Annotated in this window: 61 protein-coding genes (1 of these 61 running past the window's edge); 36 read left to right on the plus strand and 25 right to left on the minus strand. The window is 42.4% G+C overall.

The annotated features are described in order from the left end of the window. Positions 1-353 precede the first annotated feature (353 nt). From ACSSVW_RS12945 to ACSSVW_RS12965, 5 genes are all read right to left on the minus strand, one after another. Positions 354-1,244 carry a HEAT repeat domain-containing protein gene (locus tag ACSSVW_RS12945; protein WP_065979440.1) on the minus strand — a complete coding sequence of 297 codons (891 nt, stop codon included), beginning with the start codon at positions 1,242-1,244 and terminating at the stop codon, positions 354-356. 131 nt (positions 1,245-1,375) lie between these two features. Next, positions 1,376-2,569 carry a dipeptidase gene (locus ACSSVW_RS12950; protein WP_454179458.1) on the minus strand — a complete coding sequence of 398 codons (1,194 nt, stop codon included), beginning with the start codon at positions 2,567-2,569 and terminating at the stop codon, positions 1,376-1,378. A 60-nt stretch (positions 2,570-2,629) separates the two neighbouring features. Continuing rightward, complete coding sequence (locus tag ACSSVW_RS12955; RefSeq protein ID WP_036973480.1) at positions 2,630-2,887, minus strand: YheU family protein; 258 nt, start codon at positions 2,885-2,887, stop codon at positions 2,630-2,632. Further along, on the minus strand, positions 2,862-3,863 hold the full coding sequence (locus tag ACSSVW_RS12960; protein ID WP_036973479.1) for a hydrolase: 1,002 nt from the start codon (positions 3,861-3,863) through the stop codon (positions 2,862-2,864). Before ACSSVW_RS12960 ends, ACSSVW_RS12955 begins: the two co-directional genes overlap by 26 nt. Before the next feature lie 142 nt (positions 3,864-4,005). Further along, entirely contained in the window at positions 4,006-4,146 is a 141-nt protein-coding gene (locus ACSSVW_RS12965) for a DUF3149 domain-containing protein (RefSeq protein WP_074989877.1), read from the minus strand. Positions 4,147-4,427: 281 nt separating this feature from the next. Here ACSSVW_RS12965 and ACSSVW_RS12970 point away from each other — a divergent pair, with 281 nt between their 5' ends. Continuing rightward, positions 4,428-5,072, plus strand: coding sequence for an outer membrane beta-barrel protein (locus ACSSVW_RS12970; RefSeq protein WP_051501944.1), 645 nt, complete (start codon positions 4,428-4,430; stop codon positions 5,070-5,072). 370 nt (positions 5,073-5,442) lie between these two features. On the opposite strand, the gene ACSSVW_RS12975 is transcribed toward ACSSVW_RS12970, so the two are convergent. Beyond that, positions 5,443-5,865 (minus strand): TIGR02444 family protein, encoded by a 423-nt coding sequence (locus ACSSVW_RS12975; RefSeq protein ID WP_454179459.1) that lies wholly within the window; start codon positions 5,863-5,865, stop codon positions 5,443-5,445. Then, positions 5,852-7,771, minus strand: a complete 1,920-nt coding sequence (locus ACSSVW_RS12980) for an ATP-binding cassette domain-containing protein (protein WP_454179460.1) — start codon at positions 7,769-7,771, stop codon at positions 5,852-5,854. Before ACSSVW_RS12980 ends, ACSSVW_RS12975 begins: the two co-directional genes overlap by 14 nt. A 129-nt stretch (positions 7,772-7,900) precedes the next feature. Here ACSSVW_RS12980 and ACSSVW_RS12985 point away from each other — a divergent pair, with 129 nt between their 5' ends. Continuing rightward, a complete protein-coding gene (locus ACSSVW_RS12985; RefSeq protein WP_036973475.1) occupies positions 7,901-8,104 on the plus strand; it encodes a YheV family putative zinc ribbon protein in 204 nt (67 codons plus the stop codon). Positions 8,105-8,124: 20 nt separating this feature from the next. Here the strand turns inward: ACSSVW_RS12985 and ACSSVW_RS12990 are convergent, their stop codons facing one another. Beyond that, on the minus strand, positions 8,125-8,337 hold the full coding sequence (locus ACSSVW_RS12990; RefSeq protein ID WP_036973473.1) for a SlyX family protein: 213 nt from the start codon (positions 8,335-8,337) through the stop codon (positions 8,125-8,127). Further along, complete coding sequence (locus tag ACSSVW_RS12995; protein ID WP_036973471.1) at positions 8,324-9,322, minus strand: WD40 repeat domain-containing protein; 999 nt, start codon at positions 9,320-9,322, stop codon at positions 8,324-8,326. The genes ACSSVW_RS12990 and ACSSVW_RS12995 overlap by 14 nt, the downstream gene beginning before the upstream one ends. A 201-nt stretch (positions 9,323-9,523) precedes the next feature. Here ACSSVW_RS12995 and fkpA point away from each other — a divergent pair, with 201 nt between their 5' ends. Further along, positions 9,524-10,279, plus strand: a complete 756-nt coding sequence (gene fkpA, locus ACSSVW_RS13000) for an FKBP-type peptidyl-prolyl cis-trans isomerase (RefSeq protein WP_065979435.1) — start codon at positions 9,524-9,526, stop codon at positions 10,277-10,279. A gap of 42 nt (positions 10,280-10,321) precedes the next feature. On the opposite strand, the gene ACSSVW_RS13005 is transcribed toward fkpA, so the two are convergent. Further along, positions 10,322-11,374: a S66 peptidase family protein gene (locus ACSSVW_RS13005; protein WP_454179461.1), complete on the minus strand. Its 1,053-nt coding sequence runs from the start codon at positions 11,372-11,374 to the stop codon at positions 10,322-10,324. Between the two features lie 147 nt (positions 11,375-11,521). Next, positions 11,522-11,992 (minus strand): sigma D regulator, encoded by a 471-nt coding sequence (gene rsd / locus ACSSVW_RS13010; protein ID WP_454179462.1) that lies wholly within the window; start codon positions 11,990-11,992, stop codon positions 11,522-11,524. 613 nt (positions 11,993-12,605) lie between these two features. Between rsd and hemE the strand changes: the two genes are divergently transcribed. Further along, positions 12,606-13,670 carry a uroporphyrinogen decarboxylase gene (hemE, locus tag ACSSVW_RS13015; protein ID WP_036973467.1) on the plus strand — a complete coding sequence of 355 codons (1,065 nt, stop codon included), beginning with the start codon at positions 12,606-12,608 and terminating at the stop codon, positions 13,668-13,670. Positions 13,671-13,729: 59 nt separating this feature from the next. Here hemE and sthA read toward each other — a convergent pair whose 3' ends face one another. Beyond that, entirely contained in the window at positions 13,730-15,160 is a 1,431-nt protein-coding gene (gene sthA, locus ACSSVW_RS13020) for a Si-specific NAD(P)(+) transhydrogenase (protein ID WP_036973466.1), read from the minus strand. A gap of 13 nt (positions 15,161-15,173) precedes the next feature. Beyond that, positions 15,174-16,307 carry a fatty acid desaturase gene (locus tag ACSSVW_RS13025; RefSeq protein ID WP_065979432.1) on the minus strand — a complete coding sequence of 378 codons (1,134 nt, stop codon included), beginning with the start codon at positions 16,305-16,307 and terminating at the stop codon, positions 15,174-15,176. A gap of 116 nt (positions 16,308-16,423) precedes the next feature. Between ACSSVW_RS13025 and fabR the strand changes: the two genes are divergently transcribed. The 6 genes from fabR to ACSSVW_RS13055 all read left to right on the plus strand — a co-directional run bounded on the left by fabR (position 16,424) and on the right by ACSSVW_RS13055 (position 22,812). Beyond that, on the plus strand, positions 16,424-17,041 hold the full coding sequence (fabR, locus tag ACSSVW_RS13030) for an HTH-type transcriptional repressor FabR (RefSeq protein WP_036973464.1): 618 nt from the start codon (positions 16,424-16,426) through the stop codon (positions 17,039-17,041). A 370-nt stretch (positions 17,042-17,411) separates the two neighbouring features. After that, a complete protein-coding gene (gene leuA / locus ACSSVW_RS13035; protein WP_036973462.1) occupies positions 17,412-18,959 on the plus strand; it encodes a 2-isopropylmalate synthase in 1,548 nt (515 codons plus the stop codon). Continuing rightward, positions 18,956-20,032: a 3-isopropylmalate dehydrogenase gene (gene leuB, locus ACSSVW_RS13040; protein ID WP_036973461.1), complete on the plus strand. Its 1,077-nt coding sequence runs from the start codon at positions 18,956-18,958 to the stop codon at positions 20,030-20,032. The genes leuA and leuB overlap by 4 nt, the downstream gene beginning before the upstream one ends. Positions 20,033-20,089: 57 nt before the next feature. Continuing rightward, a complete protein-coding gene (leuC, locus tag ACSSVW_RS13045) occupies positions 20,090-21,490 on the plus strand; it encodes a 3-isopropylmalate dehydratase large subunit (protein ID WP_036973457.1) in 1,401 nt (466 codons plus the stop codon). Beyond that, positions 21,490-22,089, plus strand: a complete 600-nt coding sequence (leuD, locus tag ACSSVW_RS13050) for a 3-isopropylmalate dehydratase small subunit (protein ID WP_065979429.1) — start codon at positions 21,490-21,492, stop codon at positions 22,087-22,089. The genes leuC and leuD overlap by 1 nt, the downstream gene beginning before the upstream one ends. A gap of 129 nt (positions 22,090-22,218) precedes the next feature. Beyond that, positions 22,219-22,812, plus strand: a complete 594-nt coding sequence (locus tag ACSSVW_RS13055) for a hypothetical protein (RefSeq protein ID WP_036973454.1) — start codon at positions 22,219-22,221, stop codon at positions 22,810-22,812. A gap of 74 nt (positions 22,813-22,886) precedes the next feature. Here ACSSVW_RS13055 and ACSSVW_RS13060 read toward each other — a convergent pair whose 3' ends face one another. After that, positions 22,887-23,210: a hypothetical protein gene (locus ACSSVW_RS13060; protein ID WP_371915646.1), complete on the minus strand. Its 324-nt coding sequence runs from the start codon at positions 23,208-23,210 to the stop codon at positions 22,887-22,889. A 168-nt stretch (positions 23,211-23,378) separates the two neighbouring features. Here ACSSVW_RS13060 and ACSSVW_RS13065 point away from each other — a divergent pair, with 168 nt between their 5' ends. Then, positions 23,379-23,825, plus strand: a complete 447-nt coding sequence (locus tag ACSSVW_RS13065; RefSeq protein ID WP_454179463.1) for a tellurite resistance TerB family protein — start codon at positions 23,379-23,381, stop codon at positions 23,823-23,825. A gap of 4 nt (positions 23,826-23,829) precedes the next feature. On the opposite strand, the gene ACSSVW_RS13070 is transcribed toward ACSSVW_RS13065, so the two are convergent. Then, positions 23,830-24,399 carry an NADPH-dependent FMN reductase gene (locus ACSSVW_RS13070; protein ID WP_036973450.1) on the minus strand — a complete coding sequence of 190 codons (570 nt, stop codon included), beginning with the start codon at positions 24,397-24,399 and terminating at the stop codon, positions 23,830-23,832. A 113-nt stretch (positions 24,400-24,512) separates the two neighbouring features. Here ACSSVW_RS13070 and ACSSVW_RS13075 point away from each other — a divergent pair, with 113 nt between their 5' ends. Further along, complete coding sequence (locus ACSSVW_RS13075; RefSeq protein WP_036973449.1) at positions 24,513-25,406, plus strand: LysR family transcriptional regulator; 894 nt, start codon at positions 24,513-24,515, stop codon at positions 25,404-25,406. Here the strand turns inward: ACSSVW_RS13075 and norR are convergent. Then, positions 25,403-26,965 carry a nitric oxide reductase transcriptional regulator NorR gene (gene norR, locus ACSSVW_RS13080; RefSeq protein WP_036973447.1) on the minus strand — a complete coding sequence of 521 codons (1,563 nt, stop codon included), beginning with the start codon at positions 26,963-26,965 and terminating at the stop codon, positions 25,403-25,405. The two genes, ACSSVW_RS13075 and norR, sit on opposite strands and share 4 nt — an antisense overlap. A gap of 158 nt (positions 26,966-27,123) precedes the next feature. On the opposite strand from norR, the gene ACSSVW_RS13085 reads away from it, so the two are divergent. Together ACSSVW_RS13085 and hmpA are read left to right on the plus strand one after the other, a co-directional pair. After that, complete coding sequence (locus tag ACSSVW_RS13085) at positions 27,124-28,356, plus strand: NnrS family protein (protein ID WP_454179464.1); 1,233 nt, start codon at positions 27,124-27,126, stop codon at positions 28,354-28,356. Between the two features lie 22 nt (positions 28,357-28,378). Next, complete coding sequence (gene hmpA, locus ACSSVW_RS13090; protein ID WP_454179465.1) at positions 28,379-29,542, plus strand: NO-inducible flavohemoprotein; 1,164 nt, start codon at positions 28,379-28,381, stop codon at positions 29,540-29,542. Between the two features lie 107 nt (positions 29,543-29,649). Here hmpA and ACSSVW_RS13095 read toward each other — a convergent pair whose 3' ends face one another. The 3 genes from ACSSVW_RS13095 to ACSSVW_RS13105 form a co-directional block, all read right to left on the minus strand. Then, entirely contained in the window at positions 29,650-30,024 is a 375-nt protein-coding gene (locus tag ACSSVW_RS13095) for a hypothetical protein (protein ID WP_036973440.1), read from the minus strand. Next, the gene (locus ACSSVW_RS13100; RefSeq protein ID WP_454179466.1) at positions 30,017-31,651 is read right to left on the minus strand and encodes a S41 family peptidase; all 1,635 of its coding nucleotides are present in this window, start codon (positions 31,649-31,651) and stop codon (positions 30,017-30,019) included. Before ACSSVW_RS13100 ends, ACSSVW_RS13095 begins: the two co-directional genes overlap by 8 nt. A 98-nt stretch (positions 31,652-31,749) precedes the next feature. Continuing rightward, on the minus strand, positions 31,750-32,409 hold the full coding sequence (locus ACSSVW_RS13105) for an endonuclease (RefSeq protein ID WP_065979422.1): 660 nt from the start codon (positions 32,407-32,409) through the stop codon (positions 31,750-31,752). Positions 32,410-32,523: 114 nt separating this feature from the next. Between ACSSVW_RS13105 and ACSSVW_RS13110 the strand changes: the two genes are divergently transcribed. Beyond that, entirely contained in the window at positions 32,524-32,877 is a 354-nt protein-coding gene (locus tag ACSSVW_RS13110) for a VOC family protein (protein ID WP_036973434.1), read from the plus strand. On the opposite strand, the gene ACSSVW_RS13115 is transcribed toward ACSSVW_RS13110, so the two are convergent. Further along, positions 32,852-33,577, minus strand: a complete 726-nt coding sequence (locus tag ACSSVW_RS13115) for a hypothetical protein (RefSeq protein WP_065979421.1) — start codon at positions 33,575-33,577, stop codon at positions 32,852-32,854. The two genes, ACSSVW_RS13110 and ACSSVW_RS13115, sit on opposite strands and share 26 nt — an antisense overlap. Positions 33,578-33,724: 147 nt before the next feature. Between ACSSVW_RS13115 and ACSSVW_RS13120 the strand changes: the two genes are divergently transcribed. Beyond that, the gene (locus ACSSVW_RS13120; protein WP_036973432.1) at positions 33,725-34,105 is read left to right on the plus strand and encodes a hypothetical protein; all 381 of its coding nucleotides are present in this window, start codon (positions 33,725-33,727) and stop codon (positions 34,103-34,105) included. A 3-nt stretch (positions 34,106-34,108) separates the two neighbouring features. Here ACSSVW_RS13120 and ACSSVW_RS13125 read toward each other — a convergent pair whose 3' ends face one another. After that, entirely contained in the window at positions 34,109-34,546 is a 438-nt protein-coding gene (locus tag ACSSVW_RS13125; protein WP_036973431.1) for a PaaI family thioesterase, read from the minus strand. Between the two features lie 173 nt (positions 34,547-34,719). Between ACSSVW_RS13125 and lexA the strand changes: the two genes are divergently transcribed. The 5 genes from lexA to ACSSVW_RS13150 all read left to right on the plus strand — a co-directional run bounded on the left by lexA (position 34,720) and on the right by ACSSVW_RS13150 (position 40,059). After that, positions 34,720-35,337 carry a transcriptional repressor LexA gene (gene lexA, locus ACSSVW_RS13130; protein WP_036973430.1) on the plus strand — a complete coding sequence of 206 codons (618 nt, stop codon included), beginning with the start codon at positions 34,720-34,722 and terminating at the stop codon, positions 35,335-35,337. A gap of 543 nt (positions 35,338-35,880) precedes the next feature. After that, positions 35,881-37,023 carry a cytochrome c oxidase subunit II gene (gene coxB, locus ACSSVW_RS13135; protein ID WP_036973429.1) on the plus strand — a complete coding sequence of 381 codons (1,143 nt, stop codon included), beginning with the start codon at positions 35,881-35,883 and terminating at the stop codon, positions 37,021-37,023. Beyond that, the gene (gene ctaD / locus ACSSVW_RS13140; protein ID WP_036973428.1) at positions 37,023-38,618 is read left to right on the plus strand and encodes a cytochrome c oxidase subunit I; all 1,596 of its coding nucleotides are present in this window, start codon (positions 37,023-37,025) and stop codon (positions 38,616-38,618) included. Before coxB ends, ctaD begins: the two co-directional genes overlap by 1 nt. Further along, positions 38,618-39,148 carry a cytochrome c oxidase assembly protein gene (locus ACSSVW_RS13145; protein ID WP_036973427.1) on the plus strand — a complete coding sequence of 177 codons (531 nt, stop codon included), beginning with the start codon at positions 38,618-38,620 and terminating at the stop codon, positions 39,146-39,148. Before ctaD ends, ACSSVW_RS13145 begins: the two co-directional genes overlap by 1 nt. 35 nt (positions 39,149-39,183) lie before the next feature. Further along, positions 39,184-40,059, plus strand: coding sequence for a cytochrome c oxidase subunit 3 (locus ACSSVW_RS13150; protein WP_199525104.1), 876 nt, complete (start codon positions 39,184-39,186; stop codon positions 40,057-40,059). Here ACSSVW_RS13150 and ACSSVW_RS13155 read toward each other — a convergent pair. Continuing rightward, positions 39,959-40,270, minus strand: a complete 312-nt coding sequence (locus ACSSVW_RS13155; protein WP_075594307.1) for a DUF2909 domain-containing protein — start codon at positions 40,268-40,270, stop codon at positions 39,959-39,961. The genes ACSSVW_RS13150 and ACSSVW_RS13155 overlap by 101 nt on opposite strands. A gap of 14 nt (positions 40,271-40,284) precedes the next feature. Here ACSSVW_RS13155 and ACSSVW_RS13160 point away from each other — a divergent pair, with 14 nt between their 5' ends. The 13 genes from ACSSVW_RS13160 (at position 40,285) to ACSSVW_RS13220 (ending at position 52,529) form a co-directional block, all read left to right on the plus strand. Further along, entirely contained in the window at positions 40,285-41,025 is a 741-nt protein-coding gene (locus tag ACSSVW_RS13160) for an SURF1 family protein (RefSeq protein ID WP_454179467.1), read from the plus strand. Continuing rightward, a complete protein-coding gene (locus ACSSVW_RS13165; RefSeq protein ID WP_036973422.1) occupies positions 41,015-41,509 on the plus strand; it encodes a hypothetical protein in 495 nt (164 codons plus the stop codon). The genes ACSSVW_RS13160 and ACSSVW_RS13165 overlap by 11 nt, the downstream gene beginning before the upstream one ends. A gap of 21 nt (positions 41,510-41,530) precedes the next feature. After that, positions 41,531-42,520 (plus strand): COX15/CtaA family protein, encoded by a 990-nt coding sequence (locus ACSSVW_RS13170; protein WP_036973421.1) that lies wholly within the window; start codon positions 41,531-41,533, stop codon positions 42,518-42,520. Positions 42,521-42,529: 9 nt separating this feature from the next. Continuing rightward, a complete protein-coding gene (cyoE, locus tag ACSSVW_RS13175; RefSeq protein WP_036973419.1) occupies positions 42,530-43,438 on the plus strand; it encodes a heme o synthase in 909 nt (302 codons plus the stop codon). Continuing rightward, the gene (locus ACSSVW_RS13180; RefSeq protein ID WP_454179468.1) at positions 43,435-44,049 is read left to right on the plus strand and encodes an SCO family protein; all 615 of its coding nucleotides are present in this window, start codon (positions 43,435-43,437) and stop codon (positions 44,047-44,049) included. Before cyoE ends, ACSSVW_RS13180 begins: the two co-directional genes overlap by 4 nt. A gap of 172 nt (positions 44,050-44,221) precedes the next feature. Beyond that, entirely contained in the window at positions 44,222-44,494 is a 273-nt protein-coding gene (locus ACSSVW_RS13185) for an STAS domain-containing protein (protein ID WP_036973417.1), read from the plus strand. A gap of 9 nt (positions 44,495-44,503) precedes the next feature. Then, the gene (locus tag ACSSVW_RS13190) at positions 44,504-44,866 is read left to right on the plus strand and encodes a response regulator (RefSeq protein ID WP_036973415.1); all 363 of its coding nucleotides are present in this window, start codon (positions 44,504-44,506) and stop codon (positions 44,864-44,866) included. A gap of 15 nt (positions 44,867-44,881) precedes the next feature. Continuing rightward, positions 44,882-46,960, plus strand: a complete 2,079-nt coding sequence (locus ACSSVW_RS13195) for a chemotaxis protein CheA (RefSeq protein WP_065979416.1) — start codon at positions 44,882-44,884, stop codon at positions 46,958-46,960. Beyond that, complete coding sequence (locus ACSSVW_RS13200; protein WP_065979415.1) at positions 46,957-47,442, plus strand: chemotaxis protein CheW; 486 nt, start codon at positions 46,957-46,959, stop codon at positions 47,440-47,442. The genes ACSSVW_RS13195 and ACSSVW_RS13200 overlap by 4 nt, the downstream gene beginning before the upstream one ends. A gap of 29 nt (positions 47,443-47,471) precedes the next feature. Further along, positions 47,472-49,799, plus strand: a complete 2,328-nt coding sequence (locus ACSSVW_RS13205; protein WP_065979414.1) for a methyl-accepting chemotaxis protein — start codon at positions 47,472-47,474, stop codon at positions 49,797-49,799. 258 nt (positions 49,800-50,057) lie between these two features. Next, positions 50,058-50,888: a CheR family methyltransferase gene (locus ACSSVW_RS13210; RefSeq protein WP_454179470.1), complete on the plus strand. Its 831-nt coding sequence runs from the start codon at positions 50,058-50,060 to the stop codon at positions 50,886-50,888. After that, positions 50,872-51,489 carry a chemoreceptor glutamine deamidase CheD gene (gene cheD / locus ACSSVW_RS13215; RefSeq protein ID WP_036973407.1) on the plus strand — a complete coding sequence of 206 codons (618 nt, stop codon included), beginning with the start codon at positions 50,872-50,874 and terminating at the stop codon, positions 51,487-51,489. Before ACSSVW_RS13210 ends, cheD begins: the two co-directional genes overlap by 17 nt. A gap of 8 nt (positions 51,490-51,497) precedes the next feature. After that, on the plus strand, positions 51,498-52,529 hold the full coding sequence (locus tag ACSSVW_RS13220) for a protein-glutamate methylesterase/protein-glutamine glutaminase (protein WP_454179471.1): 1,032 nt from the start codon (positions 51,498-51,500) through the stop codon (positions 52,527-52,529). Here ACSSVW_RS13220 and ACSSVW_RS13225 read toward each other — a convergent pair. Next, positions 52,519-53,550: a polysaccharide deacetylase family protein gene (locus ACSSVW_RS13225; RefSeq protein ID WP_454179472.1), complete on the minus strand. Its 1,032-nt coding sequence runs from the start codon at positions 53,548-53,550 to the stop codon at positions 52,519-52,521. The genes ACSSVW_RS13220 and ACSSVW_RS13225 overlap by 11 nt on opposite strands. Between ACSSVW_RS13225 and dinF the strand changes: the two genes are divergently transcribed. Further along, complete coding sequence (gene dinF, locus ACSSVW_RS13230; protein WP_118844724.1) at positions 53,527-54,861, plus strand: MATE family efflux transporter DinF; 1,335 nt, start codon at positions 53,527-53,529, stop codon at positions 54,859-54,861. The genes ACSSVW_RS13225 and dinF overlap by 24 nt on opposite strands. Positions 54,862-54,865: 4 nt before the next feature. On the opposite strand, the gene ACSSVW_RS13235 is transcribed toward dinF, so the two are convergent. Both ACSSVW_RS13235 and nfuA read right to left on the minus strand, forming a co-directional pair. Further along, positions 54,866-55,135 (minus strand): hypothetical protein, encoded by a 270-nt coding sequence (locus tag ACSSVW_RS13235; protein ID WP_074989199.1) that lies wholly within the window; start codon positions 55,133-55,135, stop codon positions 54,866-54,868. Positions 55,136-55,147: 12 nt separating this feature from the next. Beyond that, positions 55,148-55,723 carry a Fe-S biogenesis protein NfuA gene (nfuA, locus tag ACSSVW_RS13240; protein WP_036973401.1) on the minus strand — a complete coding sequence of 192 codons (576 nt, stop codon included), beginning with the start codon at positions 55,721-55,723 and terminating at the stop codon, positions 55,148-55,150. Positions 55,724-55,867: 144 nt separating this feature from the next. On the opposite strand from nfuA, the gene ACSSVW_RS13245 reads away from it, so the two are divergent. Continuing rightward, on the plus strand, positions 55,868-56,342 hold the 5' end (the start) of the coding sequence (locus ACSSVW_RS13245; protein ID WP_036973400.1) for a M14 metallopeptidase family protein. It continues 2,075 nt past the right edge of the window; 475 of the gene's 2,550 nt are visible here — the first part of the coding sequence; its start codon is at positions 55,868-55,870; the stop codon falls past the right edge of the window.

The raw sequence follows: 56,342 nt of genomic DNA on the forward strand, positions 1-56,342 counted from the left end.
GCAACTATCGTTGAGTAATCAACTATAGTGATGCATTAAGCATTCAAGAAAAACCCGAGCTTAGTCTCGGGTTTTTTTATGGATGAGAAAATAGATATTAGAAGGTAGATATTAGAAGGTAGATATTAGAAGGTAGATATTAGAAGGTAGATATTAGAAGTCAGTTACCGAGCGGGGGTTACTTACTGGTGTGATTAAACATCAAAAAGTTTGCTTGAGGCTAACGTGGCTTTATTTTGTTCTCGCTTTTCGCTTTTCGCTTTTCGCTTTTCGCTTTTCGCTTTTCGCTTTTCGCTTTTCGCTTTTCGCTTTTCGCTTTTCGCTTTTCGCTACTCGCTACTCGCTACTAACCACTAACCACTATTTCCAAGCACTTTGTTTAATTCTTCTCTTAGCCGTGGGTGTTTTAGGCTGTCGGTCATAATGTCAGCTACTTTACTATCGCCACTTGATTCTAAGCTTTGAATACGCTGTGCAAGCTCAAGAGCAAACTCTTTTTTATCGAGTTGATTAGCGCGATAAAATTGGCTCACAAGGGCACTGGCTGACACGCTACGAACATAGTCGTTATCGTCGCTTTGCAAGAGCTTTTGAAAGTAGTCGGCTAGTTTTGGTGAAACAGAATCGAGTCGCGATAGATTCTCTATGGCATGAATTCGTGTGGTTGGTTCACTTGTATACTCACTGATATTGAGCATCGCGTCGACAACGGCTGTGTGTTGATTTTCATCTAGATCACGTCTGAGCATGCCTAACGTCATTTTAAGTTGCCCATAGGCTGCCAAACGGTCGTCATCGCTATTATTGATATTTAGTAGTGCAGAAAATGCGTCGTTAATTGATTTGCTTGCATAGTGTTGATCGGCCTTAATGCGCTGACGATAATCATCAGGCAAGTTTCTAAACCAATTAACCGATGGATTTCTTTTGGTAGCTTCTGCAATACGTTCTTTTTCGCGTTGTTCGATGACTTTATCGATTTGTTCTGCAATTAAAGTTGGCTCAATTTTAGGGCTACTCTGTTCTAGTGCGTTAATTCGAGTTTCAAGGTCTAGAATATAGCCATGCAATGCGACGAGGTTTTCCCTGTCTTCAAGGGGAACGCTACCACTTACAGATGAAAAATCGTACTTTGCGGGTTGCGGTTTGTTGAGTGGCTTAGATGCCCCAAACTGGTTGTATAACGTTATGCCTAATGCAGCGGTTGCAAATACAAGCGCAACATTTCCTTGCCATGAAGCCATGTCACATCATCCTAATTACTTCTGTGTAATCATCAGATTAAATCATGCTATTTTTTTAATCAATAAACGATGTTGCAATCAATAAAAAAGCGCATTAGCTGCGCTTTTAAGATGGTGATAATGAGGTTAGTTTAATGCGCTTTCGCGTACTCTTCAGCTTGTTGCCAAACTCGAAGCATGTTGCCACTTAAGATCTTTTTAATATCTTTATCGCTATAGCCTCGATCTATGAGGCCTTGTACAAGGTTAGGGTAGCTAGACACGTCCTTTAAGCCTACAGGCAGTGAGTCACCAACACCATCGTAGTCAGAGCCAATACCGACGTAATCAATGCCTATTAGCGCGACTACGTGGTCGATATGGTCAAGTACTTGCTCAAGGCTTGCAAACGGGAATGGGTTCTTAGCACGATAAGCTGCGTCAAAATCTTTGCTGAGCTTCGTGCCTTCCTTCTTCTTGTCTGCTTTTGCTGTTTTTAGCTGATCATACCAAGAACCAGCTTGAGCGGTTACGAAGCTTGAACCAAAGTTGATTTGAATAACACCGCCATTCTTTTTGAGTGCTAATAACATATCGTCATTCATATTACGCTCAAAGCCTGGCGTATATTTACGCAGCGATGAGTGAGAGGCAATCACTGGTACTTTCGAAATTTCCATGACTTGGTAAAACGCATCATCTGAAATATGCGATACGTCTACAAGCATACCGATGTTGTTCATCTCTTTGACCAGCTCTTTACCAAATGGGCTTAAGCCTTTCCATTTACGGCGAATATCGTAAGAAGAGTCTGAAATGTGATTGCTTTGCGAGTGAGCAAGGGTGATGTAGCGCACACCACGGTCATAAAAATGCTTCAGGTTTTTCATGTCACCTTCAATCGGTGAACCATTTTCCATCCCCATTGCCAACGACATTTTACCTTGTTTAAAGTGTGCTTTGATATCTGCTGTTGAATCAGCCATTGCAAATTTATCTGGGGCACGCTGTACAATGGCTTCCATGCTATCGATTAACTGATTAGCAAGTTGGTAGCTTTTACCTTTGCCTTCAAACTCGAGGTTAGCTGGAATGTAAATTGACATAAAAGGGGCGTTTAGGCCGCCTTGCACTGCACGCGGATAGTCAAAATCGCCGTCATCAGTCGCTTTAGTTACATCGGCCCATTTATCGTGAATACGGTAAGGCACATCAATGTGTGTATCAATTAAAATCGTGTCTTTTGTTAGTTTGATGGCTTTATCTGATGCCGTCGTCTCACTTGCATGAGCTTGGCTGATTAAGGCCAACGAAACAGCGGCAACCAATGAGCTTAGTTTTTTCATTCTTAATGGCTCTTTAAAGTTAAAAAGCCATTGTGAAGGGTTGTAGAAAAAGTTACAAGTTTAGTCGTTAAACGACGCTTGATACTCTGGGTCGGCTTGTAATGCGATAAACTCGGCTTTTGAAATAATGGTGACAGATTCATGTAGTTCAGAAAAGAACACCATTGCGTCACCTTTTTTTAGTTGCTGAGTAACCTGCGCCACCTTACTTTCAATACTTACCTCTTGCTCGCCATAGTCAGTGCCTTCACGTAATACATAGCTTTCAATTAAATTGTAAAGTGTCTCTTTATCAAGTTTTTCGTGTGGAATGATCATCACTGCTCTTTTTAACTAACTGTTGAAAATACTCAGGCACTATACGCTCAAGCCAGTACTCGGGTTTAAACGGATTATTACCGCTAATAAAACCAACATGGCCGCCTTTTTCGGAGATACGCAGAGTAACATGTTCACTGACATCTGTGCTATCGGGCACGGCTTTAATTGATAGCATCGGGTCATCTTTTGCGTGCACAATAAGTGTCGGTGTTGCGATCGTTTTTAAAAACGGTTTGGCGCTTGCTTGTTGATAGTAATCTTCAGCGCCAGCAAAACCATGCAAGGGAGCCGTTAGTAAGTTATCGAACTGCCATAAGTCATCAATAGCCATTAACTTTTCTGGGGTAAGACTAATTTGCTGTTCTATTTGTGGCAGCTTTCTTTGCATTGATTTTTTCATGCGATCAAGCAAATACTTTTGATAAATTTTACCTAAACTTTTACGTATTACTTCGCATGATGCCGATAAATCAAAAGGAGCCGATACCACGGCTGCACCATGTAAGTTCGATTGGCTACCTTGCTCACCTAAATATTTAGCAAGCACATTACCGCCTAGCGAAAAGCCAACAGCGAAAAGAGGACGTGAGGGAAATGTGTTTTTTAGGTGGTTGATAAAAAAGCGTAAATCTTCGGTCTCGCCACTATGATAAGCACGCGCAAGGCGATTAACTTCGCGTGAGCAATTACGAAAGTGCATGAGCACTACCGCAAAGCCTTGCTGCTTGAGCTTTTTCATCATGCCTTTGGCATAAAAGCTATTAATGTTGCCCTCTAGGCCGTGTAACACAATGGCTAATGGAGCATGTTCATTGTGTGGCTGTGCCCAAGCAAGTTCTAAAAAGTCACCATCTGGGGTGTCGATTGTTGATAAGTCGTAGCGTGTATTATGAAAAGGACGAAAGAAGCGCGGCATTATGGTTTGCAAATGGCGATTGCGCATCCACCACGCAGGCTTAAACTCAGGTAACATAGTTGACACTTTCAAGACAAAACAAGCGCCCATTGTAGCAAGTTTTTGCTTTTTTAGAACAGGTGGCAATTTTGTGTTGTTGCAAATAAAAAGCCCCTAAACAATAAAATTGGATGGGGGCTTTGTGCGTCGTGCTTAATTCTTACTTAGGAACTTCTGCGTCGTGAACTTTCTTGATGAAATATCCGACGTAAAAAAGGCATAAAACGATAACAACTGCCAAAATGCCAAATGACATAAATAAGACGGGGTCGCTAAAAAAATCTCTAAAGAATACGTTCATGGTTGTGCCTCCTAATGTCTATGGGTTAATCATAGGCTGGCTTTGGGGTGGGTGATATGATCCAGATCAAGCTATTTTCCTGAAGCTACACAAGGCGATTTAGAAGTTGATTTGGATCAAAAAATTAAAAGGAGTTAGTGAGGACCAAGCTAGTAATGGCAAGTTGGTTTATATTTAATTTCTTGTGAAAAAGAGTATTACTATTGTATATCTTCAATTAACTTACGCTAAAATGCGCCCTGTTTTTGGGAGTTCAATTTTATTAAAATAGAGATAATAAAGTGAAAAAAATTATTTTGTTGGGAGTTTTAGTCTTATTACCTACCTATACTCAGGCTACTGTAGTTTCTGAAATATTAATTGGCAAAGCTAAAAATAAAATTCATACATATCAAGATCATGATTTAGGTGATAGCTACTCTTCTACATTAAATTCAGATTCTTTTGGCTTTCGATTAGGTTATGAATTCAATGAATATCTTGCGTTTGAAATTGCAAAGCATAGGCATGGCGAATCAGTAAATGAGTATACGATATCAATACCGGCTCATTTCCCCAGTGATTATAAACAATCTATGCAAGTAAGAGTACCTTTAGAAGTAGAATCAATTCGTTTTGGAATTAAAGGAAAGTCAGAAATATTTAAAGACTTTTCTATCAATGCAAGGTTTGGTGTAGCTCATTGGGAATATAAAGATGCTAATCCTACCAAACTAGTGCCGACTGACAATATCCAGTATCAAGAAAGTGGCAATGATTTATACGCAGCAATTGGCTTAGAATATTTATTTACAGAGCACTTTTACTTGGGTGTAGAATATTCGTTGCTAGGTATCAAAGAGTCTAAAGAATACGACTATAGCGGAACAATTAAATATCAGCATGATATACAAGATTTTTCAGTTGTGCTTGGCTGGAGGTTTTAAATTTAACTTTATGAATTCTGTTGGGTAGAGTGAAATCCAATGAAGCTCACTGATGGAATGGCTTAAGGTTTGAGTCTGTAAGTCGTCGCTTATGGTGACAATGACTACTCTATTGAGATTAACGCGCTAAAGCACGACCCTACAGAAGCGCTGTATAGCTTTTACTTACTACCCCCTAAAGCGTAGCGCCTCTAACCTCATAGTGAATAAATTACTTTAAAATTTTACAAAGAAAAGACGGTGAGACAGATAAAGATATATTCGCAGTTAAAGCTGGCTCCTACAGGTATGAATCCCCTTGGGCAATGGTTTTAGTCATGATTGACCTAACTACACCCTAAACACAAGCTTGCCCCAAATTACTTACAATTTACAGTTCAAGTAAATACAACCTAATATTATTCGGCTCCGGATACGTAACTAATCTAAATTTATTTACCGCATCTATCAACATTCCTTGTTGCTGCTTTTCGAGTTTTAACTCGGCGTTGAGTAGGTCTATACGAATAGCTGCGTAGTCAGCAATTTCGGTTTGATTGGCTTTTAGGTAGGCGCGAGTCTTACGTAGAGGCTTTAATACCTGCTCGTCAAATTCAATAATACATAATTCAAGCTGATTAAGTTGAGAGTTTTTTAAAGCAAGCCCAAGAGAATCTAAATAATGCAATAGCAGACACAGGTTAACGTTTTTACCTTGCTGGTTTTGGTAATCTAACAGGCGTGCTTGCATGTCATCTTTACTATAAAGCTGACATGCAAATTGCCAAAAATCGTCACTGTTAAGCAAGTTCATCGGCAAACGCTTGTTCTTTTTCTTCCATCTCTTCAAGGGCCATCAGTAGCTCCTCTTCGATGTCATTTACTTTTGGCGTTAATGTCGCTTGTTTTGCGAGTAACTCTTTGAGTTTTGCTTTGTTGTCATCGTTATAAAGCGCGTTGTCGCCAAGTGCCTCTTCGATTTCAGCTAATTCCGCTGAGTGTTTATCGAGTTGCTTTTCGAGCTTTTCAATTTGCTTTTTAAGTGGTTGCACTGATTTTCTAAACTCGGCTTCTAAGCGCTTTTGTTCTTTACGATTGATGCTTGAATGCGCTTTCGGTACACTGTCTTCAGTTGTTTTTGCAGCTTCTTTGTTCGCATTGAGTAACCACTGGTAGTACGCGTCAAGGTCATAGCCAAACTGGGTTACTTCTCCGTTATCAACAAGGTAATATTCATCGGCTGTGTTTTTTAACATGTGGCGATCGTGCGATACGGTGACCATTGCCCCTTCAAAACCTTGTAGAGCCATTACAAGAGCATGTCGCATTTCTAAATCAAGGTGGTTGGTGGGCTCATCGAGTAACAGTAAGTTGGGCTTTTGATACACCAACATAGCCAGTACTAAACGTGCTTTTTCGCCACCCGAAAATGGAGCAACTGGCTCAAGTGCTTTATCGCCAAAAAATGCAAAGCCCCCTAAAAAGTCGCGCAGTGATTGCTCTGTTGCCTGCGGATTTAAACGTTGTAAATGCGTAACGGCACTGGCTCTTAGATCCAACGATTCGAGTTGGTGCTGCGCAAAGTAGCCAATATTTAATCCTTGATGCTGAAACACTTCGCCCGCTTGCGGTTTGAGATCTCCAGCTAATAATTTTATTAGCGTTGATTTACCCGCGCCATTTCGACCAAGCAAGGCAATACGGCTGCCCGGTACGAGGTTAAGCTTAATGCTGTGTAAAATGGTGGTATCGCCATAGCCCGCTTTGGCTTGGTCAAGTGTCATGAGCGGGTTCGGTAGTGCGGTTGGTTCAGCAAACTCAAAATCGAAGGGTGAATCAGCATGTGCTGGCGCCAGCTTTTCCATACGCTCCAGTGCTTTTACCCGGCTTTGTGCTTGTTTTGCTTTACTTGCTTTGGCTTTAAAGCGAGTAATAAACTGTTCAAGATGCGCAATTTGTTCTTGTTGCTTTTCGAACATGGCCTGTTGCTGTAATAAGCGTTCTGCTTTTTGGCGTTCAAATTGCGAGTAATTGCCTTTATAAATATTAATTTTTTGCTGGTCGATATGCCAAATTTGATCAACCACCGCATCGAGAAACTCACGGTCGTGTGAGATAAGCACAAGTGTGCCAGTATAGGCGCGTAAAAAGCGCTCTAACCAGTAAACAGCATCAAGGTCTAAGTGGTTGGTTGGCTCATCTAAAAGCAATAAATCGGCATCGCGAATAAGGGCTTGTGCCAAGTTTAAGCGCATACGCCACCCCCCCGAAAAGGCACTCACAGGGTTGTCAATTTGCTCATTGGAGAAACCTAAACCATGTAGCAGTTCACCGGCTTTTGCTTCAATGCTGTAACCTTGGATATTTTCAAGCCCAATATGTGCCTTTGCTTGTGCCGCGCCATCATTATTTTGCTCGGCTTCGCGTAGTGCGATTCTGAGTGTGTAATAGTCAGGATGGCCTTGGAGTACGTAATCAAGCGCACTAATATCGAGAGCCGGTGTTTCTTGTTTTACAGAAGAAATGGACCAGTCTTTAGGAATACTGCATTCACCAGCATCGAGTTGTAATTCAGACTTTAATAGCGCGAACAATGTGGATTTACCACAGCCATTAGCCCCGACTAGGCCTACTTTATGCTCAGGGAATAAGGTTGCAGAGGCACCTTTTAATAAGGCATTACCACCACGAAGAAGCTCGATGTCTGAAATTTGGATCATGAAAGTTTACTTGCACACCACAGTTTTAATTGCGCATATCATAACACGGATCGTATTAGGCTTCGCAATCGTATCAAACACAGAATTATTAGGCTAAAATAGCCGCCTAAATGGCACCGGAGATCATGTATGAGACAAAAAAAACGCTTTATCGCAGGGGCATCATGCCCAGAGTGTAATGCGATGGATACGATGATGCTTTATAAAGAGCATGATGTTGAGAAAGTAGAATGTGTGCAGTGTGGCCATAAAATGACTCAGCCAGAAAAAGCAGTACAAGCCTCAACACGCCAGTTTGAACAAGTGATTGGGGTGTTTAAGCCGGGCGATTAACCCGGCTAAATTTTTCAATATTAATAATGTGGCGGAGGCGGCTCATGCATCTGCGACATTAAAGAAGGTTGTTGTGCTTCTTTAATTTTTTCTGCAAGCAATTCAGTCTGGCGCTTCATTTTTGCAAGCTGTTGCTGATGCGCTTTAAGCTCATCATTTAATATTTCAATTGTTTCATCTTGAAAAGCGACTTTTGCTTCAAGTTCCATTAGACGATGTTCAATTGTGTTCATTTGATTCTCTTACATTAAAACTTTCAGCGAATCCGCTGGAGCTTTCGGTTAATAACGCTTGGTTGTTATCAGTAAACGCAACATCTAACACCACGGCCGATTTCGGGCGACTTCCTTCACGAGGAACCACTTGCCACGTTTGCAATTTTTTACCTGAGTCTAGCTGCCATAATTCAACAAGTCGATTGGGTGACCCGGTTGCAATTAAGGTGCCTTCATCGTTAAAACGCACTGCGGTAAAAATTTTCTGACGCGCAATATACGCCAGTTTGCTAACAAGATCACCTGTAGTCAGTTGCCATACATTTGCTTGCTTCATACTGTCAGCTGTAAATGCATAGCGGCCTTGTGGATCGAGGGCGACTTGAGTAACGCGAGTCGGGTGGTTAAAGCGATGTATAACTTGCCCTGTACGGGTATCCCAAAAGTAGGCAACATAGTCATTAGAACCACTGATTGCGTAATGACCATTCGGTGAAAGGTCAACAACATTCACTTTTTCTTGGTGGCCAAGGAACTCTATGCGTCTTCCGGTCTCTAAGTCGAGGTAAACGACTACACCGTCGGCGCGGCCATATAACACGCTGCGTCCTTGGTTGCTAATCGCGATATCTCTAATTGTTGAGGCGTGTATTTTATAGTAGCCCGTGTTTTTACCTGAGTTAATGTCCCACACAGCAAATGTGGACTTTTCTGCGGTGACAGCATGGCTATTGTCGTAAGAGATTGCCACAGTGTGAACGAGGCTATCTTGAGCTTGTTGTTGAAACCATTGGTATTTTAATACCTGCTGTTGATTATCCCACAGCGCGACCCCATGGTGTATAGATGAGATCACGCTGTATTTGCCATCATGCGAAATAGCAGATGCAAACGCACCTTTAGCCGCATGTTCATAACGTGCAGTGGATTGCTCATGTTGCTCAGAGCAGGCAACAACTAAGCTTAGGCTTAGCAGATACAAAAAAGTACGAAATATCGACATATTACGGGTATTTCCCCTTAACTCTTCGTGATTGAGAGGTTAGACTAGGGCTCATTAAAGGCCTAGGTTGTTATTCTAATCACTGATCATGCGTTTGCATGAAGTTTAGTTATTAGACAAGCAGCCTACCATGTAGGTCGTTAATCTTTAACTAGTAATAATACAATAATTGACAACTGCAAAGTGTGTCGGAGATATAAAATGAGAAAGACGATTAAATTGTCATTGATTGCAGCGTCAGTTTTAGCGCTTACAGCTTGTAATCAAGAAGCAAAAAAAGAACAGCAAGTTGAAGTTAAACTAGAGACTGAAGCACAACAACAAGCATACGGTATCGGTGCCTCTGTTGGTAATTTCTTGAATCAAGACTTAGCTGACAAAAAAGAGTTAGGTGTTGAATTAGATGAAGCGCTATTAAAGCGTGGTTTTGAAGACGCACTTGCAGGTAACGCAAAATTAGACGACGAAAAAATTCGTGAAGTGTTAACAGCGCTTGATCAAAGCATTCGTACTAAGCAACAAGAAAAAGCAAAAGTAGAAGCTGAACAGAGCAAAGCTGAAGGCGAAAAATACCTAGCTGAGAACGCGAAGAAAGAAGGCGTGACAGTAACTGAGTCTGGTTTACAGTACGAAGTGATTTCACAAGGTGATGGCGAAAAGCCAGTTGCAACTGACGTGGTAAAAGTACACTACAAAGGTACTTTACTAGATGGAACTGAGTTCGATAGCTCTTATTCACGTAATGAGCCAACGACTTTCCCACTTAACCGTGTGATCCCAGGTTGGACTGAAGGTTTACAGTTAATGCCTGTTGGCTCTAAGTACAAGTTCACTATTCCAGCTGATCTTGCTTACGGTGAGCGCGACCTAGGTAAGATCCCTGCTAACTCAACGCTTGTGTTTGAAGTAGAACTACTTGAAATTCAAAGCGAAGAAAAAGCAGCTGCTGCAGAGTAATTTTTTACTCAATGAGAAAAGGGCCTAAAGTAGGCCCTTTTTTTAGCTGCTAAATGCTGTTTCTTTCATTTGCAGCGTGCCTTTATCGGCATCAAGTGCCACCACCGTACCGACCGGTAAAATAAACTGGCGTTTAATATGACCAATCATTGCACCGCGATAAGCCGGAATGCCTAATGGCTTAATATAATCAGCAAAGATATCATCCAAGGTTAATGAGCCATAGCCTCGACCTGGCTTACAGTCATTACAATCACCAAATACAAACCCCGCTATTTTATCTAGTGCGCCCATAAGTTTAAGGGTGCTCATCATACGGTCAATACGATAAGGGGCTTCATCAATATCTTCTAAAAATAAAATAGCCCCATTAAAGTCAGGTAAGTAGTCAGAGCCTGCGAGTGCTGTGAGTACAGTGAGATTCCCCCCGATTAAACGGCCACTGACCTGACCCGCATTGATGGTTTGGGTTAAGTATTGGCTGTTGACTAGTTCATCGTCTGCTTTGGATAAATTTTGGTAGCGCATTAACTGACGTTGTTCAAACATGTTTTTAAATTGCGCAACATGAAATGGATTCCAATCGCTGGTGGCATTAGGGCCATGAAAACTAATAAGCCCGGCTTTAGCGAGTAATGCATTATGTAATGCCGTGATATCAGAATAGCCCATAAGAGGTTTCGGATTATTTCGAATTGTTGCATAGTCTAAAAGTGGCAGGATGCGAGCCGCACCCGACCCACCCCGTAAGCACACAATCGCATCGACATGTGGGTCGGCAAATAAGCTGTTTAAGTCACTCGCTCTTTGTGCATCTGTGCCAGCTAAATGACCGCGTCGGGCTAAAATATTAGGGGCAAGCTTTGCTCTATAGCCGAGTGCTTCTATTACACCTTTTGCGAGTATGATGTCAGCGTGCTCAGCGGTTGCCGCTGATGGGCTGCACAGACCAATGGTTCCCCCTTTTTTTAATGGCTTTGGTTTTACTAAAGTGGGAGTTGCAGTGTGTGATGCGCCAATCAGTGGTTGGCTGGTTGCTAAACTTGCACCTGCTGCAAGAACAGAAAGAGATTTTAAGAAAGTACGTTTGTTCATCGTGCGCCTCATTTTTTTACTATGAGTAACGCATTAAAATAATTATTTCAAATTTTTGTTATGAAATGGAATATAACATTCTATTAAGGTAGGCAGATAACAAGACTTTCCAGCAGAGAAAGTGTTCTCTGCTGCCGTCTTACTGTGTTAGCTGGTGTGGTTTGAATAGAGATTATCGATTAGTTCATCTTCTAATTCAAAGCGCAGCTCAAGTGCTTCACCTAGCACTGATAAATCTTTATCAAATTCGTCGAGCAAGTCATCTGAGTCAACTTCAGCGTATTTGTCGTTAAAGTCTAATGCAACATCGGTAGTTTCAGAAATTTGTGGGTAGAGCGCATTGGCTAGCTTTTGGCTTTCTGGGCCTTTTTCTTCACAGGCCTTGGCAATGTCGTCATACACTTCGAAATGTCCCGCTGACAGGTAATCCATCAGTATTTGACAAAAGTTTTGGATTTGCAGTTGATCAGGTAGGGCGTGATCTTTCTTTTCATACGGTGAAAATCCCGCAATACGGCAAAACAACACAAGTAGCTCTTGACGTTCTGTAAGCCATTTATCGATGACAGAATGGCTACCTCCCCACTTTTGTTGAGCTTTTTCCAAACGCGTCAGCATATTTCATCTCCTCGCTGAGTTGGTTTTCCTTCCCTATATAAGAAGGAAATATGACACAAAGATCAACTAAATTCTTAGTGTCTAATTGCAACAGATTGTTAAAAGCCAACTTAGAGGCGCATATTTAAGCAGCGTTTTTCTGCTTCTTTACGCTGTTGTCTAAGGCTGGACTTTTATGCTCTAACAGCAGTGTATGGGAAATAATTAAAAACTACTAGTGTTTATTTTGGATTATCAATCTAATGAGGTAGAGGGGGTATCTTGTTGATTAAGAAAAGAAAAAACCACCAAAATTGGTGGTTTAATTCTTTTTCCGGACTTGTTAAAACAAGCTTTCTTATAGTTATGGGAAGATTTTTGTTCTTATTGTTATACAATTTTTATTATTGTTTTTGTTAACGCGGGATAAGTTATACCAAGCTTTTTTCGATGTTGCAAATTTATTAATAAAAAGTTTTAAAATTATTTTAATTTCGTTCAATAATTGTGCGGTTTTATGTGGCGTAGCTAAAAACTATGATCTATGTCTAGGGTCGGTTATCTATCCATAGTGAGCGGCGCAATATGGTGATACAATCAGCGCAATTTCATTCAGTTCTAGGATCTAAAACGCATGAGCGAATTAAAAAACGACCGTTATTTACGTGCACTACAAAAGCAACCTGTCGATGTTACACCGGTATGGATGATGCGCCAAGCAGGCCGTTATTTACCTGAATACCGTGCTACACGTGCTCAAGCAGGCGACTTTATGAGCTTATGTAAAAACGCCGAACTTGCTTGTGAAGTGACTTTACAGCCATTACGTCGTTACCCGCTTGATGCTGCGATTCTATTCAGCGATATTTTAACTATCCCAGATGCGATGGGATTAGGCCTTTATTTCGAAACCGGCGAAGGTCCTAAGTTCGAGCGCCCAATTTCATCATTAGCGGATGTTAAAAAGATTCCTAATATCGATCCAACTGATGAATTAGGCTATGTGATGAATGCGGTAAGCACCATTCGTCGTGAACTCAAAGGTGAAGTGCCACTGATTGGCTTCTCAGGTTCACCTTGGACACTTGCCACATACATGGTTGAAGGTGGAAGCAGCAAAACATTCGGGAAAATCAAAAAAATGGCGTTTGCAGAACCGCAAACACTACACCTATTACTCGATAAATTAGCTGATTCAGTGATTGATTACCTCAACGCACAAGTGAAAGCAGGTGCGCAATCATTGATGGTTTTTGATTCATGGGGGGGAGTGTTAAGCCCGCGTGATTACAATGAATTCTCACTACAGTATATGCATAAAATCGTTGATGGCTTAATTCGCGAGTACGACGGTCGTAAAGTGCCGGTAACACTATTTACTAAAAATGGTGGTCAGTGGATTGAAGCAATTGCAGCAACAGGCTGTGATGCAGTAGGCCTTGATTGGACAATCAATATTGGTGATGCAAAGCGTCGTGTTGGTGATAAAGTGGCACTACAAGGTAATATGGACCCATCAATGCTGCACGGTACGCCAGAGCGTATTCGTCAAGAAGTGGCCACAATTTTAGAAGACTTTGGTACAGGTTCTGGTCATGTATTTAATTTAGGGCATGGTATTACCCCAGATGTTGACCCTGAACATGCCGGTATATTTATTAACTCAGTGCATGAGTTAAGCGCTAAATATCACAAGTAAGTCGCTCTAGTTATAAAAAAGCCCGCAATATGCGGGCTTTTCTATATACGTTCAATCGCTTATTTAAATAAGCGATTTAAACCATTTAACGCAGCAACTCGGTAGGCCTCAGCCATGGTTGGGTAGTTAAAGGTTGTATTTACGAAGTAATCGATGGTGTTACCACCGTTCTTTTGTTCCATAATTGCTTGCCCGATATGGACAATTTCAGACGCACGTTCACCAAAGCAATGCACACCAAGCACTTCTTTAGTATCAACATGGAATAAAATCTTTAAGCTACCTACCTCAGTTCCGGCAATTTGTGCGCGTGCCAAATGCTTAAACTGTGCACGGCCAACTTCATATGGAATTTTAGCTGCGGTAAGCTCTTGTTCGGTTTTACCCACTGAGCTCATTTCAGGAATCGTATAAATACCGGCAGGAATATCAATAATCAATTTTTCTTCGCAGTTACCACATGCAATGGCATCAGCAGCAATACGCCCTTGGTCAAAGGCAGCACTCGCAAGGCTTGGGTAACCAATAACATCACCTACAGCATAAATGTTATCAACCTCTGTTTGGTATGTTTCATTTACTTTAAGCTGGCCACGGCTATCGGCTTTTAAACCCACAGCATCGAGGTTTAGAGTGTCGGTATTACCCGTACGTCCGTTAGCAAACAAAATACAGTCTGCTTTGACACGTTTGCCCGACTTCAAATGCATCACGACACAGTCATCACGGGTTTCGATGCGATCAAACTCTTCGTTATGGCGAATAACAATGCCGCTATTCCAAAAGTGGTAACTCAGTGCATCTGAAATCTCAGCATCCATAAAGGCTAGTAAGCGATCACGGGTGTTAACTAAGTCAACTTTTGCGCCTAAGCCTTTAAAAATAGAGGCGTACTCACAGCCAATCACACCTGCACCATAAATAAGCACGCGATGAGGGTCGTGTTCAAGGCCTAAAATGGTATCGCTGTCGTAAATTCGTGGATGCGAAAAATCAACGCCTGGTGGCCTGTAAGGGCGAGAACCCGTTGCGATAACAATGGTTTGTGCAGTTAACGTTTCAAATGAACCGTCGATGTGAGTAATTTTCACTGTGTGTTTATCAATAAACTCAGCATCGCCTTGGTACATATGAATACGATTACGGTCGTAAAAGCTACTGCGTAGGTTAGATTGTTTCGAAATGACATTACTAGCATGGCGAAGAATATCAGGGAAAGTGAGGCGGTTAGGGCGCTCGCTGATATTAAAAAGTGGGTTCGCTTTGTATTCAATGTAACGACTAACAGAGTGGCGTAAGGCTTTTGAAGGAATAGTGCCCCAATGGACGCAACCGCCACCTACTGATTCTTGGCGCTCAATAACAGCTACTTTCTTGTTACTTTTAGACAGGTTCATGGCGGTGCCTTCACCGCCAGGACCTGTGCCTATGATAATCGCGTCGTACTGATACGAAGGCGTATCTTTTTGCTTTACGTTTTGTTTGGCCACAGCCGCTCCTATGTTAACTAAAAGAGGCTTTTAATAACCTCGCATTTAGTGCAAGCCAAGCCTGCTTTTGGTTTTCCCAAGCGGCTTCAAGCTCATGATATTGTGTCATTACTGCTGATTTTTCGCATTGTTTAATCATTTTATTTTTTTTGATTTCTAACACGCGTTTTTGCAGGGCACAAAAGTGTTGCAGCTTTTTCAGCAATAATTCGTACTCAGATTGTAATAATGTAAGCTTATCTTGGGCTAAAGGCAATTTTGCGAGCTTATCTTGGGTTTTATTCATCAAGGTTTCTGCTTTCGCTTTTTCAATACGTTCAACAGGTGTACGTTTGAGCTTTGAGGCTAAACCCATCGCGGCCAATGAGCGGATCATCCACTTAGTAGGGTCATAGTGATACCATTTTATGCCGTTACGATAGTCGCTGGCAAAAATATGGTGGAAGTTATGATAACCTTCGCCATAAGTGAATAACGCTAAAAAACCGTTATCACGTGCAGTATTTTTCTCTGTGTATGGACGAGAGCCCCAAATGTGCGCCACTGAATTTATAAAAAAGGTAAAGTGTTGGCTTAATACCAAACGTAGCAGACCCGCAAGTAATAGCATGCCCCACACATCACCCAGCATTAAACCCAGTGCAAGTGGAATACCAATATTAGTGGCTAATACTAACTTCATGTAATGGCGGTGTTGCCACATTACCACTTTATTTTTCTGTAAATCTCGGCAGTTGTTGTAGTTGCCATACTCATCACCTTGATAGTCACGTAGCATCCAGCCTATATGGCTATACCAAAAGCCGTTGGTAGCTGCGTAAGGGTCTTTGACAGGGTCGTCGACTTGACCATGGTGAATACGGTGATCACTACTCCAATGCAGTGCGCTGTTTTGCAGTGCAAATGCACCACCAAGGGCAAAAAAGGCTTCAATCACTGGATGAGTATCGTAAGTCTTGTGTGCCCACAGGCGATGATACCCTGCGGTAATCGACATACCCGCATAAAACATACACGCAACGAATGCAATCCAATGTGCGCTGGTAAATCCATAGGTAATTCCATACCATGGCACTAAAGTAACGGCAGCCAAAAAAGTAAGGCTAAAGAATAGGACATTGGTCCAAATAATAGGTGGTTTTTTCATCTTTCAAAATCTGAGCGTACACTTGTACGCTAAAATAGTGTTTCAAACTCTCCGCGTCAAGTATTAGACTGTCTCATTAACCGAAAAATCATTAAAAATTCACGCTGGGAGTTTCCATGTCGGGTGTTAGAGCGCAACAGAAACAAAAAACACGACAAGCACTAATCGAAGCAGCATTTAATCAATTGAGTGCGGATCATAGTTTTTCTAATTTAAGCTTGCGTGAAGTTGCCCGTGAGGCCGGTATTGCGCCTACCTCGTTTTACCGTCACTTTAAAGACATGAACGAACTTGGCTTAACCATGGTAGATGAAGCGGGTTTAACGCTGCGTCAATTAATGCGTCAAGCACGTAGGCGAATAGCCAGTGGTGGCAGTGTCATTACGACATCTATTGTGACTTTTATGGAGTTTATCGATAACTCGAGTAATCAGTTTAGGTTGCTGCTGCGTGAACGTTCTGGCACTTCTAAGGCATTTCGTGCTGCTGTCGCGCGTGAAATTAAACACTTTATCTTAGAACTTGCTCACTACCTTGAAAGCGAAACCCCATGCGATGCCACCCATGCGTATATTCAAGCGGAGGCCATGGTGACTTTAGTATTTAACGCCGGAGCTGAGGCACTTGATATTGAAGGACAGCAGCGAGAAGAGTTAGTAGAGCGTCTAATTTGGCAACTACGTTATATTGCTCGCGGCGCCACAATGTATGTGCGAGACAACAATCATTCTTAAAAGTTAATCTAAACACGGGAGTCGGCTGTAAACGATAAATTAAACGCTGTCGACTTGGGTTTTGGATTTATTATTCAAAATGCGCGGTTTAATGGATTTTAAATTTCTATTATTGTCGCTTTTCAATCTACTTTTTAGAAAAATTATGCTTGCAAGCCTGTTTGTTGAATGTTAAAAATACAGCTCACTGAACACACATTTAGTAAATAAAGATGCAAATGACACGTTTAATTACATTAAAACTGAACCTCTTACTGCTTAAGCGAGTAGGCGGGGCTTAGTGTATTTGCATTTGTAAAACATTATAAAACCCCGCAAGCGCGGGGTTTTTTTTATCTCGCTAATGGGTCATTGGGAACGAGGACAGTTTATGAAAGATAAGGTTTGGATTTTTGACACAACGTTACGTGATGGTGAGCAAGCGCTTAAAGCGAGCCTAACAGAAGACGATAAAATTCAACTTGCGCATACCATTAGCCGCTTAAACGTGGATGTAATGGAAGTGGGTTTTCCGGTATCAAGCCCGGCAGATTTTCGCTCAGTACAGCGTATTGCGACCGAAGTAAAAGGACCAATTATTTGTGGTTTAGCGCGTGCGGTTGCAAAAGACATTGAAGCCTGTGGTGAAGCGCTACGCCCAGCAGAGCAAGGGCGTATTCATACCTTTATTGCAACCAGTCCATTACACCTTGAACATAAACTACGAATGAGCTTAGACGACGCCACCGCCATGGCTGTAAAGTCGATTAAGCTTGCTCGTCACTATACTGATGACGTGGAATTTTCGTGTGAAGATGCTGGCCGTACACCACATTGGGATTTATGCCGTATCGTTGAAAAGGCCATTGATGCAGGTGCATCGACCATCAACTTACCTGATACCGTGGGCTATGTAACGCCAGACGAGTATGCGGCGATGATCCATCACTTAATGAATAATGTGCCCAACATCGATAAGGCGCGCTTAAGTGTGCATTGTCATAACGATTTAGGTTTAGCAGTGGCGAACTCAATTGCTGCGGTGCAGGCGGGCGCTCGCCAAATTGAGTGTACGATTAACGGCATAGGTGAGCGTGCAGGTAACTGCTCGCTTGAAGAAGTGGCGATGATCATGAAAATGCGTGAAGACCACTTAAAAGTGCATACCGATATTCACAGTGAAGAAATTTACCGCGCTTCTCGTCAAGTGGCGAAGATATGTAATATGCCGGTCCAGCCAAACAAAGCCATTGTTGGTGAGAATGCGTTTGCGCACAGCTCGGGTATTCACCAAGACGGCGTTTTAAAAGCGCAGAATACTTACGAGATCATGTCGCCAGAAAGTGTGGGTGTGCCCAGTAATCAATTAAACATGACATCGCGTTCAGGGCGTCATGTTATTGAGCACCGTTTAGAAGAGTTAGGTTATCAAAAGTCTGACTACGACATGGATAGCTTATACGAGAGCTTTTTAGCATTAGCAGACCAAAAAGGCACTGTGTATGACTATGACTTAGAGGCGATGATTTACTTCAATCAAATCAGAGATAAAGACGAGAAGTATCAACTTGAGTTTGTTAACTCAACGTCTAATTCGCAATCGGTTGCCAGCTCTACGATTGGCATGACCATTGACGGTGTATCTAAGCAAGAAGCTGCAACGGGCAATGGCCCGGTAGAAGCCTCGTTTTTGGCAATTGAGCGTTTAACGGGTATGTCGGTTGAGATGATTGAATACAACCTTGAAGCCACAGGGCAAGGCGCAAGTTCATTAGGCCAAGTAAATATTATTGCTAAATACGATGGTCGCCCTTATCACGGTGCGGGCATTGCGGCAGATGTCGTTGAAGCCTCAGTGCGTGCCATGATCCGTGTGTATAACTTAATTTATCGTGCACAAAAAGTGTCTGATTTAAAACAACAAAGGAAAGCAGGATGAGTCAATCTAATTACAGCATCGCCGTATTAGCAGGCGATGGCATTGGTCCAGAAGTAATGGCTGCAGCAGAAACCGTATTGGATGCTGTAAGTGAAAAGTTTGGTTTTACATTGACTCGTCATCACCATGCGATAGGTGGCGCTGCGATTGATGAATTTGGTCAAGCATTGCCGCAAAGTACACTTACTGCGTGTGAAAATGCTGATGCTATTTTATTTGGCTCTGTAGGCGGCCCAAAATGGGAGAACTTACCACCGAATGAGCAACCTGAGCGTGCTTCGTTGTTGCCACTGCGTAAGCATTTTGGTTTGTTTTGTAATTTACGCCCCGCACAGTTGCTACCAGCCTTAAGTGCAGCCTCACCACTTCGTGCAGATATTAGCGCACAAGGCTTTGATATTTTATGTGTACGTGAGTTAACGGGCGGTATTTATTTTGGTGAAAAAGGGCGCAGCGGTGAAGGCGAACAAGAGACCGCATTCGACACGCAAACCTATTCGCGTAAAGAAATTGAACGCATTGCTCGCTTTGCGTTTGAAGCGGCAAAACTACGTAGTAACCATGTTACATCGGTTGATAAAGCCAACGTGTTAGCGTCAAGTGTACTGTGGCGAGAAGTGGTCACCGAAGTCAGTAAAGATTACCCAGAAGTAAGCCTCGATTACATTTATGTTGATAATGCGGCGATGCAATTAGTGAAGCAACCAAGCCAATTTGATGTACTACTTTGCGATAACCTATTTGGCGATATTTTGTCGGATGAATGCGCGATGATCACAGGCTCTATGGGCTTATTACCATCGGCGAGTTTGAACCAGTCTGGCTTTGGTTTGTATGAACCTGCGGGTGGCTCTGCCCCCGATATTGCAGGAAAAGGGGTGGCAAACCCGATTGCGCAAATTTTAAGTGCTGCACTTATGTTGCGTTACTCGCTTGGACAAGATGAAGCGGCACGGACTATCGAAAAAGCGGTGGCAGAGGCGGTTGAAGCCGGTGTGGGTACGCCTGACATCTATCCAAATGCAGGGTATACCACCAGTGATGTTGCTGCAGCAATTGTTGCACGTATTTAATTAAAATTGATTGCGCTGAACTCGTCATTCAGTGCAGCTAAAACGAGGGAATAGCAAGTGGCCCAAACCTTATATGATAAAATTTGGCAAGCCCATGTGGTCGCCAGTATTAATGATCAAACCGATTTACTGTATATCGACCGTCATTTAGTTCACGAAGTAACATCACCACAAGCGTTTGCAGGTCTGCGTGAGAAAAACCGCAAAGTGCGTTGCCCAGAAAAAACCTTTGCAACCATGGATCATAACGTATCAACAAAAAGCCGTTCGTTAGATGCTGCAAGCGAAGTGTCTAAAAACCAGTTAATGGCACTGGATGCAAACTGTAAAGAGTTTGGTATTCAACTTTATGATTTAAATTCGATTAATCAAGGTATTGTGCATGTAATGGGGCCTGAGCAGGGCATTACCTTACCGGGTACGACCATTGTTTGTGGTGACAGTCATACTTCAACCCATGGTGCGTTTGGTGCACTTGCGCACGGTATTGGTACCTCAGAGGTCGAGCACGTATTAGCAACCCAAACCTTACAGCAGAAAAAAGCCAAGTCGTTAAAAATTCAAATTAATGGTCGTTTACGCCCAACAGTCACAGCGAAAGACCTAATTATGGCGGTCATTGGTAAGCTAGGGACCGCGGGTGGCACTGGGTATGTAGCTGAATTTTGTGGTGAAGGCATTGAAGCACTGTCAATGGAAGCACGCATGACGCTGTGTAACATGAGCATTGAAATGGGCGCAAAAGCCGGTTTAATTGCACCTGATCAAACTACCTATGATTACTTAAAAGGTCGCCCATTTGCACCAAAAGGCGATGACTTTGACGCAGCAGTTGCCTATTGGCAAACACTAAAAACGGACGAGGGCGCGCAGTTTGACCATGTTGTTGAATTACAAGCAGCCGACATTCAACCGCAAATTACTTGGGGCACCAGCCCTGAACAAGTTATTGGCGTAGATGAGTGTATTCCAGACCCAGACCAAGAGCCTGATTTAATTAAAGCCGATGCGATTCGCAGTGCGCTTAAATACATGGGTTTAAAAGCGGGTGACAAGCTGTCTTCAGCAACGGTTGATACGGTATTTATTGGTTCATGTACAAATAGTCGTATTGAAGACTTACGTGCCGCTGCACAGATTGTTGAAGGTAAGCAAGTTGCAGCCGGTGTAGAGGCATTGATTGTTCCAGGCTCTGGCCTTGTTAAAAAGCAAGCAGAAGACGAAGGACTTGCTGATATCTTTAAGGCAGCAGGGTTTGAATGGCGTGAGCCGGGGTGTTCAATGTGCTTAGCCATGAATGATGACCGATTAGAAGCAGGTAAACGCTGTGCATCGACCTCAAATCGTAACTTTGAAGGACGCCAAGGTCGCGGTGGGCGCACTCACTTAGTTAGCCCAGCAATGGCTGCGGCAGCTGCAATTCATGGTCGTTTTGTTGATATCAGAGGAGAAGCCTAATGAGCGTATTTTTTAGTGGCTTAATGGCCCCGTTAGATAAAAACAATGTAGATACTGACCAAATTATTCCAAAGCAGTTTTTAACTTCAACCAGCCGTGATGGCTTTGATGCGGCGCTTTTTTATGATTGGCGTTACTTAGATAATGGCGAGCCAAACCCCGAGTTTATTTTGAATCGCCCTTGTTACCAAGGTGCGCAAATTCTTTTAACTCGCGACAACTTTGGTTGTGGTTCATCGCGTGAGCATGCGCCATGGGCATTAAAGCAATATGGTTTTGAAGTCATTTTAGCGGAAAGCTTTGCAGATATTTTCTTTAATAACTGCGGCAATAACCAAATGCTTGCTATCGCATTACCGGCAGAAACACTTGAGCGATTATTTGTACTGAGTGAACAGCATGATGATATTCATATCGAAGTAGATTTAGAAAATCAGCAACTTCGTAGCGATAAATTTGAGACCATTCATTTTGATATTCGTCATGACATTAAAGAACGTTTATTAAGTGGCCTAGATTTTATCGGAGTAACCGAGACGCTTAACGGCCAAATAGATGCTTTTGAAAAGCAACTTGCAGCCACGAGACCTTGGCAATAAACGTGTATTACATGTGGAACCTAAACGCGGCGTAAGCCGCGTTTTTATTTATTACTTATCGTGATTGCTTTCTTTGTCATGTATAAATCGCTAATCTAAAACACGTATTTTTTATTTAAGGAACACACCATGAAATATTTAGTGGCTTCAATGCTAGTGACAGCATCATCAGTGGCAATTGCACGCCCAGCGCCGTTAGTGTCAATACCGAGCCATGATGGCTTTTTTAACAATATTGCAGCGCATTGTGGCAAAGCGTATGAGGGAAAAGTTACGGTTGATAATGCCACTGGGCCAAGCTCGTTTGCGGGTAAAAAGCTTATTATGCATGTGCGTCACTGTAACGAGCGTGAGTTGCAAGTACCATTTCATGTTGGTGATGATGCGTCGCGTACATGGATCATAACTAAAACAGGCAGTGGTTTGAGTTTAAAGCACGATCATCGCCATAAAGATGGCAGCGATGATGCGTCTACAATGTATGGCGGTCATACTGTCGATGCTGGCTTTGTGAATGCTCAGTCATTTCCTGCAGATCAATATTCAAAAGAGTTGTTTGCAAGCCAAGGTATTCCGCAGTCGATGGGTAATACGTGGCAAATGTATATTTACCCAAAACAATTCACCTACCGTTTAGTGCGTGAGGGTCGTGAGTTTCGTGTTGACTTTGACTTAACAAAACCGATTACACCTCCAAACGCTCCGTGGGGCTACACTGATTAACTAGCTCCAAGTAAACTCAAGAAGTTGGCGTTAATAGTAGCCGCTGGATACCGACTTATTATCCAGCCTTTTGGTTAATTAGCGTCGTCTTCACATTGCAATACTACGGTTAAAGGTGGCTGGTAGGCACGTGGTTTCGTAGGAAAGCGCTCGTACTCTTGTACGCCATCAGTCACTCTTAACATAAAAGGTTTGTCCTTACATAACCGGCTAGCATGACGCAGTAAAAAGACGCTTTGATTTTTGAAATGTGGGTAATCATCAGATTGAATTTCAAGATGATAACGACCATCTGCCAATTTGGTTTGATAGTAATGGACTTTCTCATCAAAGTCGTAGAGTTTCTCGGTTTCGCCTTTTGCGGCCTGGGCAGCACTGCACCCCGCAATCAATATCATCGCGCTGAACAGTAGTGCTTGTGTACTTCTAACTCCACTCATAAACACTTAACTCCATGTGATTAATGCGTTAATTCATCGCATCGTTGAACCATGAATTAGCATCCATAGTCAAACTAAGGTAACGTTACATCTATACGTAGTTTAACACCCAAAAGGGACAATGTGATGCTCAGTAAAATAAAACAGCTCTTTTCAGCAATGGACAACAGCCAATCTCACATTAGCGAACATGACCTCAAAACGGCTGTTGCTGCACTATTAATTGAGGTGATGCGCGCTGACAATGAGTTACAAGATGATGAGCAACAGGCACTGAACAACACCTTAAAGAAATACTTTTCTTTATCAGACGAAGAAGTGCTGGAGCTTGTAGAAGGTGCGTCGAAAAACTTAGATGAAGCGATTGATTACTTCCAATTTTCTAAGCAAATTAACGCTCAGTGCAGTGCCGAGCAGCGCATCGATATCATCGAGCTGTTATGGCGTTTAGCGTACGCTGATGGCGAACTTGATAAACATGAAGAATTAGTTATTCGCCGTGTCGCGAGTCTTCTGTATGTGACTCATGAAGACTTCATCGCTGCAAAATTAGCAGCGACAAAGTTGAGCTAAACGCTTACTTATTTAATTTACTGGCGACACTGACAAGTTGCTGTGCAAGGCTGGCAACTTGTTCGGCGGTATCGGCATCGTTAATGCGGCCTTGTTCATCTAATTTCGTGTGGATAGCGGGCACTGCAAGTTGGTCAGCTAATACTAGGCTACCGATGCCGGATAAAATATCGCGTACATGATTTAAACCACGTAGGCCGCCTAAACCACCAGGTGATGACGCAAACAGTGCCGTTACTTTGTTACGAAATGCAGGCACTGCACCTTGCTCAGTTCGCGAAGCCCAGTCGATGGCATTCTTTAAAGGTGCTGTAATAGAGCCATTATATTCTGGGCTTGCTAATAAAATACCGTCGGCAGCACGTAGTTTATCTTTTAAACGTTGTGCACCTGCAGGTGTACCCTGTGCTTCTATATCTTCATCGAATAGTGGTAAGTCTAAATCGCTTAGTTTAAGCACTTCTACTTCAGCACCGCTTTCAAGGGCGAAGCGTGCTGCTTCATTAATTAGTTTTTGATTAAAGCTGTCTTTACGTAAGCTGCCTGCGAGGGCAATGATTTTTGGTGCTGTCATGATGGCTTCCTTTTAAGCTTCACGGTTGATACCTTAACTTTAGCAAAAAACAGCTTGCAGAAAAGCCAAATAAACGCAAAACTTATGTGCATATATGCACATAAGAGGGCGCTATGGCAATTCAATTTGATGATTGGCAAGATGTAAAAGTTGCTTATGAAGTCGCACGACTAGGCACATTAACTGCCGCGGCAGAATCTTTGGGTGTTCATCACAGCACGGTACTCAGAAGGGTTAATAACTTAGAAGAGAATCTTGATGCACGTTTATTTCATCGCCATGCGCGTGGTTACACCGTGACAGAAATAGGTGCAAAGCTCTTTGCGACAGCGAAAGCGATTAATGCAGAGCTCGAAAAGCTACACAACGATATTATTGCTGCCGACAGTCAACTGCGTGGCAGTTTATTACTGACAACGGTCAGTGGTTTCATTGATGTATTAAGTGAAGTATGCGAACAGTTTCAGAGCCTACACCCGCAAGTACGGCTTGAAGTGATCCTTGACCAAAACCGATTACGTCTTGACCATGGTCAAGCTCATATTGCTGTACGTGCAGGCCCTCGCCCTGATGAAGGAGATTATATTGCTCAGCATTTGGCTGAGTTATCGTCCGGGTTTTATGCGTCAAAAAGCTACATTGAAAAATATGGTTTGCCGAAAACCTTACAGCAGTTAGAGCAGCATAGTTTTGTGTCGGGTGTAGCTGGTTACAACGCTAAAGTGCCTTATTTTGCTTGGGTTGATGAGCACATAGCACCCGCACAAATCAAGCTTAGAGTATCAGAAACATCAGAAGCAACGCGTGCTATTGTTAGGGGGCTGGGCATTGGTGGTTTACAGCATGAGGTCGCAGATCAATACCCAGATTTAGTGCCTGTGCTTGCAAAAGAACTCGTTTGGCCGACCGACCTCTGGTTGGTAACACATCACTTGGTGCACCGCACCGCGAAAGTACAGGCGTTTAGCCAGCTACTAAAAGCCTATTTTAAAAAATTAAAAAACTAGAGCGACTTTTTTACGTTAATACCCAAGCGTTTGGCCAGCCTCACAAGGTTGGCCCTGTCGACTTTAAGCGTGCGGGCAGTGGCTGCCCAGTTTAAGTTGTGCTGTTCTAGTTGCTGCATAATCATCTGATAACTAAACGCATCGGTAGCTTCTTTTAATGACAGCGAGGATGTATTGGTATTGATAAGCTGAGTCGTTGTGTGCGTGTTTGTAGCACGTTTTTCTATATCACAGTGCTGTGGTTCAATGGTGATGATTTTCTGTTGCCATTGTTGTTGTTTGGCTTTCAAAGCAGCTCTACTTATCACGTGTTCAAGCTCTCTCACATTACCAGGCCAATCATATTGGCGTAGCAATATTTGCGTATCGATACCCAGTTTTAGCTGTTTTATAGCAAGTTTGCGCGCAGTTTGCTCAACAAAAAAGCCAGCCAAAAGAATCACATCATTTTCGCGCTCTTTTAGTGCGGGTACGTTAAGTGGGTAAACGCGCAGCCTATGATAAAGATCTGCGCGAAAACGTCCTTCAGCAACTTCTTGTTTTAAGTCGCGATTAGTTGCTGCAATAACGCGTACATCAACGTAACGACTTTGATCTTCACCCACGGTTTGCACTTCGCCACTTTGCAGTACGCGCAACAACTTACTTTGCATTGCTAAGGGTAATTCACCAATTTCATCAAGAAAAAGTGTTCCGCCATCAGCGAGTTGAAATTTACCTTGGCGAGTTGAATGGGCGCCAGTAAATGCGCCTTTGCTGTGCCCAAAAAATTCACTTTCTGCCAGATTCTCAGGTAACGAAGCACAATTAAGGTGGATTAAGGGTTGTTCTCGTCGCTTCGAATTGAGATGAATATTACGTGCAACAAGCTCTTTCCCGACTCCAGTATCGCCTTGTATCAGTACGCTAAACTCCGATGCAGCCACTAATTGAATATCATTTTTTAGTATTTGCATACAGTGGCTATTACCAATTATTTCAACACCTTCTCGGGTTAAAGCCTCAAGATTAAGTTGCTGAGCTAGTTGGTGATTGTGCTGTGCATGTTGCTGGTAATGTTGCACTGTAAGGAGGGTTTCAACATGTGCTGCGACTAATTGCATAAGCTGTGTGAGCTGAGTATGGGGGACATCATCAAAAGCATATTCGTTGAGGCTATCAAAGGTTAAAACAGCCAGTAATTGTGAATCTTGCTGTTGACTGTAAAGGGGCAGCCCCATGCATGCATGTACAGGAAAATCCCCCTCACGACTTTGTAATAAACCATCATAAGGGTCAGGAAGCTCACACTCTTTAGCAAACTTGAGCGGTTGGGTGCTTCTGCAAATTTCAAATAAACGAGGGTGCTCGTTTATCTCAAAGCGTCTGCCAAGAGTGTCTTGAGACAAGCCGCGCTGGGCGACGGGTTTTAACGTTTCGCCCTGCTTAATAAGTAGGGCAACGGCATCACAGTGTATCCATTCACTTATACAGCTTAGTAGATCGCTGAAGTCGTTTTTGTTTGGATTTACGTGGGCAAGTGCCAATGCAATATCGAGGATGCTTTTTTGGCTTGTCATGTCAAATTGACCTAAATGTGTTCTTTTGTCTTTTATAATGGTGAGTCATTATGACACATAAGGCAATGATTTGTTTTTAATTGATTGAAAATAAATGGTTTTTATTTTTGGCGTGAACTGTGCAATAGGCTGACTAATTCGGGCAAATAAGGGTTGCAATGAAAGTCATTAATTTAACAGAGCCAATGCCAAAAAAAATCCATGTTTATCAGCTAAGTAAATGGCCAGTATGGGGATTAGCATTTAGACCTTTCTTTTTAGGGGCAGGTATTCTGGCTGTTTTATCTATGAGCTACTGGCTGCTAATTCTGAGTGGCTATGCAAGTTGGCAGTTAACAATGCCTGTTACGCTGTGGCATGCCCATGAAATGCTATTTGGGTTTGCAGGGGTCGTTGCTATGGGATTCTTACTGACCGCAGCGCAAACGTGGACAGGTGTGCCAAGTGTTAGCGGTATTAAATTGTGTTTACTTAGTGTGACTTGGGTTATCGCACGCGGCAGTTTCTTTGTTGACGTAAATGGTATTAGTCAACTTAACCTTTACTTGGTAGGGGGATTTCAGCTTGTGTGGTGGTTGGCTGGTATTGCTATTTTGACTGATATGCTCTTACAGGCTAAAAGCCGTCATAATTATTTGTTCATTTTTATTACCGCCATGCTATGCGCGTGCAATATGATTTTCCTCAGTTTGGTCGTTTTGCAAAAGTTTTCCTTTGCGCTAAGTATTGTTGATACCGCCGTTTTACTCATGGTGTTATTGGTGGGGGTTGTTGCGGGGCGTGTTGTGCCTTTTTTTACCGCACGCGGTCTTAATATTACTGAACAAGTGCGCAGCCCTAAGCTTGATAAGCTACTGCTATTCAGTTCGTTATTTGCCATTGCTTGGTATTTCTTAAGCCAGTTATTTTTTAATACATTGAGTGTTGGCTGGATATTCGCATGGCTAGCTACCTTGCATTTTTATCGCAGTATTTTGTGGTGGCATGCAGGTGTATTAAAAGTGCCTTTATTGTGGTCTCTGCATTTTGCTTATTGGGCACTGGCAATAGGTTTAGCGTTAATCGCTGTTAGCTTTTACAGCCCACTCATACTCTTTAAAGATGCGTTGCATCTTGTCACTGTTGGCACGATTGGCTTAATGATTCTTGCCATGATGGTGCGTGTATCACATGGCCATACAAGTCGTCCTTTACAGGTGCCTGCACTCGTGAATGTCGCCTTTATGCTTATTGCAGGGGCTGCCATTGCCCGTGCTCTGCTCCCCGCTATTTTAAACCATCACCTTGCGTGGCAATTAAGTGCATTGCTATGGGTGCTGGGTTTTATTTTATTTTTATTTCATTGTGCGCCCATTTTACTGAAACGTCGTGTTGATGGCCGTCCAGGTTAACTACTCTTAAATAGGAAAAAATATGTTATCTGAAAAAACGATCCAGGTTGTAAAAAGTACACTGCCTCTGCTTGCAGAAGCAGGTCCGCAGGTTACTGAGTACTTTTATGATCGTATGTTTAGTTATAATCCTGAGCTAAAAAATATTTTTAATATGACCCATCAAAAATCAGGGCATCAGCAATTTGCATTATTCAATGCGTTAGCTGCTTATGCTGCAAATATTGATAATCTTGAGGTCTTAAAAAGTGCGTTAGCACGTATTAACCATAAACACACGAGTTACCATATTTTGCCAGAACACTACTCGATTGTTGGTGGGCATTTAATTGCGACCCTAAAAGAGTTATTGCCAGAGCAATTTACCCCTGAGGTTGAATATGCGTGGCGTGAAGCATATGCATTGCTTGCCGATGTATGCATTACAGAAGAAATGGCGCTATATCAAAAAACTAAACAAGCTAAAGGGGGCTGGTTTGGTACTCGTTTGTTTACGATCACTAAAAAACACGTTGAGTCAGATTCTATTACCAGCTTTACCCTCACTCCTTGTGATGGAAAGTCCGTTGTGTCGCACTTACCTGGTCAATACTTAGGCATAAAAGTCCACCCTAAAAAGACTGAGAATACTCAAATTCGCCAGTATTCTATCTCACAAAAAAGTAACGGTGAAAACTATCGGATCAGTGTGAAGCGAGAAGGACTGGTTTCTAATTATTTACATAGTTTAGATGAGGGCGAGCACATAGAGGTCTACCCACCCGCGGGTGATTTTGTTTTACGTGAAAGTAACTGCCCTGTGGTATTCATTTCTGCAGGGGTTGGTCAAACACCCTTGTTGGCCATGCTGCAAAGCTTACTTGACAAGCAACCTAGTCAGCCTATCCATTATTTACATGCCTGTGATAACGCTGCGCAATATGCATTTAAAGATTATTTGCTGTCAGAAGTTAATACACACCAAGGGCTGAGTTGTTTTACATGGTTTAAAGAAGGAGCCGGAGCAGATTTTACTGGTTTGATGGATGTTGCTTTACTGGCTGAAAAGTTACCGCTTAGCGATGGCGCGTTTTATATCTGTGGACCCATTGCTTTTATGGCTTTGATTAAACAGCAACTAGTTAATTTAGGTGTGGCAGCCGAGCGTATTCATTACGAAGTGTTTGGTCCTCATCAAAGCCTATAATAGCGATATCTGACAAGGGTTAATTATTGACAATTGCATGGATAGCAACGCTATTCATCAGAAGCACTAGAAAATGAAAGGCGCAGTAACATACTGCGCCTTTTTTGCTATTTGACTTCGCATTCCACATTGGGCAGTGGAATACGCAACTCTTTTTTAGGGTAGTAAAGTACGCATTGATCAGCGGCTTTTTGCAATATGAACTTTTCAGATGGAATGCTATGTGCCCCCATAATTGGCATTCCATCTGGACCTTTACTGGTGCCGTGATCAATCAATAGTTCTGCGCTTTTTGTAAACACATCATCAGCGAGCGTTACTAAGCTCCCACCTTTGGCTGACTGAATCGCTTGTTGCAACTGAGTGATGACACCTGGGTTGACTCTCGTTAGTGTGGCATTTTGTGGTTGTTCGGCTTGGGTACTTTTACACGCCACTAAGCTTGTTAACATAGCGACAGCCAGCACATGTTTTTTACTCATTGCTCTTTCCTTTCGCTGAAACTGGACGAGTTAAATCCATGTTTTCTCTGTAAATAGGACGATTTGGTGAAAGCGATAACCCAGTCTCTTGTTCTGCTTGTGATGCAAAGTTTAGCTGTTTAGTTGCTGATGCTTGTGCCACAACAGGGCAGCTATCATTTTCAATATGATAAAGAGCGGCCGCGAGGAGTCCTTCTTGTTGGTCGCCTAAAGAGTGATCAAAGTCATCAGCAACGACACAGCCTTTCACATCAGCTGCAAATTGTGGTGTTGGTGTTGGGTTTAAGCCATCGGCGTATTCACCAAAACCTTTAAAGTTGGCACCGGTAAACTGAATGGTGTAATACGTCGTGGCGCAGTTATGCGTTGGGGTAAAGCCATAGGGTTTACCACAGGTTTTACCACCAATTAAAATAACTTCAGCATCAATGCCTTTTAAGCCATTTATAAAAGCTTCTGAGGCAGAACAAGTGCTTTCAGTGCTCAGTACATAGACTTTTGCTAAGTTAAGATCTGGCAGGGTATTATTAGTTACCTCAAAAGTTGAGTAGTCCACTTCAATATCAACGAACGGAAATGGGTTTTCAACAGGTTGTTTGTCGTTTTTAATGGTTTGATAGTAATAGTAACCTTGAGTATTAGCAGGGCCTGCGACCATGTAAGCAAGCTGCGATGAGAGCGCTAACAAGCCGCCACGGTTATACCTAAAGTCGATTACGAGTTCATCAATATTGTCGGCTTTAAACTGATTGACCGCATCAATAAGTCCTTGTTGAGCAATACTAATATGGCTATTAAATTGCATGTAGCCAACTTTGAAACCTTTTTCGGTAGTGATGGTGCCAACGTTTTGCACCGGCGTTTGGGTGATATTTCCGGCGACGATATTAATCGACTTTTCAGTGCCATCATTGCTGCGCAACTTAAAGTTGTGAGATTCGCCAGCTGTTGGACTAAAAAGTACTTCGTTTAATGTATCGACGCCTGCGGCGGTATTGCTATCAATGCTTACATTGTCAACCGATAGAATAGTATCGCCGCGCTGTAAACCTGCTTTAGCGGCTGGCGAATCATCTTCTAGATAAGCAACGCGCAACTCACGCGGAGGAGTATTCTTAATAAATGCCCAGTTAATTCCGTAGCCAGATACGACACCTGATTGCGCCTCTTTAAAGTAATCTTCGGTCGGTTCGCTAAAGTGGAAGTTATCTTTGTTAGCACCTGAGTCTGTTTCTTGGAACGTTTTTAACTGTGCAAAATAAGCGGCCACTGAATTAAAGTTATCTGGGTTATTATCTTCAATTTCATCGTACCAAAGGTAAGTTTCATTGCTCCAAGAGCGTAACCACATTTTCTCTGTAAATTCAGAGCCTGCTTTATCTGGGTATGGTTGGTTATTGTTGTAAGGATCAGTGCCCGTGCGTGGTATTGCACATTGGTCTTTAAATTCACTCGATGAGGCAAAAGTACCAGCAGTCCATGTTGGTCCAGAATTTGTTGGGGGTGGTGTAGGCGTGCTTGTATCTGGGTTGGTTGGCGTTGATGAACCTCCGCCACCACAGCCAGATAAAGAGAGGCCTGACACTGCAAAAAAGATTGCTACTGCGAGTTTGTTATTTTTAAACATTTGTCTACTTTCCTGTAAATAATTGTTTAAAAAGTATCAACAAGAAAGAGGCAAGGCAATAGAGTACGGTTGTAGTTTTGTAAACAGGTGTACAAATTTTACAGTGCTTTTCTATTGCTTATTTCGGCTATCTCGAGTTTTTGCCATGACTCAAACAAGGTGCGTTGCTTATCTGATATTTTTAAGTCATAGGTTTTTTGCATATAAAAATAGGTGTCTGCTATACGTTTTCTTGCATAAAGTGGTGGTTCGAATACGCGCTGTTTAAAATCTATTTTCACAGGGCATGCGCCGTAGTTGGCGCTACTCGTTGCAACCATTCCATAGCGAAAATTTGAGCGGTCGGCATTTATTTCACCAATTGCAGGGGCTAGATTATGGATGTCAGCCTCCATTTTACGAAACTTTTCACTGACTTTTCGGCAGTTTTTACGCCCGCCATTTTGCCAACATTGTAATTGGTGCCCAAACTCCCACGCAGGGACTATATGTTCCCATTCAATTCGTTTCGCGCGTGCATTTTCTTTACCAGAGCGAGTGATTTCGTTACGTGGTATGTACCCGCAGACGCTCGGGTCGGGCACCAGTTTTTTTCCTTGGCGTTTAATATCACACCCGCAATATAAGCTTTTAGCGTTTTCGGGTAAGGTTTTAATAAGGTATTTTTTGGCGCTAGAAAAGTTTGAAAACTGTTCTGCAGACGCCGTAAAGCATAACAACAGGCATAAAGTTGCTGATAAAAGTAAACGCATATCCATCACATAAGTGAACTACTGGAAACACTATTGTAAAACGCAGAGCTGAAAAGAAAAAGAGTACGCGCCAAAAGTAAACTATAGTCATTAATAAATACAGTCTATGGGAGTTGAACAATGCGGTTAGGTGCGTTTTCTGTGAGTTTAAATGTACAAGATATCCATGCTTCAAAGCTATTTTACGAGAAGTTGGGGTTTACTCAGTTTGCGGGTGAGATAGAGCATAATTGGTTGATTATGAAAAACGGTGAACATTTAATAGGTTTGTTTCAGGGGATGTTTGATAAAACCATGCTGACTTTTAACCCTGGCTGGGACCAAAGTGCGAGACCTTTAAGTGAGTTTAGTGCTTATGATGAACTAGAGGCGCACTTTAAACAACAGGGGCTGGCGGTACAAAAGGTCGGTGATGCCAGTTTTATTGTCACCGACCCTGATGGTAACCCTATTTTGATTGATCAGCACGTGTAATCGGTTTACGGCGTCTGATACGGACATTTTGTAGTAATAAAATAATGCCCGTAATACAAAATAATACGCTACTTGCGGCAAAGCTAATTAGTAATGGGTTGTTGAAATTTTCTCGTTCATCATAATCCATGATATGCAGCATCCAGAAAAAGTCAAAAATGCGCCACAAGGTGCTACGAACAGTAATGACTTTACCGGAGTCGCCTTCTAAATAAACGGTTGTATTTAACCAATCGTTATAGCTCACTTGCCACACATTGGAGCGGTGACCGACTTCTCTCGCTCCTTTTTCTAGTAACTGCGCACCCGCGACATCCGCCTTGATGAGTAAGTGTGCATTGGCATTGGCAATAATTTCAGTTTTAGTTGGTGTGCTCATAGCACGACCTGATTGACCGTCAAAGTTAAACACGCCTTTATTAGTCGTCACTTCGATGATGGGAGTGGTTAAAAAATGACGGTATTGAATGCTATCAATTTGCTGAAATTGTTTGGTTATTTGGTCAAGAGAAGCGGGGTAATCATGCAAGGTAAATGGATTATCTAAGCTACGATTGGCTAAATGTTTACCATGTACTTTTTGAAGGGGGATGGAGCTCATTACTAAGCCCCCTAATAACCAAAAAAAGAGTTGTATGGCGAGTAAGTAACCCAGCCACTTATGCCCTTTACGGGCATATTTAAATACGCGCTTATTCATTGATTACCTCTTATTATTTTTTTATTGGGCAGCGGTATAGACAGAGCGACTCAACGCTCTTGCAGCATTTACTGTATTCTAAATTTGGTTTATGTACAAAACTGAGTTAAAGTTTCAGAGATATCAATAGAGGGTAAAAACGAGAGTATGTCGGAAATTCAATTTTTAAATGTAGATCTGGAACTTGAATCAAAACACGATATGAGTGCGCTGGTAGCTGATTTAAAGAAAAACGCCATGGTTTTACATTACGACCAAGATGAATACCGTCAATTAGCACGTATTGAAGCCGCGGCTGATATCAGCACACCAGATAAAGCTATCAACCAATTATGTGAACTTATAGAGTCGTGCTCACGCAATGCATTAAAGCAATGGTTGTCTTGCTCAAAGCGTACTTTCGATATTGGGTTTGAGTCGGGTGACTCACCTAAATGTTTTAATCAAGCCCTGCACGCAGACACCTTATTACGTATTTCAGCGATTGGCGCAGGGCTCGAAATTACTATTTATCCTGTTGAGCGTTAATCACTAACGCTTGACTACCGCTGCGGTCATTCGTGATACGCAGCATAGTTCACCTGCCGCATTCGTTATTTTAATTTCCCATACAGATGTTCGCTTACCTAAGTGCAGTGGCTTTGCCGTGGCTGTTAAGAGGCCTTTTCGAGAGGCTTTAATGTGATTGGCATTTATTTCTTGGCCAACAGCATAATATGCGGTGAAGTCGACCACAAAATTGGCTGCATAACTTGCTACAGTCTCTGCTAAAACAACATTAGCACCACCATGGACCATCCCCATAGGGTTATGATGCTCTGGAATAGCGGGCATAGTGGCCACTAAATAATCGTCGCCGATTTCGGTTATTTCAATGCCCATTGTTTTCATTAATGTGCCTTGCCCAGTAATACCCTGTTCGAGTTCTTTACATAATTCGAGGGTGAATGGTTGATACCAAATGCTCATTGTGTTTCCTTCGCAAACTAACTTCTTAAGTGAAATATCGGTATACAATATGGTATCTATCCCCACCGTTCAATGCTTGTTTTTTATCATGAGAGGAAGGGGAATTTAAATTTGCGATTTTCAGATAACTGTATATACTCACAGTTAAATGTACTGTATGGAAAACCAGTTGTATGCGCCCATTAACAAAACGCCAATCGCAAATTTTAGAACTTATTAAAGTATTTATTAAAGACACTGGTATGCCACCTACGCGTGCTGAAATAGCGCAAACATTGGGATTTAAAAGTGCCAATGCCGCTGAAGAGCATCTAAAAGCACTGGCAAAAAAAGGCATGATTAAAATGAAGCCTGGAGCAAGCCGAGGCATTCAATTAGTCGAAGAAGACGAGCCAGAACAGCTTGGCTTACCACTGATTGGGCGTGTTGCCGCGGGTGAACCTATTTTGGCGCAAGAGCATGTAGAAAGCCATTGTCAGGTTGACCCTGCATTGTTTAAACCCGCTGCAGACTTCTTATTGCGAGTTAACGGCATGAGTATGAAAGACATTGGTATCATGGATGGTGACTTACTGGCAGTACACAAAACGCAAGTTGCAGAAAATGGCCAAGTTGTTGTGGCACGTGTCGATGACGATGTGACTGTAAAGCGCTTAGAAAAAGCAGGACGTAAAGTATTTTTGCATGCTGAAAATGAAGAGTTTGCCCCGATTGAAGTGGACTTAGAGCATGAGTCATTTAATATTGAAGGCTTAGCGGTTGGGGTTATTCGCAACGCTGATTGGATGTAGCTTTTTATATTACGCGTTAATCGTTACAAGCAGAGTAATTCCTTTATCTGCTTTGCTAAACTTTTTTGAAACAACGCACCAAATTGATTCAATTTGGTGCGTTGTTTGTTTTTGACCGTTTACCTAAGATTTGTTAACCCTTACTTTCTACATAAAGCCTTATACGGCGCAGTTTTCCTTTCTTTTTAAGTTTTTATACTTGCCTTAAGTATTAATTAACGCGCTGATTATAGTTGTTATTTTTGCACCAAAATAAACATTTATTACCACAAAAACTTGCTTATTGCTCATTTTTTAACTAATTGGTTAAGTGCATTGTATTAACACCTATTTACGAAAAAGACACACAACAAATGTGTAAGGGGGTTAAACAATGAGTGTGTCGTTCACTGCGTCGTGATGATACACAGACCCAAGCTGTTTGCAGATGACACATCAACCATCGATTGGTTTGGGTATTTAAACAATAAAAAAAACGAATGGGCACCAGCTGTAACGCCTTTTCGCTTTGCGTCTTGCAATAGCATTAAAAGGAGCTGTCACATGGGTAAACTGCGTTACACCTTGTGGCTTATATTGGTAGCACTTCCGCAACTTGCTTTGGCAAATAGCCAATTCAATATGCGTAAAGGTGTCACTGATATAAGTAATAATGTTTATGAATTACATATGACGATATTTATTATCTGTTGTGTGATTGGCATCATCGTATTTGCGGTGATGTTTTGGGCTTTGATACATCATCGTAAGTCTAAAGGGGCAAAGCCTGCCCAATTCCATGAAAGCACGAAGGTCGAGATACTTTGGACTGCAATTCCATTTGTGATCTTAATCGCTATGGCGATCCCTGCTACCAAAACGCTTATTGCCATGGAAGATGCTTCAAAAGCAGATATTACAATCAAAGTAACAGGGTCGCAGTGGAAGTGGCACTATGAATACATGGGAGAAGATATTGCTTTCTATTCGATTTTAGCGACACCGAAAGATCAAATAGATAATCAAGCCGAAAAAACAGAGCACTACCTACTCGAAGTCGACAAACCTCTGGTGTTACCAATCAACAAAAAAGTACGTTTTTTAATGACCTCTGATGATGTAATACATTCTTGGTGGGTTCCTGATTTTGCCGTGAAAAAAGATGCCAATCCCGGCTTTATTAATGAAGCATGGACACGCATTAACGAGCCCGGTATGTACCGAGGTCAATGCGCAGAGTTATGTGGTAAAGACCATGGTTTTATGCCGGTGGTTGTTGAGGCATTGCCAGAAGATGAGTTTGCGACTTGGCTTGCAGACGCAAAACAAGCGAAAGAACAAGCCGCTGCTGCAGATGCCGCATTACTTGATCAAACTCTTTCGAAAGATGAATTAGTTGTTTTAGGCGAGCAAGTCTATATGGCCAGCTGCGCAGCCTGCCATCAGCCCACTGGCATGGGATTGCCGGGTGTATTTCCAGCCTTAAAAGGCAGCCCAATCGTGTTGGGCGATGTGAACGATCATATTGATATTGTTTTACATGGTAAGCCAGGTACAGCGATGCAAGCGTTTGATAAACAGCTTTCAATAAAACAACTTGCAGCAGTCATCACTTATAAACGCAATGCGTGGGGTAACAATACCGGTGATGTCATTCAACCGAGTCAGATTCAAGCAGCAATTGATGCAGCAGCGGAGGCGAACTAATGAGTAACGTTATTAATGAGCAAGCCACTGAGCATGCGCATCACGACCACCATCATCCAGCGAAAGGTTTCAAGCGTTGGTTATATACAACCAACCATAAAGACATCGGTAGTTTGTACCTGATCTTCTCGTTGACGATGTTTTTAATTGGCGGCGCCATGGCTATGGTGATCCGTGCTGAATTATTCCAACCAGGTTTACAATTGGTTGATCCTCACTTTTTTAACCAAATGACCACAGTACATGGGTTGATCATGGTATTTGGGGCTGTGATGCCCGCCTTTACAGGGCTTGCAAACTGGATGGTACCTATGATGATAGGTGCGCCAGATATGGCCTTACCACGAATGAACAACTGGAGCTTTTGGATTTTACCTTTTGCCTTCCTTATTTTATTGGCATCGCTGCTTATGCCCGGTGGTGGTCCCGCTTTTGGTTGGACGTTCTATGCACCGCTTTCAACGACTTACAGTAACGATAATACCGCGCTGTTTGTGTTTGCAGTGCATATTATGGGTATTAGCTCAATTATGGGCGCTATCAATGTCATTGTGACAATTGTAAACCTTAGAGCGCCGGGTATGACATGGATGAAACTGCCTCTATTTGTATGGACGTGGCTGATCACGGCTTTCTTACTGATTGCTGTTATGCCCGTGCTGGCAGGTGCCGTGACAATGGTATTGACCGATAAGTACTTTGCGACCAGCTTTTTTGATGCTGCTGGTGGCGGAGATCCGGTGATGTTCCAGCATATTTTCTGGTTCTTTGGTCACCCTGAAGTCTACATTATGATCTTACCGGCGTTCGGTATTATCTCAACGATTGTGCCGACCTTTTCGCGCAAAAAATTATTCGGCTATGCGTCCATGGTGTATGCAACCTCATCAATAGCACTCTTAAGCTTTATTGTTTGGGCACACCACATGTTTACGACAGGTATGCCGGTTGCTGGCGAATTGTTCTTTATGTACGCGACGATGCTGATTTCGGTGCCAACTGGGGTAAAAGTGTTTAACTGGGTGGCAACAATGTGGCGAGGCTCTATTAGCTTTGAAATACCCATGATGTTTGCAATCGCCTTTATTGTGTTATTTACGTTAGGTGGTTTTTCGGGGCTTATGCTTGCTATTACACCGGCCGATTTTCAGTATCATGACACCTACTTTGTGGTTGCCCACTTCCATTATGTATTAGTTACAGGTGCTGTGTTCTCCATTATGGCTGGGGCCTATTATTGGCTGCCGAAGTGGACGGGCAATATGTATAACGAGACCTTGGCTAAATGGCACTTTTGGTTATCGCTTGTAAGCGTTAACGTGCTGTTTTTCCCAATGCACTTTGTGGGGCTTGCAGGTATGCCCCGCCGTATTCCAGATTACGCACTTCAATTTGCTGATTTCAATGCCATCATCAGTATCGGTGGGTTTGCGTTTGGTTTATCGCAACTGCTGTTTGTTTTAGTGGTCTTTAAGTGTGCCAGAGGCGGCGAAAAAGCCCCCGCTAAAGTATGGGATGGCGCTGAAGGATTGGAGTGGGAAGTTGACTCACCAGCACCGTATCACACCTTTGAGACGCCACCGGAGATTAAGTAATGAATCACGCACCTTTGCTTAAAAAGCTGTTGTTAGCATGTTTAGCTATGTTTGCATTTGCCTTCGCATTGGTGCCGCTTTATGACGTGTTTTGTGATGTTACGGGCCTCAATGGTAAACCCTCACTTGAACAAGCCAAAGTCAGTGAGCATGTAAATACTGAACGTCAGGTTGATGTGAGTTTTACAACTCATGCGCAAAGTGGCGCCCCATTCAAAGTGGAGTCTGAGCAGTACAGCGTCGCTGTGCAGCCAGGCGCCATGCGAGAAGTTAAGTTTAGTGCTAAAAATACCAGTAATACTGACAAGGTAATGCAAGCTATCCCAAGTGTTTCACCCGGTAAAGCAGCAAAGTATCTACATAAAATTGCTTGTTTTTGTTTTGATCAACAGCCGTTAAAAGCAGGAGAAGAAGTGGAATTCACTTTACTGTTTTATGTTGATACTGAACTACCCGATGACGTGGAAGAGCTAACATTGTCGTACACCGTGTTTGATATTAGCGGGCAAGTTGTGGCCAAGAACGATTAAGCCGCCAAGCTAATTGCTAATTAGGAGCAAACAAAATGAATCAAAATTACGAAAAATATTATGTGCCAGCCGAGAGTCCTTGGCCAATTGTTGGGGCTGTCGCAATGTTTTTAATTGCAGTAGGCGCAGGCCTCACTGTAATGCAAGTAAACGGCGAAGGAAGCAGTGGTCAGTTCGTCTTATATCTTGGTATTGCGATCCTCATATATATGGTTTTTAGTTGGTTTAAAAACGTGATTGAAGAGTCGCACAAAGGCTTATATTCAGCACAAATGGATCGCTCATTCAGACAAGGTATGAGTTGGTTTATTTTTTCTGAAGTGATGTTTTTTATGGCGTTCTTTGGGGCATTATTTTACGCCCGCATGATCTCGGTACCTTGGTTAGGTGGTGCGGGGAATAATGCCATGACCAACGAGGTACTTTGGCCTTCATTTGAGGCCGTATGGCCATTGTTGACAACCCCTGCGGGAGAGACAACACAAGCAATGGGTTGGCAAGGCTTACCGCTGATTAATACCCTTATTCTATTAACTTCATCGGTCACTATCCACTTTGCGCATGTTGCCATAGAAAACAATAAGCGGGGGGCACTCAAAACGTTCTTATCACTCACTGTGTTGCTTGGTGTGGTGTTTTTGGCTCTGCAAGTTTATGAGTATATGCATGCATACCAAGACTTGGGTCTAACCCTTGATGCGGGAGTGTATGGCAATACCTTCTTTTTGCTGACCGGCTTTCACGGCATGCATGTGACCTTAGGGACGATTATTTTATTTGTGGTACTGCTGCGAATTTTTAAAGGTCACTTTACCAGTGAAAAGCATTTTGCCTTTCAAGCTGCGGCTTGGTACTGGCACTTTGTTGACGTGGTGTGGTTGTGTTTATTTGTATTTGTGTACGTGCTGTAGCGTTATGAATTGGCGATGGGTTAGTGTGAATAAAGCCCAGCTTTAATGCCGCAATAATGATGATCAGTACCATGGCAGAGAAAAACACTCGTCGACCTAAATAGTGAGACATCGGTCGCGAGTGTTGCTTAGTAGACATCATCACAAATAGTGCCCGAAACAGATTAAACACGATATATAACAATAACAGTGTAATGATGATTTTTATCATTTTAGGTTTCCTAGATGCAGTTGATTTTAAGGCGTAAACAAAAGCTTAGCTCAATTATTGCAATTTGCGTTGTGTCACTTGCGGTGCTGGTGTGTTTACGGCTGAGTGTGTGGCAGTATCAACGTGGTGAGCAAAAACAACAGCAATTAAGCCAGCTTGAGCAGTCAGAACAGCAAGGTGTAATGGACTGGCAGACATTTCAATTATTACCTAATCAGGTTGATAAAACAGGTTTAAAGCTGACTTTGAATGGGCTCATCAATACGCAGCGTTATTGGCTGTTAGATAATCAGATTTACCAAGGACAAGTAGGATACGACCTACTTGCTGCTGTAAAAATTAATGATGATATAGCGCCTGTCATTGTTAATTTCGGCTGGTTGAAGGCACCGATTGATCGTAGTCAACTCCCCACCGTAAATTGGCCTCAACCTTCACACATATCTACCACAGTGCAACTCAAACAAGGTCAGCTGCAAGGCTTTACGCTAGCAGATGAAATTGGCGCTGAAGCTGGCTGGCCTAAGCGTATTCAAGCAATTGATTTAGACATTTTTAGTCGTCAACTAGCGCAACCTCTGCAACCGTTTTTAGCCTACCGCCTTGCAGCTGATGACATAGCGACTCCTCATTACGAAAGTGTGGTGATGGGGCCAGACAAGCATTATGCCTACGCTGTGCAGTGGCTGCTCATTGGTGCGGCCTGTGTTGTTATAGCTTATTTTGCGATGAGAAGGAGACGTAATGAAAGTTAATCCACTTAGTTTATTTGCTCTATGTTGCTTTGTGCCACTGGCGTTAGCGTATACAGCATTGAAACTTGATTGGCTGCCCAGCGGTTCAAGTAATTACGGGGAGCTGTTAGAAACAGAAGTAAAGCTTGCAAATTGGCAGCAGGGCGATCCGAAACCATGGACGATTGCGCTTAACTACCCAAAAAGCTGTCACTCGGTTTGTGAAGCCCAGTTAGCCAGCTTAGACAACCTTCATATTGCCTTGGGTAAGAATCAGCAAAAGGTTGATGTTGCCGTTCTTACAAATCAGCAAGATATAGCCACTAGTTGGCGACAATTAGATGAAAACTCAGCGCTTAAAGCGGGAGATTTATATTTGGTCGATCATATGGGCTTGGTGGTACTGCACTATCCTTACACTGATGAGCCAGAACAAAACAGATTAATTCAAAAAGGGTTACTGAAAGATCTAAAAAAACTACTTAATTATGCGCGTTCAAGTTAAAGCTCAGTAAGGATGCAAAAGATGTATAAAAATTATAAATATTTAGTCTTAATTACGTGTTTTATGTCGGTGTTAGTCGTTGGACTGGGGGCTTATACACGGCTCAGTGATGCAGGTTTAGGCTGCCCGGACTGGCCCGGTTGCTATGGTTTTTTAACGGTGCCAAAGCACGAAACAGCATTACTACATGTTGAACAAAACTACCCAGATATGATGTTTGAAGCGGCAAAAGCGTGGAAAGAAATGATCCATCGTTATTTTGCCGGTGCGCTTGGGTTATTTATTTTGGCTTTGTTTGTTTTGGCTTGGTTAAAACGCCAATACCCAACTACCCCAGTTAAGTTAACGTTACTGCTCCTTTTGTTAGTGGTATTTCAAGCCGCGCTAGGTATGTGGACCGTTACCATGAACTTACAACCATTAGTGGTGATGGGGCATTTGCTTGGGGGATTCAGTATTTTGTCTTTAGTGTTCTTGTTGTACTTGAGGCTAACCACAAAACCCATTGTGGGTGGGGATGCAGGAGCTCGGCCATATTACCGATTAGCCTTGATTGGCTTAGTCGTCCTGATACTTCAGATTGCCTTAGGAGGGTGGCTTGCGGCTAATTATGCGGCACCGCACTGCAATGGGTTGCCATTGTGCAGTTATGCTCAACCTTTCTCGTTAAAGAGCGTTTTTCAACTGCCACTTGAACACAGTACTTATGAATATGGTGTTTTATCGCAGCAGGCACGTATGTCTATTCACTTATTACACCGTATTTGGGCCCTTGTTACCTGTGTTGTATTGGCACTCATTATGTGGCGTATCTATTCGCACTCTTATTCTCGAAAAATAAAGCATTGCACGGTCACCGTGTTAATAGCCTTACTGTGTCAAATCTGTTTAGGCCTTGCGGTTGTTCATTGGCATTTCCCTTTAAGCGTAGCGCTTGCTCATAACTTAATGGCAGCCATGTTGTTATTAACAATGGTTAGACTATGTTTCCACTTAAAAGCAAGAACTTAGGAGGCGATAATGGCCTTAACATTACGTACTGAAAAATCAATATTTTCTCATGGTCATGCGTTGTTAAAAGACTATCTTGCGATTAGCAAATTTAAAGTCGTTGCGATGCTTGTTCTCACCGCATGGGTCGGTTTAGCACTTGCTCCTGATATGGGGCGAGGTCTTTTTGTTCAATTGGCAAGCTTGTTGGGTATAGGTTTACTTTCAGCCGCTGCTGCGGTGATTAATCATGTTGTTGATAGTGAAATTGATAGCAAGATGGCGCGCACTCGCCACCGTCCTGTCGCTAAGGGGCGTTTGAGCAAGCAACATGCTTTAAGTTTTGCAGCTGCTATTGGTACTGCAGGCTTTATGATGTTGATCATTTGGGCAAACACCTTAACGGCGATACTGACACTTTTTGCGTTAGTGGGTTATGCATTTATTTACACTTCTTTTTTAAAGCGTGCCACACCCCAAAATATTGTTATAGGGGGGCTGGCCGGTGCTATGCCACCCTTATTAGGGTGGGTGTCTGAAACGGGTCATATGGCGGCAGCGCCTTGGCTACTTGTTATGATTATTTTTACCTGGACTCCGCCTCACTTCTGGGCGTTAGCGATTGCGCGTAAAAGTGACTATGAGCGCGCAAAAATTCCGATGTTACCCGTTACCCATGGTATCGAATTTTGCAAAACATGTGTGGTCGCTTACTCTGTTTTACTGGCATTGGTGTGTGTATTACCTTATTTAATTGGTATGTCAGGGGGCATATACTTAATGGCGGCAAGTGCGTTAAATGCCATTTTCGTTTATAAAGCATTAAAGCTAAAACTGGGTGGGAAAGATGATACCGCGATGGACTTATTTCGTTTTTCAATTGTGCATTTAATGCTACTCTTTATCGCCTTATTTATTGATAAATGGTTGCTTTTATGACGCGTTTTTTAGTGGCACTTTGTTTGGGAGTGGTGTTTTTTTTAACGGGCTGTAGCCCCGAAAAATCACTTCCCGATGTGGATGCGCTGGTGTATCAGCAAGCCAAGCCTGTTAAGTCATTTACATTGATTGATCAGCATGGCGACACCGCCGATAATAGTCGCTTCAAAGGTCATTGGAATTTAGTCTTTTTAGGTTACACAAGTTGCCCTGATATTTGCCCAATGACGTTGGCTAAATTGACCAGTGTGCAACAGCAGCTGAGCCAAGATTACACGGTACAAGTGTGGTTTGTAGCGGTTGATCCAAAACGAGATACCACCGCAAAACGCAAAGCCTATATTGATTATTTTAACCCTGATTTTTTAGCCGTATCAGGCCCTCATAAACAGCTCTTTCCCTTTGTTAGAGATTTAGGGCTCATTTACGCGATTAATGACAGTGATGAGCAAGAATATGCTGTTGATCACAGTGCGTCAGTCGTGATGGTTGACCCCGATGGCGCGGTACGCGCAATTTTCAAGCCCGAGTTTAAACAGGGCAATGTTCCGCTTATTAACGCCAGTACGTTAACAGAAGAGTTTAAAAAAATTGCAGATTATTATCACTAAGTATCTGTATAGACAAGTGTGATTATTTTCGAGGGAGCGATTGCTCCCTTTTTTGATTTCAACATGTAAGCTACTAAAAAATTTTACAATTTTTTAATTCAATTAATGGCAATTTTAATAACTCGGTCTAAGCTTTTGTTATGAATTGTTTTAAGCAGGGAAAGTGCCAGTAATGTTGAAGCTTCCTACTGAATTAGCCATCACTCAAGTCGAATCACTACATCAAGATTTGTTGCAAGAGTTGTCAGCAAACGATGATATTTGCCTTGATATTAGTGAGGTGACTCGTGCCGATACGGCCTCAATTCAGCTGTTATGTTCATTACAAAAGCATTTGCTTTCAGTCCAACACAAAATTATTTGGGTAGGCGAAAGCAAGCCGTTGCAAGAGGCAATAAATAGTTTGGGCTTAAGTCATTATCTTGTACTTGAGAATACCAATTAAGAGGTTTTTATGAAAAGAATTTTAGCTGTTGATGACTCTGCATCTATGCGACAAATGGTAGGTTTTACGCTAAAAAAAGCAGGCTTTGAAGTCACGGAAGCAAAAGATGGCAGTGAGGCGTTGAACATAGCTAAACAGCAAGGTTTCGATGCCGTTATATCCGATGTGAATATGCCAGTGATGGATGGTATTACGCTCATACGTGAATTACGTAGTTTACCAAACTATAAATTTACCCCTTTATTGATGCTAACGACCGAGTCTGGCCTTGATAAAAAATCCGAAGGAAAAGCAGCGGGGGCAACGGGATGGATTGTTAAACCATTTAATCCTGAGCAATTGTTAGCGGTTTTAAAAAAAGTGATTCGCTAACAATAGGAGCGGGGCATGAGTATAGATCTAAGCCAATTTTATGAAGTGTTTTTCGAAGAAAGCTTTGAAGGACTGGATGCTATGGAGGCTGAGTTATTAAACTTAGTTCCGGGCGAAGAAGACTCAGAAACAATCAACACTATTTTTCGCGCCGCGCATTCTATTAAAGGGGGCAGTGGTACATTTGGCTTTAATTCTGTTGCTGATTTTACCCATGTTTTAGAAACGCTGTTAGACCAAATTCGGGAAGGTTCACGAGATTTAACGGCCGAACATGTAAACTTATTACTAAAATCAGTGGATTGTTTACGAGCTTTACTTAGAGCATTGCAAGCAGAGCAGCAACCCGACTTAACCGAAGCGGATGAACTGCGAATCAAATTCGAAGAAATACTCGGTATGCGTGCGGCAAGTAAAGTGGCAGAGCCTGTGCAGGAGCCACTCAGCGAAAACAGTATTAATACTTTCCAAATCGATTTTAAACCACATCATCACTTATTTAAAACCGGCAATGAACCGCTGTATATGATCAGTGAATTAGCTGAGTTAGGTGACTTAGAAACTCAAGCGTTTCAAGATGCTGTTCCTGATATTACCGACCTCGCCCCCGAAGATTGCTTTTTGTCGTGGCGTTTTTTCTTAACCACAGAAAAAGACCAGAGTTGTATCGAAGAAATTTTCGAATGGGTTGAGGATGACGCCGATATTACGATTACCTTATGCGGCGGTTTATTTGGTGATGAAGTCGCTGTGAGCGCGGCGCCATCAACGCAGGTTGAGACTGACAACAAAAATGAAAAAGCAGCCACCAAGCCCGATGCCGAAGTAAAGAAAGTTTCTGCTGTAAAATCAACAACAACCAACACCGAATCCACCTCAATCCGTGTTGGAATTGATAAAGTTGACTCCTTAATCAACATGGTTGGTGAGTTAGTCATCACGCAAGCTATGTTGACTCAATTAGGTGAGCAAGAAATTACTGAAGCCACGATTGCATCGTTGCAAGAGGGGCTTGCTCAACTTGCACATAACACCCGCGATTTACAAGAAAGTGTTATGCGTATCAGAATGTTGCCTATTAGTTTTGTGTTCAGTCGTTTTCCTCGTTTAGTCCGCGATATTTCGCAAAAACTAGACAAACAAGTCGAACTAAAACTACTTGGTGAGCAAACTGAGTTAGATAAAACGGTGATGGAGAAGATTTCTGACCCGATGGTTCATTTGGTTAGAAACTCGCTTGATCATGGCCTTGAAACGGTCGATAAACGTGTTGCAGCCGGTAAAAATCCGGTTGGTACCGTGACGCTTAATGCCTTTCATCAAGGTGGTAATATTGTCATTGAAATTATGGATGACGGACAAGGCCTCAATACCACCAAAATTCGCGAAAAAGCCATTAAAAATGGTTTGATATCAGAAGCAGACGATCTATCTGATAATGAAGTTAACGAACTAATTTTCTTACCCGGCTTTTCAACGGCTGACCAAGTGAGCGACTTGTCGGGTCGCGGTGTTGGTATGGATGTGGTTAGACGAAATATTGAAGCCTTGAGTGGTTCCGTTGAAGTGTCGTCTGCCCCAGGTGTTGGTTCAACGTTCACCATTCGCTTACCACTCACGCTGGCTATATTAGATGGTCAACTTGTTCGTGTGGCTGAGCATACCTACATTATTCCACTTATTTCGATTATTGAATCGTTGCAAATCGATATCACGAAGGTCAGTCGAGTTGGAAAAGATTTGGATGTGTTGCGGCTACGCGATGAATACATCCCGATTTTACGTCTATACAGTATTTTTAATCATCAAGGTGCGATTGAAACACTGGATAAAACCTTACTGGTGGTGGTGGAAAGTGACAACCAAAAAATTGGTTTATTGGTTGATGACTTATTATCCCAGCAACAGGTTGTTATTAAGAGCTTAGAGGCGAATTATCAAAAGGTCGATGGCGTCTCAGGGGCAACAATCTTAGGGGATGGCCGCGTTTCACTCATTGTTGATATTAGTGGCTTAATTAAGTTATCAGGGCTTAGAAAGCCCGGCAGTCAAGAGCTAATAATAGAGTCAAAAGCTAACTTGGAGGCGTCATGATTGCAGCACACGATGACCTACATAATAAGCTGAATATTGAGCAAGACCAAGATGTTAAACAGTTTCTAACCTTCTTTATGGCTGAAGAAGAGTACGGTGTAGATATTTTAACTGTGCAAGAAATACGCAGTTGGGAAGAAATAACGGTTATTCCAAACTCACCCGATTTCGTCAAGGGGGTGATCAACTTACGTGGCACGATAGTGCCTATTGTTGATTTGCGGTTGCGATTTGGTATTCCGGCTATTGAGTATGGGCCACTCACAGTGGTGATTGTACTGAAAGTAGAGTTAGAGAACGCAAGTAAAATTATGGGCATCGTTGTTGATGCTGTTTCGGATGTCTATAGCATTGCTGAGCATGAGGCAAAAGCAGTGCCACATCTATCTGACTCAGATAACGCACAGTACGTTGCGGGGTTAGTAAATGTGGGTGAAAAAATGGTCGCGTTACTCGACCTACAAAAAACAATGGACATTTAATTGGGTAGATTAACAAGAAGGTGAAGGGTATGGGATGGTTTAGCAGTCCTAAAAATGTTGAGTCAAATAATGATTTGGTTGTTGCAGCATTAAATAAATCGCTTGCAGTGATTGAGTTTCAACCGTCTGGGTCGATCATTACTGCCAATGCAAATTTTTTAAATGCCATGGGCTATCGGCTAGAAGAAGTTCAGGGTCAACATCATTCAATGTTTATTGCAGAAGAAGATGCACAAAGTCCCGAATACCAACAGTTTTGGCAGCGCTTGCGCAGCGGTGAATTTATTTCTGATGAATTTAAACGGTTCGGTAAAAACGGCAAAGAAATTTGGATCCAAGCAACCTATAACCCAATTATTGATAGCAATGGTAGCGTAGTCAAAGTGATTAAATTCGCCAGCGATATCACTGCACAGAAGGAGCTTGAAAAACAATCTAAACGTGATGCTGACCTGTCAAATGCACTGCGTGTATGCCAAGCAAATGTGATGATGGCTAACAATGATTTAGAAATAGTGTTTGTAAATGAGCAAGTGAAGCAAATGCTCAAAGCACGTGAAGCCGCATTGAAAACAGTGCTGCCTAGCTTTTCTGTTGAAAATTTAATTGGCACCTGTGTTGATGATTTTCATAAGCATCCTTCACATCAACGTGAATTACTAAAGAATTTATCTGAACCCTATAAAACGACGCTGCGCTTAGCGGGTCTTATTTTTAGCTTGATTGCAACCCCTTGGGTTAATTCGTCGGGTAAGCGTTTAGGGACAATTGTTGAATGGCAAGATATCACTGACAGTGTCAATAAAGCAGAAGCCGAAAAGCGTGAAGCTGAAGAGAATCTACGGGTACGTCGCGCGCTTGACCGCGTAGGCACTAACACCATGATTGCCGATGCGAATAACGACATCATCTATATGAACGAAGCGGTGCTCAATATGATGAAAGTGGCAGAGAGCGATCTTCGTAAAGACCTGCCTAACTTTAACAGCAGTAATTTACTCGGTCAGAATATTGATGTGTTCCATAAAAACCCTGCACATCAACGTAATTTATTATCAAAACTGAGTGATACCTACAGCACTGAGATTCAAGTCGGTGGACGTACTTTTGGTTTGGTAGCTAACCCTATTTTTACCCCTGAAAACGAACGAATTGGAACGGTTGTTGAGTGGGAAGATAGAACCGCAGAAGTTGCTATCGAGAAAGAAATCGCCGGTCTGGTAACCGCTGCAGGTAAAGGTGATTTAGAGGCACGAGTTGAAATTGCGGGTAAAACAGGCTTCTTCTTACGTTTAGCGCAGGGTCTAAATAGCTTAGTGGGTATTGTAGATGATGCCGTAAAAGACACTGCCAATATGCTTGATGCTATGGCCAATGGTGATTTATCTAAGCGTATTGAACAAGAGTACCAAGGTTCATTTGATAAATTAAAACGCGATGCGAATGCCACGGCTGATAAGTTAACGGAGGTTATTAACCGCATAAATACATCAGCGACATTGGTGGCCAGTGGTGCAGAAGAAATCTCGCAAGGCAATGCAGACTTAAGTCAACGTACTGAAGAGCAGGCATCTTCGCTTGAAGAAACAGCATCAAGTATGGAAGAGATGACCAGTACAGTTCGTCAAAATGCCGATAATGCAAAAGAGGTTAACGAGCTTGCCGAAGAGACTCGTAGCAAGGCACAAAAAGGAGGTGAGGTTGTCAACCGTGCCGTAACGAGTATGTCGGCTATTAATGAATCGAGTAAGAAGATAGCAGATATCATCAGTGTAATTGATGAAATTGCCTTCCAAACTAATCTACTTGCATTAAATGCCGCGGTAGAGGCTGCACGTGCTGGTGAACAAGGGCGTGGCTTTGCGGTTGTTGCGGGTGAAGTGCGTAATCTTGCACAGCGCTCAGCTGCTGCGGCAAAAGAAATTAAAGAGCTTATTCGCGACAGTGTCGGTAAAGTTGAAGATGGCACATTATTGGTGAATGAATCAGGTTCAACGTTACAAGAAATTGTCACAGCGGTACAACGCGTAACGGCCATGATTTCGGATATTGCGCAGGCATCGGAAGAGCAAAGCTCAGGTATTGAGCAAGTAAATAAAGCCATTGCACAAATGGATGAAATGACACAGCAAAATGCGGCGCTTGTTGAGCAGGCATCTGCAGCAGGTGAATCAATGGCAGAACAAGCCAATGATATGCGCCGCTTGCTTAACTTCTTCTCGCTATCGAATCAAGAGGAAACAGACATCACAAGCAGAGTGACAGCGTCACCGATTAAACAATCGAGCCCGTCTGGGCGCTCAGCTCCCAAAGGAAATAACTTTGTTGACCCAGGCGATGAGTGGGAAGAGTTTTAATACGCTTGCCGTTTCACCATAGTGAATGTCAATGGTGTGAACTAACACAGCTTATTGAGCAAAAAGACACGGCAAGGTGACCAAGGTAAGGGGACCATGAGTAACCGCTTACCTGCAGTGGGTTACCTTACGTATCGGTGCAATCATGCTTAACACGCTTATGATCGTCTCGCTGTTTTTACCCGCGGGACTGATTAACCACTTAAGTTAATGGTTTGACTATAATGCGCGCACTCTTTGAGGCTAGTGGGTCCAGACATGAAAGAGTTTTTACTGACAGACAGTGATTTCAAAAACATTTCGTCACAGGTATATGATGCTTGCGGTATTGTGCTTGCTGAACATAAACGAGAAATGGTGTATTCACGCCTAGCAAGGCGTATACGGCTTCATAAGCTTAACAGCTTTAAAGAGTACTTAGATTACTTAGAAGAGCATAAAGAGCATGAGTTTAGCGAGTTTATTAATGCAATTACCACCAACCTAACCTCTTTCTTTCGTGAGCCTCATCACTTTAGTTACCTAAAAAATACCATTGTACCTAAGCTGCTCGTTTCTAATGCGAAGAGCAAGCGAGTACGTGTTTGGTCGGCTGGGTGCTCTACAGGTGAAGAGCCTTACACAATTGCAATGACCCTAAGTGATTTATTTCCAAAAGATTGGGATGTGAAAATACTGGCCACCGATCTTGACTCTAATGTGCTCGCGAAAGCACAAGCAGGCACTTACACGGCTGCGAATGTAAATGGCTTAGAAGACAGTCAGCTTAAACGTTGGTTTCTAAAAAGCCACGATGGACAGCTTTATAAAGTGAAACCAGCGCTACAAAAAAACATTTTTTTTAAGCGCTTAAACTTACTGCAAAGTTGGCCAATGAAAGGTCCTTTTGATGTGATTTTTTGTCGCAATGTGGTGATTTATTTTGATAAGTCGACCAAAGATACACTCTTTCGACGCTATTATGAGTTACTTAGTAACTCAGGCCATTTATTTTTGGGGCACTCAGAGACACTCGGCAAAGATCACAGAGAATTTAAGAATTTAGGCCAAACGATCTACCAAAAGGTGGTCTATGAACACTCATTATAAAGCAGTTTTACCAGGGTTTGAGCATGTAAAACGCTTTTGGGATAACCGCAGGCAAAAGGTGATAGCGAAAGTATTGCCGGGTGAATTCTATGTTTCAAAATCGGATGAACTCATCACCACGGTGTTAGGGTCTTGTATTGCAGCGTGTATCTACGATGATGGGTTAGGCATTGGTGGCATGAATCACTTTATGTTACCGATTGAAAAAGGCGTTGATCCCGCCAATGCGCATAGCCTTAATTGCCGTTATGGCAACTGGGCTATGGAGTACTTGATCAATGAAATTCTGAAAAATGGAGCCTCAAAACGAAACTTAAAAGTAAAGTTATTCGGCGGGGGTAAAATTATTCGTTCCATGACAGATATCGGGGTGGGTAATATTCGTTTTGCAAATGCTTATGTACTTGAAGAGGGTTTAGATTTAGTATCTCACGATGTAGGTGGACCTTGGCCTCGTAAGATCATCTTTGATCCGCAAACGGGAAAAGCACAGGTGAAAAAGCTACGTGAACTACATACAGATAAACTTGAAGAACGTGAAGTTAAATACTTACACGAAATTGAGCAACAAGATGCAAAAACGGATATTGAGCTATTTTAGGAGAGCATATGATCAAAGTCCTTATTGTTGATGATTCTCCTTTGATACGCGGATTGCTTAAAGAGATTCTTGAGCAAGCAGATGATATTCACGTTGTGGGGTCTGCAGAAGACCCCTACGAAGCGAGAGAACAAATAAAACGCCTCAACCCTGACGTGTTAACGCTTGATATTGAAATGCCCAAAATGGATGGTTTAAGTTTTCTTAAAAACTTAATGCGTCTACGGCCTATGCCGGTGGTAATGATATCAACATTAACACAAAAGGGATCGCCCATTACCCTCGAAGCGCTTGAAACGGGAGCGGTTGATTTTATAGCAAAACCGACCGCTAACGTGTCTCAAAGTTTGCAACGGTATGCGCATTTATTACATCAAAAAATACGTACAGCGGCTGGTGCTCGGGTTCGCGCATTCAAGGAGCAGAACCTAGAAGCCGATAGCGCCTTATCAACCTTACAATTTAAAGCAAATAGTGTGCTGGCGATTGGTGCTTCGACAGGTGGCACCGAGGCAATTAAAGAGGTTTTGGTGCGTATGCCTGAGCAATGTCCACCCATTGTCATTACGCAGCACATTCCGCCAGTATTTAGCACTTCGTTTGCTATGCGTATGGATCGTACCTGTAAAATTAATGTCAAAGAGGCTGAGCACGGTGATAAATTACGCCCCGGTTGGGCTTATATTGCTCCGGGCGATCAACATTTAAGTGTTGTAAAACAAGGCTCTGCTTTGTATTGCCAACTCGATACATCTGAATTAGTTAATCGCCATCGACCTGCAGTGGATGTATTGTTTAATTCGTTATTGGTTGCGTGTCCAAAAGCCACGATTGCTGCGTTACTCACTGGCATGGGGAGTGATGGCGCGAAAGGGTTACTGGCATTAAAACAAGCGGGTGCTTATACAATTGCTCAAGACGAGTTATCGTCAGTGGTGTGGGGCATGCCAAAAGCCGCTATCGAGCTGGATGCGGCTCATGAAATTGTGCGTCTTGATAAAATTACCGCGCAAATGCTTAAGCAGGCCGTTAAGGTGTGATCACCCAAGGCTGTGAAAACCAATAATAGCTGCCTTTTTTCTCAATCGAAGGGGCCGTACAATTAAAACGTGAACGGCCACTTTTCAATTTAGCTGGCGAGATAATTTGCACCGTGTCTTTGCTTGTCCAATTTAAGTCTGCTTGACCAACCCCCGAGACATAGCACGCAAATTGGCTTTTATGAAAGTCTTGCATATCAAATTGAATGCTTAAGCTAGGTGGATTCTCGTTAGTAACACTGTCTGAGTAATTTAACGCTTTAATAGTGAAAGCCTGTGACGCTAATTTTGTCGATAATGTATCAAGTTTTGAGTAAAAGCCTGATGCAGGGAAGCGTGGTAAACGGGTAAAGTCAGAATGAATACCCACCGCACCTGAGTGTTGACCAATACCAACAAAGCCAATTGACTTAACCAGTGCTTGAAGTGAATTATTAAATTCGCCATAGGGATAGGCTACGTATTTATAGTCATGACCAATCTCTTCTTTGATACGCTTTTGTGCTGCGAGAATGTCGTTTTTAGTCCGTGCTTGCCATTGTGCGTCAGTTTCACCCTGTTGCTTTAAATGCATGTAATTATGCGTTTGGGTGTGATTACTAATAAGTGCCCCTTTTTTAGAAAGCGCTTTTAATTGCTGCCATGTCATGACATAGCTTTTACCTTCATCAATCAGTTTAGGATTAACAAAAATAGTGTAGGGGTAGCCGAACTTCTCAAGAATTGGCGCGGCTTGTTCATAATTGTTTTTATAACCATCGTCAAAGGTAATTGCGACGGTTTTATCGGTTAATTCTTTGCCAGATTGCAGTGAACTAATTAGCTCATTTAATGGCACTACAGTAAAGTGATGATCTTTTAAATACTGCATGTGTTTTATAAATGTTTCACTGCTGACACTGGTGACCGCAGGAAGGGTTTCACTCACATGATGATACTGTAAAATAACGGCGCCGTGGGCACGCATTGATAAACCTAACAGGACTGCAAAAATTACATGAAACATTTTCTTAAACGTCATAAGGCACACCATAAAAGTTTGCTGTTATTAGCCGGTCCAATGATCTTATCAAATATTACTGTCCCACTGTTAGGATTAGTTGATACTGCCGTGATTGGTCACTTAGGAAGTGCTCACTACTTGGCGGGGATAGCATTAGGCTCTACGGTTATTTCGTTACTATTTTGGCTGGCAGGCTTTTTAAGAATGAGTACGACGGGGCTGGTGGCACAAGCTTATGGTAAAAATGACCTTACTTTGCTAGGTGAACTGTTAAAGCGTAGTTTGTTGCTTGCAACTGGGGTTGCGTTGTTATTAATCGCGCTCAGCACACCAATTCAATCCTTAATGGCTTACTTGTCAAATGCCAATCAAGCTGTGTTAGAACAGGCGTATAGCTATTTTTCTGTTCGTATTTTTAGTGCGCCAGCGGCCCTGTGTAATTTGGTGCTATTAGGGTGGATGCTTGGCGTACATTATGGACGAGGTCCATTTTATTTATTATTAATTACCAATATCACAAATATTGTGCTCGATATTTACTTTGTGGTTTTTCTTAATTGGGGAGTGGCGGGCGCGGCTTGGGCCTCGCTTATTGCCGATTATATCGCATTCGGTTTTGCTGTTTTTCTGGTATTACAACTTGCTAAAAAGCAAGGTATTAATTTGGCCGTTAAAGCATGGTTAAGCGTAGCTAAAATAGGCGAGCTGCTTAATTTAAACCGCGATATTTTCATTCGTTCACTGGCACTGCAATTGTGTTTTAGCTTTATGACTTTTTATGGCGCTAGAATCGGTGAAACAACATTAGCAGCTAATGCCGTACTGCTGAACTTTCTGATGTTGGTGAGTTTTGCTTTAGATGGTATTGCTTATGCGAGCGAAGCAAAAGTAGGCAAAGCCAAAGGGGAGCAGAGTGTTGAACAGATCAAACTTTGGGTGAATTTAAGCTTGTTCTGGGGAGGACTCTTTGCGCTCTTTTATAGCCTGATTTTTTTAGTGTTTGGTGGCGCTATTATTCGCCTTTTAACCGATGTGCCTGAGGTTGTCAGTCTGGCTACACACTACTTACCTTGGGTCATTATATTGCCCATTGCGGCCATGGGGTGCTTTTTATTCGATGGTGTATTTGTTGGTTTAACACGCGCAAAAGACATGCGAAATACCATGCTAATAAGCGCGACATTTGGTTTCTTTGGGTTATTTTGGTTGGTAAGCGACTGGCAAAATCATGGATTATGGTTCGCTATGACAAGCTTTATGTTATTGCGTGGCGTTACGTTATGGCTACGTTATCGCGCAATGGTTAAGCAACAACAGTTGTTAATTTGAGTGGTTATTTCCACAGGTCAGGATCATCATCTTTAGGGGATGTACGCTTAAGCACTTGTGCGAAACGGTTCGCAAAAATACCTAAGTAACCCCAAAACGCATAAAACAATGCAACAGCTAAAATGACAAGCCCCACGAGCTGGAAAATTGCGGGTCCATAATAGCCGATAGCAATGAATATCACGGCTAGCACAAACAGTGCTAAGCCGCGAAGAAAGCGTTTTAGGCTTAATTTGGGGTCGCTACCTAAGCGAAAAACCCACTGCTTAAGCATCTTAAGCGCTAATTAGTAGTATGAGTGCTCACCTGGGTTGTGATCAGTAATATCTCTCACCCCTGTGATCTCATCAAATTTAGCGATCATTTCTTTTTCGATGCCTTCTTTTAACGTCACATCGATCATTGAACAACCATTACAGCCACCACCAAATTGCAGTACTGCAATACCATCGGCTGTAATTTCCACAAGGCTTACTTGGCCACCGTGGTTAGCAAGTTGCGGGTTAACTTCGGTTTCAAGCATATGTTGAACACGTTCTTGAAGCGTCGCATCGTCGGTCAGCTTACGTGCTTTTGCATTCGGTGCTTTAAGCGTTAGCTGAGTACCCATTTTGTCAGTCACAAAATCGATTTCAGCTTCTTGTAAGAAAGGAGCACTTTCTGCATCAACAATGGCATCAAAACCATTAAATGGTAAACGAATGTCGCTTGCTTCAACTGCGTCTTCAGGGCAGTAAGAAACACCACACTCAGCTTGCGAAGTACCTGGGTTTACAACAAACACACGAATGTTAGTTTGTTCAGCTTGGTCTGCTAAAAGTTTAGCAAAATGAGATTGTGCAGATTCAGAAATAGAAATCATAAAACGAACTATACTTGACTAAATTACTCGGATACTGCCTATCATACTCCGCTCATCGTGTTGTCGCCAGTGTTGAGCGTAAAAAGTTGCATCTATTTTATCGAATGGTAGCGTGAAAACATCAAACAATAACAGGTGCTATCTATGCGTTTAATAATAACAATATTAACCATGCTAGTGAGTTTTTCAGCATTAGCAAAACCACTTTCCTATTATTTTGAAGAAGATGTGAAATTTGATCCGCTTATTCCAACCCCGCAAGAGGTTTTAGGCTACGAAGTGGGCGAGTGGCATGTACGCCATGATCAACTTGTTCAGTATATGCAAATATTGGCAGACAAAAGTGAGCGTATTAATATTGAACTAATTGGCCGGACGCACGAGCAGCGACCCTTGGTCATGTTAACGATTACTGCGCCAGATAAATTAGGCCAAGTAGAGCAGATTCGTAAAGCACATTTAGCTCGCTTAAGCGGTGGAAATACTGACTCAAGCAAGCAACCTGCGGTTGTGTGGATGGGTTACAGTGTGCATGGCAATGAGTCTTCAGGTAGCAACGCATCGCTATTAGTTGCTTATTATCTTGCAGCGGCACAAGGGCCTGAAATTGACACCTTAT

This window comes from Pseudoalteromonas sp. MBR-15, from assembly GCF_053628915.1.

Coding starts and splice junctions, on each gene's coding strand:
- ACSSVW_RS12945 (WP_065979440.1), bottom strand. CDS start 1,244: ATGGCTTCATGGCAAGGAAATGTTGCGCTTGTATTTGCAACCGCTGCA.
- ACSSVW_RS12950 (WP_454179458.1), bottom strand. CDS start 2,569: ATGAAAAAACTAAGCTCATTGGTTGCCGCTGTTTCGTTGGCCTTAATC.
- ACSSVW_RS12955 (WP_036973480.1), bottom strand. CDS start 2,887: ATGATCATTCCACACGAAAAACTTGATAAAGAGACACTTTACAATTTA.
- ACSSVW_RS12960 (WP_036973479.1), bottom strand. CDS start 3,863: ATGTTACCTGAGTTTAAGCCTGCGTGGTGGATGCGCAATCGCCATTTG.
- ACSSVW_RS12965 (WP_074989877.1), bottom strand. CDS start 4,146: ATGAACGTATTCTTTAGAGATTTTTTTAGCGACCCCGTCTTATTTATG.
- ACSSVW_RS12975 (WP_454179459.1), bottom strand. CDS start 5,865: ATGAACTTGCTTAACAGTGACGATTTTTGGCAATTTGCATGTCAGCTT.
- ACSSVW_RS12980 (WP_454179460.1), bottom strand. CDS start 7,771: ATGATCCAAATTTCAGACATCGAGCTTCTTCGTGGTGGTAATGCCTTA.
- ACSSVW_RS12985 (WP_036973475.1), top strand. CDS start 7,901: ATGAGACAAAAAAAACGCTTTATCGCAGGGGCATCATGCCCAGAGTGT.
- ACSSVW_RS12990 (WP_036973473.1), bottom strand. CDS start 8,337: ATGAACACAATTGAACATCGTCTAATGGAACTTGAAGCAAAAGTCGCT.
- ACSSVW_RS12995 (WP_036973471.1), bottom strand. CDS start 9,322: ATGTCGATATTTCGTACTTTTTTGTATCTGCTAAGCCTAAGCTTAGTT.
- fkpA (WP_065979435.1), top strand. CDS start 9,524: ATGAGAAAGACGATTAAATTGTCATTGATTGCAGCGTCAGTTTTAGCG.
- ACSSVW_RS13005 (WP_454179461.1), bottom strand. CDS start 11,374: ATGAACAAACGTACTTTCTTAAAATCTCTTTCTGTTCTTGCAGCAGGT.
- rsd (WP_454179462.1), bottom strand. CDS start 11,992: ATGCTGACGCGTTTGGAAAAAGCTCAACAAAAGTGGGGAGGTAGCCAT.
- hemE (WP_036973467.1), top strand. CDS start 12,606: ATGAGCGAATTAAAAAACGACCGTTATTTACGTGCACTACAAAAGCAA.
- ACSSVW_RS13025 (WP_065979432.1), bottom strand. CDS start 16,307: ATGAAAAAACCACCTATTATTTGGACCAATGTCCTATTCTTTAGCCTT.
- fabR (WP_036973464.1), top strand. CDS start 16,424: ATGTCGGGTGTTAGAGCGCAACAGAAACAAAAAACACGACAAGCACTA.
- leuA (WP_036973462.1), top strand. CDS start 17,412: ATGAAAGATAAGGTTTGGATTTTTGACACAACGTTACGTGATGGTGAG.
- leuB (WP_036973461.1), top strand. CDS start 18,956: ATGAGTCAATCTAATTACAGCATCGCCGTATTAGCAGGCGATGGCATT.
- leuD (WP_065979429.1), top strand. CDS start 21,490: ATGAGCGTATTTTTTAGTGGCTTAATGGCCCCGTTAGATAAAAACAAT.
- ACSSVW_RS13055 (WP_036973454.1), top strand. CDS start 22,219: ATGAAATATTTAGTGGCTTCAATGCTAGTGACAGCATCATCAGTGGCA.
- ACSSVW_RS13060 (WP_371915646.1), bottom strand. CDS start 23,210: ATGATATTGATTGCGGGGTGCAGTGCTGCCCAGGCCGCAAAAGGCGAA.
- ACSSVW_RS13065 (WP_454179463.1), top strand. CDS start 23,379: ATGCTCAGTAAAATAAAACAGCTCTTTTCAGCAATGGACAACAGCCAA.
- ACSSVW_RS13070 (WP_036973450.1), bottom strand. CDS start 24,399: ATGACAGCACCAAAAATCATTGCCCTCGCAGGCAGCTTACGTAAAGAC.
- ACSSVW_RS13075 (WP_036973449.1), top strand. CDS start 24,513: ATGGCAATTCAATTTGATGATTGGCAAGATGTAAAAGTTGCTTATGAA.
- norR (WP_036973447.1), bottom strand. CDS start 26,965: ATGACAAGCCAAAAAAGCATCCTCGATATTGCATTGGCACTTGCCCAC.
- ACSSVW_RS13085 (WP_454179464.1), top strand. CDS start 27,124: ATGAAAGTCATTAATTTAACAGAGCCAATGCCAAAAAAAATCCATGTT.
- hmpA (WP_454179465.1), top strand. CDS start 28,379: ATGTTATCTGAAAAAACGATCCAGGTTGTAAAAAGTACACTGCCTCTG.
- ACSSVW_RS13095 (WP_036973440.1), bottom strand. CDS start 30,024: ATGAGTAAAAAACATGTGCTGGCTGTCGCTATGTTAACAAGCTTAGTG.
- ACSSVW_RS13100 (WP_454179466.1), bottom strand. CDS start 31,651: ATGTTTAAAAATAACAAACTCGCAGTAGCAATCTTTTTTGCAGTGTCA.
- ACSSVW_RS13105 (WP_065979422.1), bottom strand. CDS start 32,409: ATGGATATGCGTTTACTTTTATCAGCAACTTTATGCCTGTTGTTATGC.
- ACSSVW_RS13110 (WP_036973434.1), top strand. CDS start 32,524: ATGCGGTTAGGTGCGTTTTCTGTGAGTTTAAATGTACAAGATATCCAT.
- ACSSVW_RS13115 (WP_065979421.1), bottom strand. CDS start 33,577: ATGAATAAGCGCGTATTTAAATATGCCCGTAAAGGGCATAAGTGGCTG.
- ACSSVW_RS13120 (WP_036973432.1), top strand. CDS start 33,725: ATGTCGGAAATTCAATTTTTAAATGTAGATCTGGAACTTGAATCAAAA.
- ACSSVW_RS13125 (WP_036973431.1), bottom strand. CDS start 34,546: ATGAGCATTTGGTATCAACCATTCACCCTCGAATTATGTAAAGAACTC.
- lexA (WP_036973430.1), top strand. CDS start 34,720: ATGCGCCCATTAACAAAACGCCAATCGCAAATTTTAGAACTTATTAAA.
- coxB (WP_036973429.1), top strand. CDS start 35,881: ATGGGTAAACTGCGTTACACCTTGTGGCTTATATTGGTAGCACTTCCG.
- ctaD (WP_036973428.1), top strand. CDS start 37,023: ATGAGTAACGTTATTAATGAGCAAGCCACTGAGCATGCGCATCACGAC.
- ACSSVW_RS13145 (WP_036973427.1), top strand. CDS start 38,618: ATGAATCACGCACCTTTGCTTAAAAAGCTGTTGTTAGCATGTTTAGCT.
- ACSSVW_RS13150 (WP_199525104.1), top strand. CDS start 39,184: ATGAATCAAAATTACGAAAAATATTATGTGCCAGCCGAGAGTCCTTGG.
- ACSSVW_RS13155 (WP_075594307.1), bottom strand. CDS start 40,270: ATGATAAAAATCATCATTACACTGTTATTGTTATATATCGTGTTTAAT.
- ACSSVW_RS13160 (WP_454179467.1), top strand. CDS start 40,285: ATGCAGTTGATTTTAAGGCGTAAACAAAAGCTTAGCTCAATTATTGCA.
- ACSSVW_RS13165 (WP_036973422.1), top strand. CDS start 41,015: ATGAAAGTTAATCCACTTAGTTTATTTGCTCTATGTTGCTTTGTGCCA.
- ACSSVW_RS13170 (WP_036973421.1), top strand. CDS start 41,531: ATGTATAAAAATTATAAATATTTAGTCTTAATTACGTGTTTTATGTCG.
- cyoE (WP_036973419.1), top strand. CDS start 42,530: ATGGCCTTAACATTACGTACTGAAAAATCAATATTTTCTCATGGTCAT.
- ACSSVW_RS13180 (WP_454179468.1), top strand. CDS start 43,435: ATGACGCGTTTTTTAGTGGCACTTTGTTTGGGAGTGGTGTTTTTTTTA.
- ACSSVW_RS13185 (WP_036973417.1), top strand. CDS start 44,222: ATGTTGAAGCTTCCTACTGAATTAGCCATCACTCAAGTCGAATCACTA.
- ACSSVW_RS13190 (WP_036973415.1), top strand. CDS start 44,504: ATGAAAAGAATTTTAGCTGTTGATGACTCTGCATCTATGCGACAAATG.
- ACSSVW_RS13195 (WP_065979416.1), top strand. CDS start 44,882: ATGAGTATAGATCTAAGCCAATTTTATGAAGTGTTTTTCGAAGAAAGC.
- ACSSVW_RS13200 (WP_065979415.1), top strand. CDS start 46,957: ATGATTGCAGCACACGATGACCTACATAATAAGCTGAATATTGAGCAA.
- ACSSVW_RS13205 (WP_065979414.1), top strand. CDS start 47,472: ATGGGATGGTTTAGCAGTCCTAAAAATGTTGAGTCAAATAATGATTTG.
- ACSSVW_RS13210 (WP_454179470.1), top strand. CDS start 50,058: ATGAAAGAGTTTTTACTGACAGACAGTGATTTCAAAAACATTTCGTCA.
- cheD (WP_036973407.1), top strand. CDS start 50,872: ATGAACACTCATTATAAAGCAGTTTTACCAGGGTTTGAGCATGTAAAA.
- ACSSVW_RS13220 (WP_454179471.1), top strand. CDS start 51,498: ATGATCAAAGTCCTTATTGTTGATGATTCTCCTTTGATACGCGGATTG.
- dinF (WP_118844724.1), top strand. CDS start 53,527: ATGAAACATTTTCTTAAACGTCATAAGGCACACCATAAAAGTTTGCTG.
- ACSSVW_RS13225 (WP_454179472.1), bottom strand. CDS start 53,550: ATGACGTTTAAGAAAATGTTTCATGTAATTTTTGCAGTCCTGTTAGGT.
- ACSSVW_RS13235 (WP_074989199.1), bottom strand. CDS start 55,135: ATGCTTAAGCAGTGGGTTTTTCGCTTAGGTAGCGACCCCAAATTAAGC.
- nfuA (WP_036973401.1), bottom strand. CDS start 55,723: ATGATTTCTATTTCTGAATCTGCACAATCTCATTTTGCTAAACTTTTA.